Raw genomic sequence first — 57,338 nt, 5'->3', positions numbered from 1 at the left:
TGATGAAGCCCTACGGATGCTCACAAACGCCTATTTAATATCAGTAGTACTGTTACTAGCAGCTTCTGGTATAGGTTTGGCGGTAATTGAAACAATAGAAAAGGCAGGAGAACGCTAAGTAGTTTATAAATGGCAGTGTAGTTATTGCCAAAAACCATTGCGTGCAAGTGTTCGCCATGAACAAATCTTGGGAATACTAAAGCATGAAAGTCTCATAGCGTTGCAGTTTTGCCTGTAAATCTACCAAACATACAGGTAACTGTAGCGCTATTGAGGCTCTAACCAAGGAGTTACTACAATGGGTCTATTTGACGCTGTGTTGGGCACAGAAAGCCAAACTCAAACAGCACTGAATCCAGAGGAGGCTTTTGCTGTCATTGTTTTGGCAGCAACAGCGTCAGACGGTTATCTTTCTTTTGAGCAAGCAAATTCTATCACTTTTGTGCTGTCTCGGATGAAACTTTTTAAAAGTTATCCCCATGAGATGATGAACAAGTTGTTTGAAAAAATCTTGGGCATTCTCGAAGGGGATGGCTTTAATAGTTTATTTAATGCAGCCAAAGATTCTCTATCTCAAGACTTGCGGGAAGCAGCATTTGCAGTAGCCACCGATCTAGTTTTAGCTGAAGGTATTGTAGCTGAAGAAGAAAAAAACTTCTTAAATGATTTATATCAAGCTTTAGGTGTTTCTAGCGAGATAGCAATACAAATTATCCAAGTAATCTTAATTAAAAACCGTGCATGAGGCGATAAAATATATGGTTATAAAGAAAGCGTGCCAAAGGAGTTAAGCTTCTTTGGCACTATTTTTTGATCGCATCTAACTTCCTCCATGAGCCATCTTGTTTTGCAGCTTCAATTTTTTCTAGACCACCTGTAGTCATCAAACCTTGTTCTATAAGTTCTTCAATATATTGTTTATTTAATTTTGACCACCCGCTTTTCGCTTTTCTAGGTGTAAGTAGGTCGGCGTAAATAATTATTGTTGTAATAGGGCAGGGGGCAGGGGGCAGAAAGTGGGGAATTCATTATTAGGTTTGGATACACCAGTACTCCTATTCTTGCTGAGGTTTGTTTCTGTATGTATTTCGCTGCATTTGTTTTATGTTCAATACGTAATTAGTACAAAGCTTTCATCTCCTCTAAAATCGTTTTGCCATCAAAATCAGATGCTGGCTTCTTTGATAGCCATGCTTGGTGTAAAAAGCCTCTGCTTGTCCATCCTTTTTAGTCAAAAGATAAACAGAGGTAACTTTCATCGCGGTTAGAGTATCCATTAGCTGGTTAAGTAGCTTTGTCCCAATTCCTTGACTTTGCTTATGAGACCGGACACAGATTTCTTCTAGATAAAAGCTTTTACTTTTTTGCCCTTGCTTACAATAACCTGCCACGAATCCTAAAAGTTCATCGTGTTTGAATACAAATCCAACAAAACCTGGTGTATTCAGAATTTCAAACAACCTTGCTTTTGCAGTCTCGAAAGTCCATTCCTCGCTCCAAGGTTCACCATTGAAAACTTCAATATATAAATGAGCGCACTGATCAAGATATTCAGTAGTAAAGGTTTGAATTTCTTCTGACATCAAAAAACTAGAGTTTAGTTAATTATGAAATTAAAGTACCAGCATCACAGATAAAGATTACCAGATCAGATATTTATCTACAGCACTCACAGATTGTAGCAATCAAACCAACCCAGAACGTAGTGCCACAACTGCTGCTTGCACGCGATCATCTACTGCTAATTTATTCATAATCCCTCGGACGTGAGTTTTGATGGTGTTGGGGCTGAGATAGAGTTTTTCGGCAATTTCTGGGTTACTCAAGCCGTCTACCATCAGTTTCAACACTTCTAACTCGCGCCCAGATAAGTTGGCGGTGTTGGTGGTGGGTGAAGGTGGTTTGAGATTATCAATTACTCGCCGGGCAATTTGGGGATCAAGATAGGCTGCACCATCAACTGCGGCTGCGATCGCACTTAACAATCGTTCCACACTTGCACCTTTGATGCAATATGCATCTGCACCGCTAGAGAGTGCCGCAATAATTTCTGTCTCCGTTTGATGAGATGTCAGCATTACTACATGAGTTGCTGGCAGCGCCGCCTTAATTTGCTGTGTCGCTGCAATGCCATCCAATCGCGGCAAGCCAATATCCATAACCACCAAATCAGGTTTCAGTTGCAGTGCTGCTTGAACTCCTAAATAACCATCTTCTGCTTGTCCAACAATCTCTAACTGAGGATGAGCCATTAACGATTGCTCTAATCCCAGTTGCATCATCGGATCATCTTCGACAATTAACACACGCAATGGCGGAGCATTGGCGGGTAAATTTAAGGGATAGCGAGTATCTAAAGACATTTTTATTAATTATTTGTCATTTGTCATTTACCTTTTTGACCAATGCCCCATGCCCAATTATTATTCTTCCACGCGATAACCTAACTCTGCTAAACTGATCCGCGACTGTCGCCATTTTGGCTGAACTTTCACAAACAATTCTAGGTAAACTTTACCAGAGATTAACTTTTGGATTTGTTCGCGGGCTTCGCTACCAATTGCTTTGAGCATTGCTCCACTTTTGCCAATGAGTATGCCTTTTTGAGAATCGCGCTCGACGTTAATGGTAGCAAGTATCCGGGTAATGCTAGGAGTTTCTTCTACTAGGTCAATAGCGATCGCTACTGAATGGGGTACTTCTTCACGAGTCAATAATAAAATTTGTTCTCGGATTAATTCACCCATGATAAAGCGTTCTGGTTGGTCAGTTACCAAATCTGGCGGGTAGTATAATGGCCCAATTTCTAAATGTTCAATTAATAATTCTTGAAGTTGCGGTAATCCTGCACTTGTCTTGGCAGAAAATTTTACGATTTCCCATTCATGGGACTGGGCCATCTGAGCGTAACTATCATCTAAAAACTGAGAATCAGACGGTTGTTGGTCGATTTTGTTAACACCCAAAATCACTGGTGTTTTGCTGCGACACAGCAATTCGGCAATATAGCGATCGCCTGATCCACAAGCTACCCCTCCATCTACTACAAATAGCACTACATCTACCGATTCAATGGCAATTTTGGCATTTTGCACCAATACTTCCCCCAATTGATGATGGGGCTTATGAATTCCTGGCGTATCTACAAAAATTAATTGTGCTTCTGGTGTAGTTAAAATGCCGCGCAAACGGTTACGTGTTGTTTGCGCTACAGGGGAAGTTATGGCAATTTTTTGTCCTACTAATTGATTCATTAAAGTAGATTTACCGACATTAGGACGACCAACAATGCCGATAAAACCTGATTTGAATTCAGGAGGAGCCTGTGGGATTGTTACTTCTCCTGGAAATGAGAAGTTGTAATTATCAATACTAGTCACCTTTGGCTCCACCCTCATATTTTACAGCTGGGATAACTTGGTTTTTTCTTAGACACAAAACAAGCATAAAATTCCCCTGGCATTTTTAGGGATTGCTTTTGCCGAGGTTTAATCTACTACTGGCTCTACACCTATATTTTACAGCTAAGATAACTTTGTTTTGTTTTTAGATACAAAACAAACATAAAATTACTTTGGCATTTACTAGAGGCGCATTTGCTTAGGTTTAATCTGCTGCTAATGTTTTAAGTTTCATCGACTACTCAATATATTTGGATCAAAATGTCAATAAAAAATATGGGAGAACGCAAACGCATTGGAATTCTTACTAGTGGAGGTGATTGTTCTGGCTTAAATGCTGTGATTAGGGCTGTAGTAAATTGTGCTGTGGATACTTACGGCTGGGAAGTTTTAGGAATTCGTCAAGCGACTCTAGGATTAATGGCGCGTCCCCCACAATTTACAAAATTGGAAGTTGATCAAGTTGACTCGCTGTTAACTGCGGGTGGGACAATGTTGGGGACAACCAATAAAGGCGACCCTTTTGCTTTTCCAATGGCGGATGGAAGTTTATGCGATCGCTCTGAAGAAATCATTGCAGGTTATCATGAGCTAGGTTTAGATGCTTTGATTGGTATTGGCGGCGATGGTAGTTTGGCAATTCTCCGCCGCCTCGCCCAACAAGGAGGCATTAATCTAGTAGGTATTCCCAAAACCATTGATAATGATATTGGCGTTACTGAACATGCTATTGGTTTTGATACAGCAGTCAATATTGCCACAGAAGCACTAGATAGGTTGCATTTTACTGCTGCAAGTCATAGCCGAGTCATGATTTTAGAAGTTATGGGGCGTGATGCTGGACACATAGCTATAGCTGCGGGAATTGCGGGGGGAGCGAATGTAATTTTAATTCCCGAAATTCCTTACACAGTTGAGCATATTTGCCACAAAATTAAAGAACGCCAAGAGAAAGGCAAAAACTATTGTTTGATAATTGTTTCTGAAGCGGTTCGTACCCACGATGGGGAAAATGTGACGATTACAAATCGCTTAGGTCAATCTCGATACGGTGGAATTGGCGAATATTTAGCAGATAAAATTATTGAACACATTGGTGTAGAAACGCGAGTCACTGTTTTAGGACACATTCAACGGGGTGGAACTGCTTCACCACTAGATAGATTAGTTGCAACTGCTTTTGGTGTTGCAGCCGTTAATCTAATTGCAGAGGATAAATACGATCGCATGGTGACTTGGCAAAATCGCCAAGTATTAAGTGTACCAATTACAGAAGCGATCGCTCAATATAGCGCTGTCGATCCCAATGGTACTTTGGTTAAAACCGCTCGTGGTATGGGTATTTATTTGGGAGACTAAACAATACAAAGTAGGGACACAGCATTGCTGTGCCTCTACTATCGCCTGTATTTTACGCAAATCAGAATCTGCTATAATTTATGTTTAATAAGCAAAATATAAAACTGTAAATCTAATTACCTACTTTTATTTAAACGGATTCACAATCTCTAATTGACCAGCTAATACAAACCCATCCTGCATATCTTCAGAATAGAGAATTGTTGCTTCTACAGACAGCGCACAAGCAACAATTAAGCTATCCCAAAAAGAAAAATTATATCGACTGCGGATATCAGATGCAGATTCAAAAATATTCAGGTTGAATTCTACCACAATGCAGCGACGATAAAGTGACTGAATCACAGCTTTGATTTGTTCTTCGTTAAAGGTTGCTTTTTTTAGTAAATTAGCAGAAACCTCGTTTACAACCTGCGTACTGATAATTATTCCTTGATTTGACGTAATTGAAATAGCAATATTCCGCTTTCTTTCTCTTTCTGCGACTTCTATTTTGTTATCGTCAAATAAACGATATAGCCAAACATTCGTATCAATAAAAGATGCACCATTTATCATAACTAGCGACTGTAAATTTCTTCACGATTGAGTACACCATTCACTTGAACAGGATTCTCAGTCAATTCATCAATTATGTCTTTTTTTAAAGATGATTTTTTCTTTAATAAAACAATTACTTTAATATCATCTCCTTCACTGAGTTCTTGTTTGTATTCGTCAGGGATCTGAATTAAACCATTTTGGATTTTTGCTTGAAACTCTACCGCATTTAACATAATTATTCTCTCTTATGTAGCGATACAACTTAATCTTAGCGCCTACAATAACCTTTTAATCGCTAACTTACAATTCCCAATACAAACTCGCCTTCATTTACAGCCTGATTGGTTGCGACATCATAAACTAATCCATCATGTTGAGCGCAGACATCAATTACAGTAGGTAGTTGACCTTCTTTATTAAAACTGAGAATCTGATACAGCTTGTCTCCAGCTTTGACTGTGCTACCTAATTGGATTCTGGATTGAATCATACCACCTGCGATCGCATAATATTTTTTCCGATTGCTGCTGGACGCAAAACTCATCTCATAGGTTTTCGTGTAATCTAATAAATCAGTAATTTGCACTACACCTTTTTGTACTAAATAGTTTTTTACACCCCGTACACCTTTAGCGACTGAATCAGGGTTCATTTGCATTCCTGAGCCTAATTCTAACGTCCAAGCTTCCACATCAAACTTGATTTCTCTACCCAACTCTTTAAAACAAGCTTCCAGTGCTAACCAAGGTTTGATAAAAGCTTCATCAAAAGCATCACCATCATATTTATCAAGCAATATTCCGAAATCAAGTAGGAAGTATTTTGCACTATCTTCTCGATTTCGGAAGTAATAAACGTAGTCTAAAGCTTGATTTGTAGAACTATGTAAATCAATTAAGTAATCTGCATCTAAACTGAGATTTTGTAGCTTGTAGGCAAAAATCTCGGTGTAAGGAACACCAACAGGAGAATTAATTTTTTCTAAAACCTTCGCAAATTGTTGCTTAATTATAGTTAGATAATTTTGTCGAATGACCTTTGGATCATCAATATGAAGTTGAGATTTAGTAAAAGCTACTAAATCATCAGCTTCTTTCTCGTAGTCCCAAAATATCCGATTCCAGTCTTTGGCTTCGTAAAGGCAATATCGTCCAGGGGAAAATTGATGAGCGCGTTCATTCGTCCCCATTGGATTACAAACGGGAACTAACCAAATTTCTCCAGTTAAATCTGTATCATTTATTGTTAATAAAAACTCAATTAGCTGGTGAATAACAGCATTACCAGCAATTTCTGCACCATGCAGATTAGATTGAATGTAAACCTTTTTACCAGGTTGAGCGCCGATGAATTTGTATAGTTGTAAGTAGAGGCGATCGCCCGAAGCCATTTGACGTAATACAATGCTTTCAATAACTGGCTGCATGAAACAACTCGGTGATGATTTGAGTAAATTATCGCTGTATCTGTACTGAATTAAAAGCCTAGTAGAAAATTTCATTAAATTCTCTGCGTTCCTCTGCGCTTACCTCTGCGCCCCTTTGCGTTTAAATTTAAACCCTCAATTCCCCACGATTTGACGCAAATTAACTGATTTCATTTGCGTAATCAGCTAACCTCCGCGTGAATGACTAAGATAAGGTAGCATTTAAACTAGTGTTGGCGGTAGCTATGGCGCAGAATTGGTTGCGGATTACGCATCAAAACGACAAAATCCAACTTTCTTGGCAACGCGGATATGAAAGTCCTCGTTTTGCGTCAGAAATCGTCTTCCAGCAACCCTTCGATAAAGAAAACGCGGCTGAGTTGCGCTGGTATTTAGAAGATTATCTGAAGTTTCCTTACGGTATTTTTCCAGATAACGCTGTAAAAATTGAACAAAAATTACAGCATTGGGGACAACAGCTATTTGAGCTAGTATTTCGCAGTACAGAGAAAGGAAGAGAGTTTTTTCAGGAAGCGACACGGGAAGGGCTAGATAACTGTGAACTGGGCATCATTTCCGATAACGCCGAAGTGCTGAATTTGCCTTGGGAGTTGCTATATTCCCCCGATTATCAATTTCTTGCACCTTCACTGGCGGGGATGTATCGCAGTCTTAGCAGTCAGGGCGTAAAAGCACCATTGCCAGCAATGCCCGATGACCAACTGAATATTTTACTAGTTATTGCCCGTCCTTACGATGAGCAAGACGTTGGGTTTAAAACCATTGCCCGTCCACTGCTGGCGGCGTTGCAACCGATACGACAGCGAGTCAATCTTAAGGTATTGCGTCCCCCTAGCTTGAAAGCATTTGAAGCAGAACTGCAAGCGAATAAGGGTTTTTATCATATTGTCCATTTTGATGGACATGGGAATTTTGACAGCGAAACACAGGGAGTTTTAGTCTTTGAGAACGAACAGGGGAACGAACAAGCTGTCAGCGCTAGAGAAATTGCCCAATATTTAACAGATTGTCGCGTACCGATTTTTGTACTCAATGCTTGCAAGTCTGGACAAGTTGGGGAAGAAGCCTTTTCTTCTGTAGCGGGACAGTTGGTGAAACTGGGGGCTAAGGGTGTGGTAGCAATGGCGTATTCAGTTTACGCCAAAGGTGCAGAACACTTTATTGGGCGGTTGTATGGGGAATTAGTCAGGGGAGAGTGTATCGCTACAGCTGTTGCATCAGGGCGTAAGTCCATGTCTATTGACAAAATGCGCCCTAGTCCCAAAGGAAATTTACCTTTACAAGATTGGCTTGTGCCGGTGTTGTATCAGCAGGAACCCTATACGCCTTTTGTTCCTAAAAAGACAGCACCCAGTTTTGCCGATTTGATGGCGCAAACAGACAACACTCCAGAAAGCAGCAAGGCTGTGGGTTTACCTGATGAAAGTGCTTATGGTTTTATTGGGCGGGATTATGAGATTTTGCGTTTAGAGAGAGCATTTCGGCAAAATCATCTGGTTTTGGTGCAGGGAATGGGCGGCGTTGGTAAAACTGAGTTAGCCGCAGGTTTCGCCCGGTGGTTGGATGACACTCAAGGACGGACTGGGGGTATTTTCTTTACCTCCTTTGAACAGGGTGCGGGGTTGAGTCAGGTAATTAACCAAATTGGCAGGGCGTTAGGCGGTGAGAAATTTTCCCAAATGATGCCAGAACAGCAAGAGGCGGTGGTGCGACAATATCTGCAAACTCATCCTTGTTTGTTAATTTGGGATAACTTTGAACCTGTCAATGGTTTCCCTACGGGGAATGAACCATTATTGAGTGGGGAAGAGAGAAATAAGCTGAAGCGGTTTCTTAAAGAATTGCGGGGTGGTAAATCTTGGGTATTAATTACCAGTCGCCGCGAAGAACCTTGGCTAGATTGTGGTTATAGTTTAATCAATTTGCGGGGGTTGTCTGAAGCGGATGCCCAAGAGTTAGCCGCGAAGATTTTGCAAACGGTGGGTGTGGAGAGAAAGAACCTGCCAGCAGAGTATTTGGAGTTGCTGAAATTGCTGGGAGGACATCCCTTGTCTTTGCGGGTGGTGTTGCCGCATTTAAAGATGCAGACACCTGTGCAGTTAATTGAGGCGTTGCGGCGGGGGTTAGATACTTTTAGAGGACAAGAGGAAGAAGGGAGAGAAAAATCTCTTACTGTGTCGTTGGATTATTCCTTTGCCAAGTTGTCAGAACAAACACGCCAGCATTTACCATTTTTGGCACTGTTTTGTGAGCGAGTTAATGCAGAATGTCTTCCTAACTTCTCTTCAAACAATTTAAAAAAGTCTTTTGGACAAGCATATCAAGCTGTATTTGGGGACAACTTACAAAAAGCTGACTGGCTAAGGATTTTTAAAGAAGCAGCAGAAGTAGGAATCTTAGAACATTTTGGTGAAACTGTTTATACAATTCACCCTGCACTACCTTGGTATCTACGCCAATGTCTATCTCAATTCCATACTGAAGTTACCATAAGTGAACTGGAAAAAAAATTACTACTTTTTTATGCATTGAATGCTTTAGCTTTTGATCCACAAACACGTCAAAATGATGAGAGATCAACTATATTTCTGCTAATTGAAGAGCCAAATTTGTTGCAAAATCTAAGAATTGCAGAACACTTGCAATGTTGGGAAGAAGCGCGGGTAATTTTAAGAGCTTTGGGACAGGTTTATGATCAGCTAGGTCGTTTCGCTGAATTTCTGGCATTGCGTCAACGAGCATTTAGTCATATTGGCATGAATTTGGCTCAAGCTAAAGCAAAAGGGCAAAGCGCCCTTGAATATTGGATATATTTACGGGGTATTGATGCTACTGAAGCAGTTCGACTAGGAAACCCTAAAAAATCTAGGATAATTCATCAAGAAATTTTAGATGAATTAACTGCATTAAATGACCCATCCAAGAATGAAGATATTGCTATTGCTAATTATAATTTAGGTCTAGCAGCAAGGGAAGATGAAGATTTTTATGGAGCTTTCCACTACTACCAAAACGCCCTAAAAATTTTTGAAGATGCTGGTGATTTTTACAACGCTGCTGGTGTATATTATGAGCTTGGCGTTGCAGCGAGAGTACAATGTAATATTGAGTTAGCATCTCAATATTACCAAAAGGCTTTTCACATTTACCAGGATTCTCAAGACTTGTATAGGCTTGCAGGCATCTATCAAGAACTGGGTGTAATAGCACGATATCAAAGAGATTATACACAAGCAATTTTAAATTATCAGAAAGCTTTGCATATTTGTGAAGAATTAGGACATGATTATTTTACTGCTGCTATTCTTCATGAGTTAGGCGAGGTAGCAAAGCTTCAACTAAATCTAGATTTTGCGAAACAACTTTACTATAAAGCTCTTCAAATTTATGAAGATCAAGAGGATTGGTATAATGCTTCAGATGAGTACCAAGCTTTGGGTGAAGTTGCAAAACTAAAAAGTAATTTTGACGAGGCAATAGCCTACTTCAAAAAAGCTCTCGACATTAGAATAGAACTGAAAATTTCAAATAAAATATCAGCAACGCTCATAGAATATGGTAAAACTTTGGAGCATCAGAATAATTACGCTGATGCCTTACAATTTTATATTCAAGTCTTAGGTAATGATATTAAGCATCGGCATAATGAAGAATGGATTTATGAAGATATCGAATGTTTAGCGCGTATGCTCCATCAATTAAAAGAAAGCCAGTTTCAAGACATTTGGCGCAAGGTGACGGGTGAAGAGTGCAGTGGAGAGTATCGCAAGGCAATTTAGGTAGCGCGAGATAGGCTAGAAACAGAGTCGTAGGATGCAGTGCAAGATTTATTACCAACGTCAAATCATTCATAAGTTTTATTTAAGCATTACTTGCGATCGCACAGAGCGCACTACCCTAAAGAGCGATCGCATAAGCTTTTGTCAAAAAGTTGTAACCTTAAGCCTTAATGTCGTAACCTTAAGCCTTAATGTTGTAACGTTAAGCCTTAAGGTTATAGCGTTAAGCCTTAATGTTGTAACGTTAAGCCTTAAGGTTATAGCATTAAGCCTTAATGTTATAGCGTTAAGGCTTAAAGTTATAGCGTTAAGACTTAATGTTGTAATGTTGGTGACGACAAGACATTCACTTATAACTGCGATCGTTGATTCAGGTACTATTTTGCAGCCAGTTCCATCCTTTGAGTCACAGCCAGAGAAGCCGAAGAGACAAACAAAAATTAAAGCTTTGCAAAGCTGGTTTGAAAAAACACAACCTACGCCTTCTGATTTTGACCCAGACCAAGCCAGATGGGAAGCTTTAAAGGAGAAACATAATCTGTGAAATTGCCTGAAATATTATTTAATTATATATAGATGAGGAAAAGCAATATGCAAGCCTACAAGCTGAACGCCACAATTGACGAATCAGGTCATTTAATTATTGACGAACCTCTAAATATTGCTCCTGGAAAAGTGGAAGTGATTATTTTGCAGCCAGTTCCATCCTTGGAAACTCCTACTGAGTCACAGCCAGAAAAGCCGAGAAGAAAGTCTAAAGTAAAAGCATTTGAAGGTTTATTTGAAAATGCCCCACCGACACCACCAGACTTTGACCCAGACCGAGCCAGATGGGAAGCTTTAAAAGAGAAACATAATCTGTGAAAATCTTGTTAGACACCAACATCATTGTAGATGATGCCCTTGAGCGTGAACCTTTCCTAGAGGCAAGCGAAGAAGTGTTGGTGCTAGTTGAGCAAGGACAGGTAGAAGGTTATATTTCCGCCTCAACTTTTAGTGATTTGTATTACATTATTCGTAGGGCAAGAGGTCGAGAGTGGACACTTACTTATTTAAGGCAGTTGGTCAACTTCTGCCGTGTCGCTACTGTAGACAGTACCGCAATCAACATGGCACTAAACCTTAACTTTAGAGATTTTGAAGACGCTATTCAATACAGCGCTGCGGTACTCAATCACTTAGATGCTATTATTACTCGCAATCCTAGAGATTTTCCAGTTGCTACTCCCAGAATTATCACACCTGAAGAGTTGATTCAGGAACTAACAAATACTCCATAAATAATTAAGTCAAATATATATGAATGCCCAATTAACCCTTGTGGAAATCCAAGAACTTCAGCAACTTCTGCCAAACGACACCCCAGCGCAACATGCACTTACTACCCTGCAACAACACAACGGCAATCTAGAAGCTAGTTTTGATGCACTCTGGCAAGAGAAAGTCGGCAAAACAGATTATAGTAGGGGCAAAAAATCTCTCTTACAACTCACCCTCGACGAAATCCGCGCGGAAATCTGTGGTGATGATGGTTTACGGGGCAAAATCAAAGAATACACTAATAACCCTGGTAGTTCTTCTCTGCTCAATAGTATCATTGGCTCCCTGGTTGCCGTTGCAGCAGTACATGGCATACCTATTGATGGTGCGATCGCCACAATTGTCGTGTTATATATTTTAAAAATTGGAATCAATGTTTATTGCAAATACACTGAGCCAAATAGTGGGGTAGAGTAAGGTAAAATAATAACTCCTAATTTCTCTCACGTTCCCGGTAAATTTAGCAAATGTTCATCCAAATGACTACGTTGTGCCAAAACCTTTACCAGCGGCCCATGTGAAGAAAATTCTACAATACTGACCGAAGCCACAGGGCATCCCAAACGAAAACGGAAGCGTCCCACGTCAATCCCCAAAAAACTACACAGAAGAATTCTGATAGTTGCCTTGTGTGAAACAACTAAAACATTTCCACTAGTGTAATTTTGTTTAATTTCTTCAATTACCTGCAAGGCGCGAGAAGCAATTGTGACAGCCATTTCTCCACCAGTTGGAGCATTCCAAGCCGGATCTGCTGACCAGCGAATATAATCATCGTGATATTCACGGCTAATTACTTCTGGCGTTCTTCCTTCCCACTTACCATAGTTGATTTCTTTTAAACCATCTCTAAGTTGTGGTTCTATCTTTATTGCTTCACATAAAGGTTTTGCTGTCAATACAGTTCGCCGCATGGGACTACAAAATATAGCTGTCCAATCCTTAGAAGTATATGCGTCAGCAAAAGCCTTGGCCATAAGCAACCCTTCTGGGGTAAGTTCTGAGTCTAAAGAACCGCAAAAGGAATTATTGCGGCTGCATTCTGTTTGTCCGTGACGGAGGAAATAAAGAGTTAGGCTCACGGTATATTCTCATTGATTGTAAATTTAACAGCCTTAACAATCAGATGTAGCTAAAGATAGTTAATGCCTGTGGTATATTACTACAATTTTTTGATATTTGAAATGATCTTTAGGGCAAAGTTGCCGCAGCTAAGGGCATCGTAGATATTGCCATTAAGCGATCGCTCATCTGGCTCATTTTAATACGCAAAAAATAAAGGTGGGTTATTACCCACCTAATCTCTTACCATCCTCCAAACTTAAATAGGACTTACGCACACTCTACGAATTCTCGGCGCTCTTGGCGTCTTGGCGGTTCGAGAAATTAAGCTTTTTAGCAATTTTTGCGTAAGTCCTATTAAAATGTCAGAAGTTACTTGCGACTACCCAACCACTTAGCGGCCGCAATTCCGAGAATGCCTGCTACTACAGGATTACTGAGAAATTTGATAATCCCTGGTTGTTCCGCTAGCACTTCGCGGAAAATGTCGGGGTGGTTATGATATACAAAAGACGCTAATTTGCTAACATCATCAGCATTCATGCGGCTGGGGTGGTGTGTAGAAAGCCCCAACTGTTGCTCTAGATGCTTCTCGTCTAATTTTCTTTCCTTCAAGTGTTTGAAAAAGGCTCTTGCTACATCATCCCGTTCATTGGGTTTAATTTGTGCGATCGCCTGTTGTAATTCTGGCTCCATTTGGCTGGTTGGAATGTGATCTGGATGTAAAGATTTACCAAATAAGTGCCGACGTTGATCTGGTGTTGTCCGTTGAGCAAAATCATCAAAATTTTGATATTCCGCAGTTGATTCAGCTGTAGTATCATCCAGAGATTCAACATCACCTTTAGCCAAATCTTTCATTATTTGACGTTTGTAATCTTCGCTGGTTGCCACTTTTATAATCTCCTTTTTTTATTAAACTCTTTGGATGGCTAATATTTCCAAGCCTTAATTCCAAATTCATCAAACTATCTTCAAGTTTCTATTGCTAATACAGCAATTAGGTATACTTGACTTGATTAGTTTGAGTGTCATATTCAGTAGTCAAAATCAATTGCTTATCAGGTGCGTAAATCAAAACCTTCAAGTCTTGTTTTGGGAAGTTTTTATGGAAACCTTGAACTAAAGATTTTGCTAATGGTCGTACTTCGTTCGGACGAACTTTAGGGGAAATTACAACACCCAGTTTGTTGTTATCACGAACAAAAGCGTCCTGAACTAATCCTTGAGATGCTTGTACAACCCAGTTACCAAAGGTTTGCCCTCCTGGGGTATTGCCTCGTTCTAACTCTGCATAAGTTACATCTCGCCCAATTGCTGAAGGAGTAGTTGAACGATCAACCCGTGACATTGTACTTGTACCACCACCACAGGCGGTAGTTATCATCAGTACTCCGATTAAAAAGAAAGTCGCCAATATTTTGCGACCTTGCTGAAGCAAAATCATTTTTTTACCTCCTGAAAAAACACTTTAAACAACAGATAGAATAGGTTTTATATTCAAAATAATTGTATTTATAAACTTGGAATATATAGAGGTTATTCCTTTAATTTGTCAAACATTTTTTTAATGTAGAGACGTAATAAATTACGCCTCTACAAGAAATTCTGCAAATCAAGCTATTTCTTTTACTTTCCACGTTTGCTAAGAGGAGGATAAAGAAATATAGACTTGAATTTTCAATCCTCCATGCTTTTTTGCAAAAATGGAATCCACCCCATTTATATTCCTATTTCTGCTAAAAACTTGGATTATTTATTAGTCAATATTTTTCTTGACATTATCTTTCACGTCTTCGATACCGTGACGTACTTCACTCTCAGCTTGCTTTGCTTTACCTTTAGCTTTATCTTCTGGATCTCCAGTGACATTTCCTAAAGCTTCTTGGGCTTTACCTTCAACATTTTTAGCGGCTGCTTTTGCGCGATCTTCTATGCTCATTTTGTACTCCTATTTAATCAAAAATTTATTTCAAAGTTTGTTTACAGCTTTGAAATGTTTTGTTATTACTTTTACACACTAACTTAAAGTTTTTGCTGAAGCCTTCCACCACAAGACATATTAAACAATTAAAAATTAGAAATTAAGAATGAAAAATTAAGAAAAGTAGTTAGAGTAAGCATCCTGGCTATTGTTTGAATCTCAACTAAAGCAAAGAACGGCTGAATTACCTATGCTAAAAGACATAGAACAAGTGCAAATATGGTAATCAATACTTGTCGGGTTTTGGGGAAAAGGGAAAGGGGAAAGGGGAAAGAAAAAATTTTTAACCTTTTCCCCAAACCAAATTCCGAGTTAAAAATCCAAAAACCGAGCAGTATTGATATGGTAATCTCCATTTTTGACTGTTTAAATAAAAACCCAGCTTCCTATAGAAACTGGGTTTATAAAGTTATGGGAATATTTTATTTGTCTAATCTAGAAAACCCATCAGGTTTTCAGAATTGTCAATCTCATTTGATGCTATTGGACGATTACCAAAGGTAGAATAGCTTTCATCAATTACCAATAAACTTGAGCCAATTGGACGAACCCCAGAGAGATTGATACTTTCAACAACTTGGAATGTATTAGCACCAATTGGACGAATACCCATTGAGTTATAGGTTTCAACTACTTCCAAGCTACTGGTGCTAACGGGACGCACCCCAGCAATTGAGAGGTGTTCAGCAACTTCTAAGTCGCTAGCTCCTATAGGACGAATTCCAGAAATGGCGAGTGTCCCAGTAGCTCCCACTGGCAGTTCATTAACTTCATCGACTTTATCAGCATTCAAGCTCTGGTCTTGTTGATTTCCAACTTCCTCTATAGCTTCCCCTGAAGACTTGGCATTGTTTTGCCGAGAACTGATTGCTTTGCCAGCGCTGCTAATAGCCATAAACGAAGACCTCTGGTTTGTTAATTGAATTTTACAATAATTAAGGAAAGATGAAATTTTTTCCTATATACTTTTAGAGTTTAACCTTAAAAAACCTCATATAGATATAAGAATCTTTAAAACTGATACATAAGGAAACTTAAATAAATAATTTTTGTAAAGAATCATTACTATTTATTTGCTCTAATAACCCAGCTACAATGGATACAGGGCGGAATTGTCACCATGAGATAGGGTATTAACAGCAAAACTGTATGACAGAATTTTGTCTTCAAGCTCCCTTTAGTCCCACAGGCGATCAACCACAAGCGATCGCTAAACTTTCTGCTAGTATCCAAGCGGGTAATCGTTACCAAACTTTACTCGGAGCCACTGGAACTGGTAAGACATTTTCGGTAGCAGCAGTTATTGAGAAAATTGGCAAGCCTACTTTAGTTCTGGCGCATAATAAAACCCTTGCTGCCCAGCTTTGTAACGAGTTGCGAGATTTCTTTCCCAACAACGCAGTTGAGTATTTTGTCAGCTACTACGATTATTATCAGCCAGAAGCGTATATTCCCGTTACCGATACTTATATTGAAAAAACGGCAGCAATTAATGATGAAATAGATATGTTGCGGCATTCAGCGACGCGATCGCTTTTTGAACGCCGTGATGTCATTGTCGTTGCTTCCATCAGTTGTATCTATGGTTTGGGAATGCCAGCAGAATATCTGAAAGCTGCCATCCCTCTTCAGATAGGTATGGAAGTAAATCAACGCCAAATTTTACGGGATTTGGCAAATGTTCAATATAGCCGCAACGACATAGAAATGGGTCGGGGAAAGTTTCGCGTCCGTGGTGATGTTTTAGAAATTGGCCCAGCTTATGAAGACCGGATTATTCGTGTGGAATTCTTTGGTGATGAAATTGACGCGATTCGCTATATTGACCCGGTGACAGGTGAAATTCTCAAGAGTTTGGAAGCAGTGAATGTCTACCCTGCACGCCACTTCGTCACCCCAGAAGAACGGTTAGAAGTAGCTTGTAATGACATTGCAGCAGAATTAAAACAGCAAAAATTAGACTTAGAACAAGCTGGGAAACTATTAGAAGCGCAACGCATAGATCAGCGTACACGCTATGACCTAGAAATGCTGCGCGAAGTGGGTTACTGCAACGGCGTTGAGAATTATTCCCGTCACTTAGCAGGAAGACAAGCTGGAGAAGCACCAGAATGTTTAATTGATTATTTCCCCAAAGATTGGCTACTAGTTATAGATGAATCTCACGTTACAGTACCACAAATTCGCGGCATGTATAACGGCGATCAAGCTAGAAAAAAAGTTTTAATTGAACATGGATTTCGGCTTCCTAGCGCTGCTGATAACCGTCCTTTGAAAGCCGAGGAATTCTGGGAAAAGGTAAATCAGTGTGTTTTTGTTTCAGCAACTCCCGGAAATTGGGAATTAGAAGTTTCTGAAGATCATGTAGTTGAGCAAGTGATTCGACCAACTGGAGTGGTTGATCCAGAAATTTCTGTGCGTCCCACAGAAGGACAAATTGATGATTTATTAGGAGAAATTAAAGATAGAGCCGATCGCCATGAACGAGTGTTAATTACTACATTAACTAAGCGCATGGCGGAAGATTTAACCGAATATTTGCAAGACCACGGGATAAGGGTAAGGTATTTACATTCCGAAATTACTTCTATTGAGCGCATTGAAATTTTGCAGAACTTGCGCGAGGGGAAATTTGATGTATTAGTTGGTGTGAATTTGCTGCGGGAAGGCTTGGATTTACCTGAAGTTTCCTTAGTAGCAATTATGGATGCGGATAAAGAAGGTTTCCTGCGAACCGAGCGCTCCTTAATTCAAACTATTGGTAGAGCCGCGCGTCACATTCAGGGACAGGCGATTTTATATGCCGATAATCTGACAGGGAGCATGATTAAAGCTATTGATGAAACAGATAGACGGCGTGGTATTCAAACTGCACATAATCGACTGCATGGGATTACACCACAACCAATTGTCAAAAAATCAAGTAATGCGATTTTGGCTTTTTTAGATGTATCTCGGCGGTTGAATGCAACTGAATTGAAAGTTGTAGATGAACATATAGATGAACTGCCATTAGAACAGATTCCAGGGTTGATTACTCTGTTGGAAGCGCAGATGAAAGAAGCAGCGAAGAAACTGGAATTTGAAGAGGCGGCAAAATTGCGCGATCGCATTAAACATCTGCGGGATAAAATGCTAGGACGCTAACGTGAATCTACTGAGTCCTCAATTGAAGTGTGATTGAGGAGACAATGATGACCGATTGTTAATTGTAAATATCACGGCGATGCCCAACTTTATGAATTGTGATGAGTTGTGCTTCAGTATCAAAGGAATAAATAACTCGGTAGTCCCCAATTCTGAGTTTGAACAAACCGCTTAAATCAGCACTCAAAGGTTGAGGGGTTAAGTCCTCAAAGTTCTCAGACAACCAGCGAATTTTACGCAGGATGCGCTCTTGAATAGTTGAGGTGAGAGCTTCAAACCCGATAGTCGCCTCTGATTTAAATTCGATGTCGAGCTTCATTACCAGGTCAATCCCAGGTTTTTTGCTACTTCCTCAGCAGGAGTTCCACGTTCTCCAGATTGAGTACGTTGTAGGGAGTCGAGTAGTTGCTGTTTCACTTCTGGTTTTATTTGTTTGCCTTCATCAGGATCAACCATGAGAGATTGAATCGTTTCGGCAACAGTTTCTTGAATCAGAAGCTTGAGTTCTTCGATGGTCATATCTTTGACTTGCATAGGGGATGATGGTTCGTGAGAACTACTCTTACTCAGGACTTACGCAAAAATCGCCAAAAAGCTTAATTTATCGAACCGCCAAGACGCCAAGAACGCCAAGAATTCGTAAACAGTGCGTAAGTCCTATTACTGTTTTACCTTCTATTGTGGCATATTGCGGCGATCGCAGTGGCATAACAAACCGCTTGCACATAGCATTAAACATCTGCGGGATAAAATGTTAGGACGTTAACGAGAATCTAAGGCTATTAAGTCAACCTTTGGGTGATAAAGCGCTCAACTTGCCGTCAAAAAGCGATAATGGATAAGATGCCATTTACGTTTTAAGAGTGTGGTAGCCATGACTGAGTTACTTGAGCGTGCGATCGCACAACTGAAAACTCTACCTGTTGACGAACAGGATGCGATCGCTACTCGCCTCCTTGCCGAGATAGAGGATGAGCAAAGATGGAAGGCTCAGTTTGAATCTACTACAGATGCTCAGTGGGATCGTCTAGCTGATATGGTAAGGCAGGAAATTGCTGCTGGCGACATCACTTCTTTAGCTGACGTTTTTCCCTCTGAGAAATGAAGTCAAGTGTTACGAAGGCATTTCGCAAGAAACTTGATGAGCTTCCTGCATCAGTTCAAGAACAAGCGGCCAAAGCCTATGCTCTTTGGCGTTCAGACCCTTACCACAATAGTCTTCAGTTCAAACGAGTTAGCCAGCGCCAACCAATCTATTCAGCTCGTGTTAGTTTAGACTACCGCGTTCTTGGCTTGTTGCAGAATGATCACATTTATTGGTTCTGGATTGGCACACATACAGAGTATGACGAGTTGCTTCAGAGGTTGTAGTGCCAGCAGCCAACCGTTAGCGCGTAGGCGTAGCCCGTCGTAGACATCGCATTAAACATCTGCGAGATAAAATGTTAGGACGTTAACAAAAAAGAGTACTTGTGCTTGATGAGGCTTTAATTCAACTGTGTTAACTGACCAACATATTGCTGAAGCGTTAAGCCGCGCCTATGTCCGTGCGATCCGCCGGACGTGCCGGACTCAACTTGCCTAAGCATAGTAGCTTGCAACGTTGAAATAAAACGGACTCTAGCTCATCTAAGGAATCAAATGACTGATTAGCGTAGGCGTAGCCCGCCGAAGGCATCGCCTGATTCGTGACAGGCCATAACCGCACACACCGTTTCTAGAAAATGGTGATAGTACCACTGGAAATCGGGAGTGAGCCGTAAATAGAGGAAACTGTCGCAATCTGAGTGTCTTCAACGAACAGTGCGCCTGTACTTCTGTTGAACGTAATCGCATCGAGAGCGTCTATATCTATTCCGAAACCTTCGGCGGAAATCCAAATCTCATCATCAAATATGTAGTCGAAGTCAGTGATGGTATCAATTCCTTCATCTGGGGAATTAAAGTAAAATCTATCGGCACCGTCTCCGCCTGTAAGTGTGTCCCTGCCCAAGCCTCCAACTAGGGTGTCAACACCGTTTCCGCCTGTAAGTATGTCGCTGCCCAAGCCTCCAACTAGGGCGTCATTACTGGCATTACCTTCTAACACGTCATTGCCATCATTGCCAATTAGGCTATCATTGCCAGCGCCACCGAAAAGGCTGTCAGCACCCGCCCCACCTTCTAAGGTGTCATTACGGGTGCCGCCAGTCAGCACGTCGTTGCCATCATTGCCAATCAGTCTATCATTGCCAGCGCTACCCAAAAGGCTGTCATTACCAGTACCACCATTTAAGATATCGTCACCAAAGCTGCCATTCAGGGTGTCATTACCAGACGGGCTATTAGCATTGCCACCCCTAGCCCATCCATATAATATGTCATTTTCCGAAGTTCCATTTATTGTGTCAGAACCTGTGGTGCCGTAGATAGTTGCCATTTTTGTTTTTTCCTAACTTTCCTAATTGATGTTCAGGGCAGAAGTCAGTTTCTCACATTAGCAGAAATGGATTTATCGATCAACAGTGATGACAGGGTTGTTTGGCGATTAGCTCAGGAAAATCAGATGATTTTGCTTACAGCTAATCGCAGCATAAAAGGGAAAGATTCGCTCGAACAAGTCATACGTGAAGAAAATACCTTAGCATCGTTACCCGTAATTACGATTGGCAATGCCGATTGACTGCTAAACGACTCTGAATATCGAGGTCAGTGTGTTGAAAGTCTGATTGAAATTGTGCAAGATACAAGATAGTTATCGAGGTGCAAAGCGAATCTTCATCCCGTAATGTGGTTAACTATTCGTTCATTGCGATCGCATTAATCATCTGCGGGATAAAATGTTGGGACATTAACGTGAATCTTATGCTCACCAATATTCGCCTAATTAGTGTTCAAGAATATCACAAAATGGCGGAAACGGGGATTTTTCATCCTGAAGAACGCTTAGAATTAATCGCGGGACAAATCTTCAGAATGTCAGCAAAAGGTACTGCTCACGAATCAGCAATTACCCGCACAGAAAGGTTATTACGTCAACGTTTGGGTGACAAAGTTTTATTAAGAATCCAGTCACCAGTGCAACTTGACGATTACTCGGAACCAGAACCAGATATTTCAGTGGTGAAGCTGAATTCATTAGATTATGAGGATCACCATCCTAATGCTTCCGAAGTGTTTTTACTGATTGAAATAGCTGATTCCAGTCTTAAATACGATCGAGAAGTAAAAGCGATCGCTTATGCTAAGTCAGGTATTATTGAGTACTGGATTTTAGATGTCAATGGACGCAAGTTGTATATGTATCGTCTCCCCAGTCCAGACGGATATCACAGTGAGAGCATACTTGCAGAGGATGTGACAATTTCACCTTTAGCTTTTGGTGATTGTACGATCGCTATTCGGGAATTACTGCGAAAAATCTGAGAGGCGATCGCCACTATTAAATCAATGCTAGGTTTTGGCATCCAATCTAGGACTTACGCACACTCTACGAATTCTCGGCGCTCTTGGCGTCTTGGCGGTTCGAGAAATTAAGCTTTTTAGCAATTTTTGCGTAAGTCCTACAATCTTACGTCCTCTGAAACGGATGATTGTGCAGGTACGTCATATTCGCTTCTAGTCAGTCGATTGTAGCGATCGCAGTCAAATATCGATGAAGACTATGCAGGAAGGTCGCTCATTGTTGTCGCTCAAAGATGATCAACAAGCTGCCGAATAGCTATTTTTACACAGTATGCGATCGCACATTTGTACCGACAAGTGCAGTTTGAAACCGAAGCCACCGAAAATTGAATAGATGATTGATGAGGATGCCTAGAAGCGCAGCGGCTTGTCGTTAGCGATCGCCGACTCATGATAGATATTGATTAGCCAAAATGATTTATACAAATCCTCCAAATAGTCAACATCGTCCCAGCCAAGCAATCAGCAAGATATATACGCTGGACTTGCTAATGCGATCGCATTAAACATCTGCTATATCAAAGCACTATCTGTTACTACTATCTGTTACTCATCTGCATTCTGAAGAACAGTAGTATTACAGCATTGATAGAATAGTTAAAATTTGGGGAATGCCAGAATCAATTAATAGCTGTACCAACCTGTAAACACTGATAGTTTATCTAAGGAAACCTTAGCTCATCCTCGTAGCTTCTTATGTACCTGTGCCAAATACCACATATAATCATCAATTTTGTACTTGTCAGCAGCTTTAACTATATATTCCTGAGCCAAATCAATATTATTCTGGACTTCGTAATATAATCCCAAGTAAAGATGACTGTAAAAATTTACCTTTATCCCTTCTGATTGACCAACAGTTAAAACATCATCTGGAGTACAATCTCCTGCATACAAATCATATACACGCTGCATGATCCGTCGAGGGTCATTTTTCACAGTTAGTAAAGAATTACGCGCCTCTTCAACACCTAACGAACGAGCTATGCAGAGATATCGCCATACTGTTTCTTCTACATCTTGAGCATTCACTCTCAAATCTATTTCAAATTGTTCAGCACCCTCAGCAAATCTTTCTGCATAATAGTACGATAATCCCCGTTGCCAAAGGTAAGGTTTAATACTGGCATCCAATTGTTCTGCTATGTCAAAATCTTGAATAGATTCATCAATCTTAGCCAGTTGAAAGTTAACCATACCTCGACGAATGTAAGCATTAGGATTTTTTGGCTGATTGCGAATGGTTTCATTCCAGCGCTGGAGTTGATTTTCCAGAGAATTTGAAAAAAACATGGGTTTTCCTAGCTAGTATAGATAAAATAGAATATTTTCAGGCTTGAACGAGTCTTTGAGAAAGCGAAAACCATGCTCAGTAGACTGCTGTACCTTATACTCTCGTAGTAGATTATGTTCATCTCATTACAGATGCCTGCGACTATGCCGCAGTGGTCAATATTTTGTATTCTGATATCTAAATTATGAAGCTGTCATGCTCAAAAATACAATGTTTTGCGATCGCCACCGGAAAGGGCGGGTACGCTATTGCACCTGCATGTGGGTATTATCGGACTAAATTCTGAATAAAAGTAAAACTATTTAATTATGAAGCAATTTACTGACAAAGTTGTTCTGATTACAGGAGGAAATTCTGGTATTGGCAAAGCTACAGCATTAGCTTTTGCTGAGGAAGGGGCAAAAGTAGTGATTACCGGCAGGAGAATTCAAGAAGGTGAGTAGACAGTTAATTTAATTAAAAAAGCAGGTAGTCAAAGTATTTTTATCCCTACAGATATTACCCAAGAAACAGAAGTTCAAAATTTAATTAGCCAAACAATTAAAACTTTTGGTCGTTTAGATTATGCCTTTAATAATGCTGGGACTCCTGGAATTCTAAAAGTAGATATAGATGATTCTGAAGAAAATTGGAATAAAATTATTAATACTAATTTAAAAGGAGTTTGGCTATGTATGAAATATCAAATTCCGGAAATGCGTAAAAATGGTGGTGGTGCTATTGTCAACAATGCTTCTATTAGAGGATTAATTGCTGCTAATTTAATTAACGAGCAAGAAAGTAAAGCACAACATAATATTCATTTTTATTGTACTAGCAAACACGCAGTCTTAGGACTTACTAAGTCTTTAGCTGTACAATATGCTAAGGATGGTATTAGAATTAATGCTGTTTGTCCAGGAACTATTATGACTCCTATGGTAATGGAGGCTTTAAGTGAGCAAACAATAAAGAATTATGGCAATCAATATCCTATAAAACGATTAGGTACACCGGAAGAAATTGCTCAAGCAGTATTATGGTTATGTTCAGATTCAGCTAATTTTGTTATTGGACATTCATTAGTTTTAGATGGTGGTTTAACTATTCAACATTAGTTTTAGATGGTGATACAAAATCACCCTCTAGCAAGATAGCTACTTGTTCATATCAAGAGCAATAAAAATTGAGTAAAGCCAGCGATTGCTTTATCACTCAATTCTTGGTTAAAAATATTTTTGAACCATATCTAGACCGAAAAGTTGAATCTGGTAGAGTGAAATGAAAGTGTTAAGGACTGTATTTTTTACAATGGGTTGCAATTTCGATAACAAATCTTGGTGAAATCCATCCACGAGGAAGAAGAAACTACTTGCATTATTCAGTATTGTGTAACTGGTGTCTTAAAATCAGGAAAAAACGCTCGTGGTTCCCATTAGAGATAATAATCCGACAAAAATTACGCCTTATGTGACTTATGGACTGATTGCTGCTAATGTCCTCGCTTTTCTTTATGAAGCAAATCTTCCCCCCCAAGCATTAAATGGGTTTCTACGCCTTGCGGCTGTAGTTCCACGAGAACTGACTTTAAGCTTTGCTGGTGTCTCTCTACATCAACCAGTGCCAGAGTGGGCAACTTTAATTACCTCACAATTTTTACATGGTGGTTTCTTGCACTTAGCAGGTAATATGTTGTTTTTCTGGATTTTTGGTAACAACGTTGAAGATAAGTTAGGTCATGCCAAATATTTACTGTTCTATTTATCTTGTGGTGTTTTAGCATCTTTGACCCAGTGGTTCTTCGCTCAAGATTCTAGCATTCCTTCCTTGGGTGCAAGTGGTGCGATCGCAGGCGTTTTAGGAGCATACATTCTCCGCTTTCCCAACGCCGAAGTTCTCGGCATAGTACCTTTAGGGTTTTTCTTCCCGAGTTTCCGCGTACCGGCATATTTCTTTTTAGGATTTTGGTTTCTTGAACAAGCCTTCTACGGGCTTGCTAGTCTGCAAACACGTACCAACATCGGTATGGAAAGCGGCGGTATTGCCTACTGGGCCCATGCAGGCGGTTTTATCTTTGGAGCAATTCTTGGCCCACTCTTGGGTTTGTTTAACGATAAATCAAAGGAAGAAGCTTGGTATTAGTAATTTTCAGGGTATCATCAGGGCTTTTAATTAGACTAATTAATGAAATTGCCTAAGCTTCGCAACTGCTAGCCTTACAAGCTATATTGCAGTTAGTGAATAAATTAGGAAAAACATTTGTGTTTCCCCTCTACGATGAAAATCCGACGCGAGCCACCCCGTATTTCACCTACGGGTTAATTGGCATGAATATTTTAGTTTTTCTTCACGAGGTGATGTTGTTAAATGCATCGTCAAATGTACAATTGAATCAGTTTTTAAGTCAGTATGCAGTAATACCTCAACAGTTAACCACCAATTGGAGTGGAGAGTGGATAACGTTATTTACATCGCAATTTTTACACGGTAATTGGTGGCACTTAATCTCGAATATGGTGTTTCTCTGGATTTTTGGCAACAATATTGAAGATCGATTGGGTCATGTTAAATATCTGATTTTTTATTTAGCGTGTGGTGCTTTAGCTGCCTTGTGTCAATGGTTTATTGGCATGAATTCTGAGATTCCTTCCTTGGGAGCAAGTGGTGCAATTTCTGGTGTTCTAGGTGCTTACATTATCCGCTTTCCCCAAGCTAGAGTCATGACCCTAGTATTTTTGGGGTTTTTCATCACCACAATCAGAGTGCCAGCAATAGTAATAATTGGACTTTTTATTGTGCAAAATGTAATTTCCGGTCTTGCTACCCTGCAAACAGCCGCTAACATGAGCGTGGAAACTGGTGGAGTTGCCTACTGGGCACACATTGGTGGTTTTGCTTTTGGGATAATTCTCGCTCCCCTATTTGGGTTGTTTAGGCAGGACTAAGTACAAAATTTCCGAAATCATTAGCGAAATAATTGCTACCTATCAATCGTCTGCATATCCTCTGCGCTGAAATTTCCCCTTTCGCTTCACCACGGTTTTACTCAAAGCTGTACTAAGCAATTCAAAACTAGGCGTTGCATATTTGTCACTATAAACATATTTAATATCACTTTTAACAAATTGATGTCACCGTTTGGGCTGATGTTAACAGTCTTCCCGCAACTAGATGTGCAGGTAATTATTTTTGAGCCGTTATCCCAAACTAGCACAGGATAGTCAGCAGGCGATCGCCCTGGTAAATGAATGGAACGATGCCTGCGGCAACCCCTTCGGCAAGCTATTTAAGCCTGAGCATATTCGCAAAGCTTGGCAGCCTTTGTATGAGTAATTAATCCTTTATTTTTAAAGCCTGATTTCTTGAAATTTACGCAGAAACGTCTACCCATTGGCTAATAGATGACGGTTAATGATAAAAACTATTAACGATTCGCAATTAGCACTATGGCAAATTTTCTCCTTTAGCTGGTGGTGGGTCTATAGATTTGGGGTGATTCGTTATTGCAAAGTCCGCTCCCAGTATCGACTTGGGGGTGCAGTCGTGCTGTTAGCGATCGCTATCTTTGGCAAAGGTTTGTTACCTGTTGCAGTCATTGGCCTTGTAGCTGTAGTTTCTGCTGTCCAAGTCGTTCAAGATTTATATCAGAGTCGCCCCACTACCCGCTTAGTTGACCCTCAAATCTAGCTCATAGCGTAGTAGTAGCGCACAGATGCTACTACTATGTATCCAGGCAATTTAAATCTGAGGATTTATCTGTAAAGCATCTATCCTATGGAGGATTTTTTACAAAATATCAATAAATGTTCATATAGTCATTTAAAGATTATGTAATCTCAGTATTCAAACATGACTTTGTAAAGCTGATAACTCAACACATTGCCGCCTATCGGAGGTGACACAACCAAAGGAGGAATGTCATCATTACGAGATGTACCTTTGGGCGGTGAAGTCAAGTAGGTGAAATATTTATTAATATTATTAATAGGAAGTGTAAATTTAGGGTCAGGAGTCACAAAAAATTCTCAATGGCAGGTATTCCGTATCAATCATCAAGTTTTTCGGTAATAGAACAGAAGATCATGAAAGATAAAGAACCATCAGACTCGAAGGAATTCGTTGGGAATCTCAAGAATGGAATCTGGCTGTTTGGATTGTCATCCTGGGTATTCGGCATTACCGATCGCAGTATTGCCTCATTTGCGGATGGCTATCTATCTGCTTTGGATTTGACGCAAATATTCACAGCCGCTACCTTCTTTGTGGCGTGGCTATTTTTGAAACCGACATCTAGAGTTTAAGATCGGCGACTGGTTGAGTATCGGGTCACTTTTAACGCTAGTCATGTCAAGATTCAGAAACTTATCTCTATTAGCAATATTGGGAATTTTTCTTCTTCCCAAATTGCATACATAATAGAGGTGGAGGTTTTCACCAAAAAATTGCTCGACTCCCAGGCTGAACAATCCATCTGGCACGTAGGCGTAGCCTGTCGTAGACATCGCTGGTATATTCAGGTCATACTAAACTGCTATATCAGGCCCGAAAAACAGTCCATTCGATCTGCCCATGACATAGTTAGCAAGGCTTTAAGCAAACTAGGGTGATTTTTTTTACCATCCCGACTTATTGAATTATAGCTAGATTGTATCTTTTTCCTTTTGAAGTCAGAGTTATAGCTTTTTTATTTTGGTGTATCTAAAAAAATTTTCTAATTTTCTGGAATTGATTATGCTCAGGTGGTAGTCTATATCAGACAAGCGATTTATACTGAAACTCTATAACGAAACCTTCGGGGTATATAACCCCATATTAAAAGCCCGGTCTTCATGACCGGGCTTTTTTGACAATTAGGAGTTAAAAATTATTCTTGACTCCTAACTATTCATTAAATTAGGCAAAGGCAGCAGTTTTCACATCGTTATTCGACAGAATTTCTTGCAACTCTTCAGCGTCTACCGTTTCTTTATCAACCAACATTTGCGCTATCTGATCTAAAATATGGCGATTGCCGATTAACACCTCTTTAGCGCGTGTATAGGCTACATCTACAAGTTTACGGACTTCTTCATCGATGGCGGCGGCGGTTTCTTCAGAGAAATCACGCTCTGACATGATATCTCGTCCGAGGAACATGTTACCTTGCTGACGACCAAGAGCAACAGGGCCTAAGCGATCGCTCATCCCAAATCTGGTAATCATCTGACGCGCAACCCGTGCTACTTGTTGAAGGTCATTAGAAGCACCAGTGGTCACTTCTTCTTCACCAAAGATTAATTCTTCAGCAATTCGACCACCCAAAGCTACAGCCATCTGATTTTCCAGATAAGCGCGGCTGTATAAACCTGTGTCCATCCGGTCTTCGCTGGGGGTAAACCAAGTTAAACCACCTGCACGACCACGAGGAATGATGCTAATCTTCTGCACAGGATCGTAGTCTGGCATCAAAGCACCAACTAAGGCGTGACCAGCTTCGTGATATGCTACCAAGGTTTTGCGCTTTTCGCTCATTACCCGGTCTTTCTTCTCTGGGCCAGCTAATACGCGGTCGATCGCGTCGTTGATTTCATCCATCGAAATCTCAGTCAAATTCCGGCGTGCTGCCAGAATTGCGGCTTCATTGAGCAGGTTGGATAAATCTGCGCCAGTAAATCCAGGGGTACGACGGGCGATTTTATCCAAGTCCACATCTTTGGCCAAGGTTTTCCCACGAGCGTGAACCTTAAGAATTTCGCTGCGTCCGGCATAGTCGGGACGGTCTACCACAACTTGACGGTCAAAGCGACCAGGACGCAATAAGGCTGCATCTAGAACATCAGGACGGTTGGTAGCGGCAATAATGATGATGCCTGTATTACCTTCAAAGCCGTCCATTTCTGTGAGCAACTGGTTGAGGGTTTGTTCCCGCTCATCGTTACCACCACCTAAGCCAGCACCCCGTTGACGACCTACAGCGTCAATTTCATCGATGAAGACGATACAAGGAGCATTGGTCTTAGCTTGTTCAAATAAATCGCGGACGCGGGATGCACCCACACCGACGAACATTTCTACAAATTCTGAACCGGAGATTGAGAAGAAGGGTACACCTGCTTCACCGGCTACGGCACGAGCTAGGAGGGTTTTACCTGTACCAGGAGGGCCAACTAACAGTACACCTTTAGGAATTTTTGCACCAACGGCGGTAAAGCGATCGGCGTTTTTCAGAAAGTCTACAACTTCGTTTAATTCCAACTTGGCTTGGTCAATACCAGCTACATCGCCAAATGTTACCTGAGTTTGTGGTTCCATTTGCACTCTGGCTTTAGATTTGCCAAAGTTCATCGCTTGGCTACCTGGGCCACTTTGAGCGCGACGTAGCAAGAAGAATAAGCCAACCAAAAGTAATACAGGAAAAAATAAGCTGCTTAGTGCCTTAAACCAAAATCCTTCATCGGTTTGGGGCAAAACAGAAATATCAACGCCTTTAGAAGTCAAAGTATTGATCAAGTCTGGATCGTTGACTAAAGTAACAATCCGTTTAGCTGGGTCATATTTGGGTGTAACCAGTGCTGTAGAGCGATCTGCACTCAAACTGACTTTTTCAACTCTGCCTTGTTGAACTTCTTGAATAAACTGACTATATCGCCATGTCTGTCTGCTTTGGGGTTGTTTGTCAAAAAATGCTGTTCCCAGCGCAATTACGACAATAAACAGCAGCGCGTACAGCCCTGCATTTCTCCATCTTTTATTCACTAAGGTCTATCCTCCGGTATTTTTCGCGCGGTCGCCTAGCGTCTCTGATCACAAAGGTGATTATTAAGAATTATGTTAACTTATCTTAAGATATAACAAATTTGGCGTGGCTGTCATGCTAAAAAAAGCTCCTTTATTAGCTGAAAACTTTGATGGTAGGGATTATATTGTAGCGACCCTGAAGGCTGATGAACGGTATGAATTGGAATAATCTCTACCACACTATTAGTGTAGGCGATCGCTTCAAAGCCCTGCACTAACTCCACGCTCCAAGGTTCTTCGCGCACTGGCATCTGGTGGTTTTGCAACCAGTTTACAAGTTGCGATCGCACAATTCCCGGTAGAATTCCGGCCTTGATTGGTGGCGTGTACCAACTGCGATCGTACCATCCCCAAAGGTTGCCTGTGCTGGTTTCTAGCCAATTTCCTTGAGCATCGACTAATATTGCTTCTTGAGCATCTAAACTAGTTTTTGCCAACCAAGCACTCAAATAGTTTCCAGTTTTATGAGAGGGGAGAGAACGATAAAATTCTGAACTGGCAACAGCGCAATATACACCATTATTTTGTTTTTCTGTCAAATCCTGTGGTAATAATCTGCCAGTTATCCACTCTCGTCCATCGGGAAAGAGGGTAATTCTGAGAACGGGGAAGTGTGTGAGGATAATTTGAGCGCCTTGGCGTAGACGGTTCCAATCTGGTTGCTGCCAGTCAAAAGATTGTACTGAGAAAAGTAGGCGATCGCAGTGTGCTTGCCAATTAGTTAAATTACTATCTAGCGAGTTCTGATAAACCCGCAATGTTGTAAAAACAGTCGCCCCATAAAGTAAGCCCGGATCATTAATGTTTAACTCTAGGGTTTGGGAGTGAATTAATTTACCGTCATACCAAAAAATATTGTTTGTCACAACCAGATTACTTGTCGTTACAACTCTATTGAAAAGTGATGACTTGTAATGTTCATACGCTGCATGAGATAAAACCTGTGGGCTGCAAATCGCTGAACACCGGAATCAAGACTCAGGTGTTTACACTGATGATTTATTGCATATTCAATGAGCCATTGAAATAACTGTTGACCATAGCTGTGTGACCGATTAAACTTATCAACGACTAAATCATCAATGTATAATAACTTTCCCAATGCTAAACAATTAGAAATGCGAAATCCAGCCACTGCCAGAGTTTGCTCTTCTATTTTCAAGAATGCAAGTTGATATCTTTCGTTCATTTGATATCGAACTTGCTCTAGAAACTTATCTTGCTCAAGGTGAGGGCGCAACTGATAAATAACAGGAAAACACCCTAAAATTTGAAAGTCAGATTCTGCCAATTGTATTGACATCAGTGTTAACCTACACAATGGTATGTGAAAAATTTGAACCGATTAAGCGAATATAATTTGCTACTACACTTGCAGCAATCCGTTATAACTAATAATTTAATCTTTGGGGGGAAATATAATTTTTTTAGTCCCTTCAGGAGTTGTAATAACTTTCCCTCCCAAAGCTTCAATCTCCTTAATTGCACGTTTTTGAGTTCTCTCATCAACTTGATTATTTAAAACTATAGCCCAGGTAGCAATTTGAGCATATTTACTGTTGGGATTTCGACTCAGAAATTCAGCAGTTTTTTGGGAAGTATGAGCGATCATCTGACTCTCTGAATCTGAAAAGTTACTAGCCCAGTTTGCAGCCGTTGCAAAAGACTGTTCGGCAGCTTTAGCGTTGCCTAAAAATAATAACTCATCAACTCCTTTATAACGCCATACATAATAAGACTTTTCCGGGACTGAAGGAGATAGTGATTTTAAGCCTTTCTCTGATAATGCGATCGCACGTTCTGGCATAGCAGCATACAATGAAGTACTGATAGAAAGACTGCGATACGCTGCTAAAAATCGTGGGTCACGTTCTAGGATGATTTCAAAATACTTTGGACTTAAACTGTAACCTGTTTTATCTCGAACTTCATCATCTCCGAAATATTGGAGAAAATTTAGATATACCAAATCGGCAATGAAGTTATCATAACCAAAACTAGGCATTGTTTTGAGAAAATTAAGGCGGATATCTTCAGACCTTATTTCTTTTTCTAAAGTTTCTAAAGACTCAGATCGGTTGCTATTTATTAGTTTTTGCAATTGGGGGAATTGAATCAAGCCAACTCCTAAAATACACACACAAATTATAAAAGGTGTAGCAATGGTTTTACGCGACAACAACATATTTTTATTGTTTTTACAAGTAGAAGCAACTCATTATATATAATATACTTTATGTAAAATTACTCAGTTAGATGGTTACAGGGAAGCATCCATGATCAAATAGATAAAAAACTTTGAATCTGAAGAGTTTAATGCTCATGTAGGGACAAGCAGAGACATTCCCACATATTGCGATGTTTACTGACAAACCTTTAGGATTTGGGAATGAATAACAGTAAATAAGTCTATTTTTCCTCAAGCAAAGCCAAAAACAGGTATTTTAGCAAACTAGACATAATTTACTTAGTAGTATTTATACAAATTATTCTTGAATGTACAGAGTATAATCTGTAGTACAGATATTAGTTTATTATTGCCGTTTGTGTCACTGATCGCACCAAAACTTGGTGAGTATATTTTAAGTTTTATAGGGCCACAAGTTGGGAGACTCATCATACGTCGGTTACTGTCATGATGAGTATTTAACAATTCAAAATTTAAAAATAATTTTTCAGGTGAGTCTATAAATTTCATTTTCACTGTTTAAAAATTTGCCAACACTGTTGAGCGATCGCCAATACTTGTCGGGTTTTGGGGAAAAGGGGAAAGAAAAAACCTTTAACCTAAACCCAGTAACCTTTTCCCTAAACCCAATGCCGAGTTAAAAATGCTTTACCCAAGCAGTATTGGAGCGATCGCTCAATTTTATTGAGTATTTATCACTAATATTTGCACTGCTGAATCCGGTAGTCCTAATTCTTTGTTAGGACACAAACAAGTATGTCGAGAATGAATAAGTTTAGCGATCAAAGTAATTATTCGCTTAAACCCTGTCAGAGTAGCAGTGTTGATCTAAGAGGTCTATTCTACTGAGTATAAAGTATGTTGAAAAATTTTAAGTATGTATCTTGAGCATAGTATTTTCTAGACTTTGTAAACAATTGTAACAATAACAAATACTTTGCGAAAAACTCACAATCTGAACCCGATATAAAACTATATAGGAATCCGGTTTGATTTCTGAAAATATACGTAGGATGTGTTAGCACGGAGAGTACGGCATCAAACTCGTGTTCATAGTGCGTTACGAACTCCGTTCTAACACACTCTACAATACTTAATTTCGTTCAAAAATCAAATAGTAATCCTATAGCTATGTTGGTGTTTCATATAGTTCAATCATGATTTACACACTTTCATACACAGTCCATCAAGTTAAAAATGCTTTTGATAGTTCAAACGCTCACTCTTTTCTGCAACATTAGTGCTAGACAAAAGTAGCTCTGTCTTAATTGAGCAAAAATAGTTCTGTCATCCAAGTTATTTAACGAAATGAGGTCACATAAATGGCAACACTCAGCATAGAAGAACAAGAATTAGAAGAACTTAAAGACCCGACAGCAGGCACATTCGATACTTCACAAGCAGAAATAATTAAACCAGTATTTTCTACACTTGAGAATACTCAATTAGCAACACTAGCACAACTAGAAGCAGGTACGTATGTTGCACCAGAAGCTACGCCACCCACTGGCGGTAAAATAACGGGATTGGGCAGCGCTTTCAAACCATTCAGTGGCGATAAAATAAAGTTTGACATCTCCTCCTCCTCCATCCGCCAAGACGATGGAGGCGATGCCGATGAATTCAATGACAATGATGTTAGAGAATTCACAAGTAGTAAGGATGATAATAAAATAATAATAGGCACTCCCAATGCGGATACACTCTATGGCGCTAATGGGGATGACGTTATAACTAGTTTAGGTATCGATGATATAGTCTCAGGTCGCAATGGAGATGACCTCATTAGTGGAGGAAGTGGAAACGACTACCTCCAGGGTGATGGTGGGAAAGATATCGTCTATGGGGACTATAGTGCCAGTGGAAATTCAGACTTAATTGCAAGTGGCAATGACACCATTTTTGGTGGTGATGGAAACGATAAACTTTATGGTCAAGACGGCAAAGACTTAATCTATGGTGATTCTGGTGATGACTATATTGAAGGTGGGGCAGACAACGATCAAATTAATGGTGACGATGGCAACGACATACTTTACGGTGATGACGTAGAGGGCAATCCCGGTGTAAGTGGTGACGATACAATTTCTGGTAACAATGGGAATGACAAAATTTTTGGTGGTCGAGGTAATGATTTCCTCGAAGGTGATGCTGGAAAAGATTTAATTTTTGGTGGGCAGGGTTACGACTCTCTTGATGGCGGTAACGGCAATGATGTATTGATTGGTACTGATACAGACTTTTATGGTCAACTGCAACAAGGATTTGGTTTTGGCGAAAAAGATACTTTAATCGGTGGAAAAAATAACGATACATTTGTCCTGGGACTTGAAAAAGCAAATGCCAGGGACGGAAGTGGTACTGATACTGTTATTTATGGCATAGTTTTATACAATGATGGTAATAATAACGTTAATGGTAATCAAGACTACGCTCTAATTAAAGACTTTGGTTTCATTGACGACCGTGTTAACCGTGGTGTAGATAAAATCCAGCTAGCAGGTTCAGCAAGTCAGTATCTACTGGGTGCATCTCCTGATAGCTCGATATCTGGTACGGGAATATTTTTTACCCAAGGTCAATTTGTGGCTGAACTCATTGGTATTGTTGAGGGAATTTCCCTCTCCGATCTAAGTCTTTCTAATAGCGATCAATTCATTTTTGTTTGATAATAAATTCCGACTCAGGGTATTGAACCAAAATATTGTCTAAGCGTTACTGCACGCATAAAGGACTTCCAATTAAAAAAATATCTAACTTGTAGGGTGCGTTATATCTTTGACTAACGCACCGTGACAGATTAGATAAAAATTGTGTGCTACTTGATTAATGCACCCTACAAATTAAGATTGGATGATTTATTTCTTGGTAGTCCTTTAATGGCAAAAAGCAGGAAAACTACCTTATTCCTACTTGCAAAAAAAGGAACAAAAGCTTTATGGCTTTAGATATCGCTATCCAGTTTGCTGAAATACTCGAAAATCCAACAATCTTTCCTGATGAACAGGGAAAACTGAAAATTGTTGTTGAAAATCAAGGTGATACACAATTCAACGGGCCTGTAAACCTCAAACTGTATGGATCAACTGATAAAGTTCTTGACATCAATCCCCTAAACACACTGGAACAATCAAGAGGTGCAAGCGATTTACTCAAGGGCAAAGATGAGCTTTTGGGCAGTTTGAATGGTCAAATAGTTAATTTAGCGCCTGGTCAATCTAAAACATTTACTGTGGATTTTGCGGGATCTGAATTCCGAACTGCAAGTGTTGTCTCTCCAGGACTCTACTATCTGATTGGACAGGTAGAGCCAGGTAGTAACGTTACTGAAAGTAATACCGCCAACAATGTAGCCAGCCAGTTAATTACTGGAGGTGACGTTGTGATCCAATGGAATTCAATTCTCCTAAATGCCATACAAGCATCGGGAACAGCACCTCCAGTAGCGGCACGTAATCAGGCGATCGTTCAGGCAGCAGTTTATGATGCTGTCAACGCTATTGACCAGAGTTACAAGCCTTATTTAGTTAACATCGACGCATCAGAAGCTGCCGGGGCATCAAAAGAAGCTGCGGCAGTTGAAGCAGCCTACGAAACGCTGGTGGAATTGTTCCCAGAACAAAAAACTACATTCGATGAACAACGGCAAAGGTCTCTTGCAACAATTCCGGATGGTACAGCTGAGGACAAGGGCATTGCGATCGGAAAAAAAGTTGCCCAGCAAATACTGGATAAGCGGAAAAATGATGGTTCAAGTACTGCACAAGGGCCATACACGCCGGGAACTGGCTTTGGGGATTGGAAGCCAACTTTTAGCGATGGTGAAACAACAAATAATACTACTAATTTTGCATCAGCATTATTGCCCCAGTGGGGTCTAGTAACTCCCTTTGCTATAGACAGTGTTATCCTTTTTCGGCCGGATACTTTCCCTGAGTATGGTAGCCCTCGGTATACGAGAAATTTTAATCAAGTTAAGGCGCTTGGTGCTGAAAACAGCACTGTTCGTACCGCAGATCAGACGGAAATTGCCCAATTTTGGGCTTACGATCGCGGCGATACTTTCAGGCCACCAGGTCAGTTGAACGAACTCACGCAAGAAGTAGCATTGGCTCAAAACAATACTCTGGAGGAGAATGCCCGTTTATTTGCGCTGCTGAACATTACCCAAGCTGATGCGGGTATTGTTGCGTGGGATGCCAAGTACGTCTATGATCAATTGCGCCCGATTACTGCAATCCGCAATGCGGATCAAGATAATAATCCAAATACGATCGCCGATCCTAATTGGGAACCTCTACTAGATACTCCACCATTCCCCGATTACATATCTGGGCATTCTGTATTCGCTGGTGCATCAGCCGAAATTCTGAAACTTTTCTACGGCACTGATAACATCAGTTTTGACATTCCTTCACAAGAATTACCTGGCGTTGCTCGTTATTACGGCAGCTTTTCACAGGTAGCCCAAGAGGATGCCGATAGCCGACTTTATGGTGGTGTCCATATCGAAGCGGCGACTATAGACGGGGTGCAAGTAGGTAGAAATATCGGCAGCTTCGTGTTTAATAACTTTTTGACTCCCGTTTAAATATAGTCACAGAATTTTAGATTTTAAATTTTGGATTTTGGATTGAAGATTTAAAATCCAAAATTTAAAAAGGTCTGAGAACAAGTGAATTTAAACGCGAGAATGAATCTGCCAACATTGCCCAGCGATCGCCCAATCTTCTTGAGTATAAATAACTAATACCCGTACTGCTGAATCGGGTGTGGCAATATCCTCATCAACAGGCTGCTGCTGATTTTTTTCAAGGTCTATTTTTAGTCCGATAAATCCAAAAGCTTCACAGGCGGCTTGGCGAATTTCTGGGGAATGTTCACCTACGCCTGCTGTGAATACTAAAGCATCTAATCCGCCTAAGCTGGTAAGCATTGCACCTATACCAGAACGGAGGCGATGTACGTAGATATCCCATGCTAGTTGAGCGCGGGAATTACCTTGAGCAATAGCTTCTGTTACCTCGCGCATATCACTAGATACACCCGAAATTCCCTTTAACCCAGAAGCTTTATTTAAGATATCATCCAGTTTTTCAACAGAGTAATTGCAGTAACGTAATAGATAAATCAAAATCCCTGGATCAATTGAACCAGAACGACTACCCATCATCAATCCTTCTAGGGGCGTAAATCCCATTGTCGTATCAATGCTGCGACCGTTTTTAATTGCCGCCAAAGAGCAGCCATTGCCTAGATGACAGGTAATTAAGCGTTCAGAGGGAAAATCTTGACCAAGAATTTGGGCAGCACGTTGAGAACAGTATTGGTGACTGATACCATGAAACCCATAGCGACGGATTCCTTGTTCTACCCACTCATAAGGGCCGGGATAGATTGCTGCTGCATCGGGTAGGGTGGCATGAAATCCGGTATCAAATACTGCTATTTGGGTAACATCTTTTAAGATTTTTTCAATTGCTTCTATGCCTGACAAAGCGGCTGGATTATGTGCTGGAGCTAGATTAGATAGACGAGCGATCGCCTTTTTAACATCCTCCGTAATTACCACACTATCTCGATAATCCTTTCCACCATGTACTATCCGATGCCCCACCACATCAATTTCTGACAACTGATCAATTACCTTGGTAGCGCCATCACTAAGTGTATTGAGCATATAACTGAGGTGTACCTGTGGGGAATCACTAGAGATTGATTCTTGTAGTGTTGCACCCGTACCAGTTTTCACTTCAATTTCTGCCACACCCCGATCTTGAGTCCAGTTGATTTTCCCTTCCCAAAGGGGTTGGGCTGCTTCGGTGGAGAAAGCCTCATCTGCAATCTCATACAGACAACTCTTTTGGCTGCTCGATCCGGCATTCAGCACCAATATCTTCATACGACAACATAAAAATATGACCTTTTTTGATCATGTCAGCAAGTGTAACCTTATGCTTCTACCCTAGATGAATACAGTCACTTGTGGGATTAGACCTTCAATTCATGCTGCATATCAAGCTAAAACATCACAAATGAATGTTTCAGTTACTTCTGTCTATAACAAGCACTCATGCAATGGAGACTGATGTAAGCGCTGAATTAGTAAGGGAGACAGGAACTTCAATGGAAGCAATTATTCGGCATTTAAACGGAAGCTTACCAGATTGGCTACCTGGTTATCGGCTTAAAATTTTAGATGGCAATGCAATAGGTGCAAGTGAACATCGTCTAAAACCTCTTCGTGACTGTAACAGTGCGCCTTTACCAGGGCAATCATTGGTGGTACTTGACCCATCTCTAATGCTGGCAATTGATGTTTTCCCTTGTGAAGATGCTCATGCTCTTTGATTTTTGAATGGAATTAGGTATTGTAGAGTGTGTTAGAACGGAGTTCGTAACGCACTATTATCAAGGGTTTGATGCCGTACTCTCTGTGCTAACACATCCTACAGATATTTTCTCCAAATCAAACCGGATTCCTATATTACAATTACATCACTGATGGGAGCGAGTTGAGCAACTCCTTGTGCCCCCCATTCACAGCGTAAATTAAACTCTGATTGGTTGTAAATCATGGTGCGATCGCAAAAGCCTTTCTAGGAAACGCTACGCTAACACGTACAGACTAAAGTTAGTAGTAAGTAGGTTAGTAGTTATAATCAATATAAAACTTCCAGCTTGAAAATATTATGAATTTAACTGTAAAAACTTATCCTAACAATACTGTACCGAAGTTAAATTATGATGTGCTGATTGAAAATCAACCAGATGGCGGAGTTAGTGCGACAGTGCTAGGCTTACCAGATTTTAAAAGCTCTGGTGTGACTAAAGAAGAAGCACTAGAAAAGCTAATTCAACTTTTACAAGAGCGAAAACCAGAAATAGTGACTTTGGAAATTCAACCTCCCAAAACCGAACATCCTTGGATGAAATTTGCGGGTATGTTCAAGGATGATCCTCAATTTGACGAGGTGTTAGCATATATAGAAGCTGATCGTCGTGAACTTGACGCACAAATGGAGGAATATTATCGGCAACTTGATGCAGAGGATGAAGCTAAGTGACTTTATGGATACTTGATACGGATCACGTCTCACTTTTTCAACAGATGCATCCAGTTGTTACGCAGCGTATCAATGCAGTTAATTCTGAAGACATTGCCATAACGATAATTACAGTTGAAGAACAACTGCGTGGTAGGTTTAATGTAATCAGAAAGGCTTCCTCATCTGATGCATTGCTATTAGCTTACGCAAAGCTACAGGCTAATTTAGAGTTTTTTAAAAACGTGCGATCGCTAGCATTTCAAGTTTTAAAGCCTTTCTTTGCTTAGGGTTGTATACATCAATAAGTTCTTTTCCTTCCTTAATTTCCGGCATCAAAAAGCCGACACAATCACCCTGAGCATCTTTCAGTACCGACTTAGGCCAAGCAAAAGAAATATGATTAAGGTTAGGACTTACGCAAAAATTGCTAAAAAGCTTAATTTCTCGAACCGCCAAGACGCCAAGAGCGCCGAGAATTCGTAGAGTGTGCGTAAGTCCTAAAGGTGAGAGTTTGGCTCTTTGGGTCGGTGCGCTATCATCACTGCCAACTTTTGCACACGCTCAGGAGTTTGGTCGTGGTAAATTTTTGCTAAGTAATCATTGTGATTAGTTCGCCAATTTGGTCAAAAAGTTTTTTGGGCATCTCTGACTCAGCCAAGTTAACTTCAACCCCTGCCGCCTTGACTCCTTGTAATTTTAGTGACTCAATGATTTCTTCTGCCTCATGAGAGTTGCTACCCCAAGGCATCAGCTTGTCGTATGAGCGATAATAAGTCGTAAAGACATTTGCTCCAGATGCAGCCAATGAATGGGCGATCGCTGCACCAATTCCCATGTGTCGGCTTACACCAGTTACTAGGGCAACTTTACCCGACAAACCGTAATCTACCATCTGTAATACAACGCTATTAATTCTATTGGCTTGAATTTTACTCCTTATTGCTTATTAGCATCCGAGATTCGATAAACTCAGAATTGCCCCAAGATTTACTTATCATGTCCGATTCCCAAACTGTTAGTGCTGCTGTTGCCAAACTCTACAATACCTACCCCTTTCCGCCAGAAGCCTTGTTGGATGAACCACCCCCAGGCTATAACTGGCGCTGGAATTGGCTAGCTGCTCATAACTTCTGCACAGGTCAAAAACCTCAAAAGCAAGATATTCGGATATTAGATGCAGGTTGCGGTACTGGTGTGAGTACAGAGTACTTAGTTCACCTCAATCCTCAAGCTTCTGTTGTGGGAATTGACCTCAGTACTGGCGCTTTAGCTGTAGCAAAAGAGCGTTGTCAGCGTTCAGGGGCTACTCGCGTTGAATTTCATCACCTCAGCTTGTTTGATGTGGAACAGTTACCGGGTGAGTTTGATTTAATCAACTGTGTTGGTGTTTTGCATCATACCTCCGATCCAATTCGCGGTATTCAAGCTTTGGCGAAAAAGTTAGCCCCAGGCGGCTTGATGCACATTTTTGTGTATGGAGAGTTGGGACGCTGGGAAATTCAACTCATGCAAAAAGCGATCGCACTTCTTCAAGGTGACAAAAAAGGCGACTACCGCGATGGTGTTCAAGTCGGACGACAAATATTTGCTTCTTTACCAGAAAATAACCGAATTGTCAAATACGATAAACAGCGTTGGTCATTAGAAAATCACAAAGATGAAAACTTTGCGGATATGTACGTACATCCCCAAGAAATTGACTACAACATTGAGACGCTGTTTGAATTAATAGATGCTTCGGGATTAGAGTTTATTGGTTTCTCGAATCCGAGTTTCTGGGATTTGGAGAGACTTTTGGGCAAAGCACCAGAGTTAGTTGAACGGGCAAAAGATTTGAGCGATCGCCAAGTTTACCGCCTGATAGAATTACTAGATCCAGAAGTAACTCATTACGAATTTTTCCTCGGTCGTCCTCCCCTAATCAAGGCTGACTGGTCAGACGATAACGCCCTATTGGCAGCGATTCCCGAACTTAATCCTTGTCTTGAAGGATTTCCTAGCCAATGTTTCTTTAATTACGATTACCAAATTGTTAATTTATCTGTACCAGAGTTTGAATTTATGCAAAAATGTGATGGTAGTTCAACAGTGGTAGATATTTTAACAGGTGTGCAACTGGGATTGGATGGGGTAAGAACGCTTCTTCAGCAGCAGTTGATTTTATTGACACCTGTTTAATTACACTGCACTTGGATACTAAGTTAAGATTTGTCAATTTATACTCGTCGTGAAGAGCGATCGCCCATCACCACTTTTGGCAAATTACTGTAAATTAGGAAAGTGCCGAAAAAACAAGGTATTGTACATCCCAAAAGTTGGAGCTTTCTGGAATTCAGCAGTGGTGCGATCTTTAATGACTTGCCGCTACTCTACGATTTCTGATTTGCGGTACGTTCATACGCTCCTCAAGCACCAGTTGATTTTCTTGACACCAACTTAATTCAAACTTTGGAGGATAATTATTTACTCAAAAAACTGGAATTGGAAGAAATATTGAATTTTCAGGCAGCATTTATTGATTATTCGCCCAAATACTCCCTCACATGATCAGCCGCTCTCTCGCTTCTGTGAGCGCAATTTTACTGACTGCCTGATGTTGACAAGAAGTTAATTGTTTTTTCCTAAAGTATTGTTACCGGATCGTGATATGATTCAGCTGACTGAATGTGCAGTCATCATATTTAACTGTACTGGTTTCAAGTCCCGTGAGCTTGTCAGACGAATCAATTGCGCCCACTCCGACAACGCAACAAGATGCTAAAACTGGTTCTGGAGACACAGAATCAGGTAACTCCATGCAAGAGTTCCATCAACTCTTCCAGCGATTGTTGGTAATCACGCTTGTCTTGACGGGGGTTATTTTTATCTCTGTGTGGATTTTTTATTCCTTAAACATTGCCTTAAATTATTTAATTGGGGCGTGTACAGGTGTGGTTTACTTAAAAATGTTGGCTAGAGACGTTGAGCAGCTTGGTAGTCAGAAAACCAGTCTGAGCAAAACTCGTTTTGCTCTGTTTATTGGAGTGATGATCGTGGCAAGTCAATGGCGTGAGCTACAGATTCTGCCCATTTTTTTGGGATTTCTAACTTACAAAGCCACGCTCCTCGTCTATATGGTGCAAATTGCGTTCATTCCTGATTCTTAAAAAGTCAGGCTCACAAAGATAGTAATCCCATCCTCGCTCGTTGGGGAAAAAGCTTGAAGAATGCAAATGCTTAGTGTCTTAAACGCCTTTAATTCTTTTCCCCTCGCCGCATTAGAAGTAGGTCATCATTTCTATTGGCAGTTGGGCAATCTTAAAATTCATGGGCAAGTTTTTCTCACCTCCTGGTTTGTGATTAGTATTCTAGTAGTGGCTTCAATAGCTGCTACTCGCAACGCACAAAGAATTCCCAAGGGCATCCAAAATTTGATGGAATATGCCTTAGAATTTATTCGTGATTTGGCAAAAAACCAACTTGGTGAGAAAGAGTACCGCCCTTGGGTGCCATTTATTGGCACACTGTTCTTGTTTATTTTCGTATCGAACTGGTCAGGCGCACTAATTCCCTGGAAGCTCATCAGGCTACCTTCGGGCGAATTGGCAGCTCCCACCAATGATATCAATACGACTGTTGCATTGGCATTGCTGACCTCCTTAGCGTACTTTTACGCAGGTTTTAGCAAACGGGGTTTAGGCTACTTTAAGAAATATATAGAGCCAACACCTGTTTTGTTGCCGATCGCAATTCTAGAAGATTTCACCAAACCCCTCTCCCTAAGCTTCCGGCTATTTGGTAATATTTTGGCGGATGAATTGGTAGTAGCGGTGTTGGTGCTGCTAGTTCCTCTATTTGTACCTCTGCCTGTAATGGCCTTGGGTTTATTTACCAGTGCCATTCAAGCCCTGGTTTTTGCCACCCTAGCCGGAGCATACATTCATGAGGCAATGGAGGGGCATGGCTCAGATGAACATGAGGAGCATTAAACTTCTCAGTTGATAGCACAGTTCCAAGAGCATATTCGCTCAAAACATCGCAAAGCGCGATCAAAGAACTCATGTGCAGCGTGAAAACCACGTTTCTAATCGTTAACGTAATGTCTGTTAGTTTTGTAATCAAAGCAAGGAAAATCAACATGGATCCATTAGTTCAGGCTGCTTCAGTTCTCGCTGCTGCTTTAGCGATTGGTTTAGCTGCAATTGGCCCTGGTATTGGTCAAGGAAATGCTGCTGGACAAGCAGTAGAAGGTATTGCTCGTCAACCTGAAGCAGAAGGAAAAATTCGCGGTACTCTGCTATTAACCTTGGCATTCATGGAATCCTTGACTATTTATGGTCTAGTAATTGCCCTGGTATTGCTGTTTGCTAACCCCTTCGGCTAATACCTGAAATTTTTGTGAGTGTGGAGACGTGAACCATCACGCCTCTACAATCTAATAGGTTTTAGGTATTTAGTCATTCTAATGTGATTTTAGATTTTGGATTTTGGATTTTGGATTATCAATTTTCGGTACATGTGCCGAAGCTGATTGGTGGAACAAATCTCAAATCATCAATCTAAAATGCCCAGAAGAACATACCCTTGGGTTAGTGTTAATCCCTTCGGGTTGGTGCAGTCGCTCATGGGGGAAACCCCCAAAACCGCGCTGCTTCACCAAAATTGCAAATCTAAAATCCAAAATTACTTGACCCTTGTTGGCTATGGGTCTCTAAAATATGAAAGGTTGGATGATGTTGCTAGCCATGAAAACTGCTACTCCAGCCAAAGAGGAGACAAATGTTTGATTTCGATGCTACCTTGCCCTTCATGGCATTGCAATTCCTGCTATTGGCAGCTTTGTTGAATGCAATTTTCTATAAGCCACTGACCAAGGTACTAGACGATCGCGATAGTTATATCCGAACGAATACCCTTGAGGCAAAAGAGAGCTTGGCTAAAGCCGAGCGCTTGGCTACCGAATATGAGCAACAACTCGCAGACGCTCGCAGACAATCGCAAGCTACCGTAGAAGCAGCTCAACTTGAAGCTAAGAAAATTACTGCCGAGAAAATTGCCGAGGCCCAAAAGGAAGCTCAGTCTCAACGAGAACAAGCTTCTATTGAAATAGAACAACAAAAGCAAGAAGCTTTTCGCACCTTAGAGCAACAAGTTGATGCTCTAAGCAGGCAGATTCTAGAAAAACTATTGGGGCCAACTCCAGTTAGATAAGCTAACTAGACTGGCTCTGTGAAAGCATACGCGCAACTGGGCCCTAGTCCAGAGCGCAAAATTTAAGTGTCAAATAAAGGCACTTTTTCCCTTCTGGGGAAAGATACTTAATTTCCTTACGGGGAAAAGATACTTAAACTTCCTTCCCTTGGGAAAAATACAACGTATTAGCAAGCGAGCAGCGCACTTGTAAATGGGTATCATGGGGACATTCTTATTACTTGCCGCAGAAGCGAACGCTGTTCACTCTGAATTGGCAGAAGGCGCAGCAGAAGGTGGTTTCGGTCTAAACCTAGACATTTTTGAAACCAATCTGATCAATCTAACGATTCTGGTTGGCATATTATTCTACTTCGGACGTAAGGTTTTAAGCAATATCCTGAACGAGCGACAATCCAATATTGCCACCGCAATTCAGGAAGCAGAAGGGCGCTTAAAAGAGGCAAAGACTGCCCTTTCCCAAGCGCAAGAGCAGTTGAAGCAATCTCAAGCAGAAGCAGAACGCATCCGCCAATCTGCCACAGAAAACGCCCAAAAGACGAAAGAAGCCTTGTTAGCGAAGGCAGCGCAAGACGTAGAACGCTTGAAACAAACAGCAGCAGCAGATTTAAACACCGAAACAGAGCGAGCGATCGCCCAACTACGGCAAAGAGTTGCTGCACTAGCATTGCAAAAAGTCGAATCGCAACTCAAAGGCGGGATTGCCGACGATGCTCAACAAAGTTTAATTGACCGCAGCATCGCACAACTGGGAGGCAATGTATGACAAGTCAGGTAGCAACAGCCGAAGTAGCCCAGCCCTATGCACAGGCACTTTTGTCAATAGCGCAATCGAAAAATTTGACAGAAGAGTTCGGGGAAGATGCGCGGACTTTACTGGGACTGTTAAGAGCAGACAAACAGCTACATAACTTCTTCAGCAACCCGTTTATTCAGGCTGAGAACAAAAAAGCTCTCATCAAACAAATACTCGGCGAAGGCTCTAACCCCTACTTACGCAACTTTTTGTTAGTACTAGTAGACAAACGCCGCATTGCATTCTTGGAATCTATTTTTCAACAATATCTGGCGCTGTTGCGGCAGCTGAATCAAACCGTATTAGCGGAAGTAATTTCAGCCGTTCCCCTCACAGAAGCTCAACAGCAGGCAATCATCCAAAAGGTCATTGCCATCAGTAATGCTCGCCAGGTAGAGCTAGAAACCAAGGTAGACAGTGAGTTAATTGGTGGTGTGATCATTAAAGTAGGTTCGCAGGTAATTGATGCCAGTATCCGGGGTCAATTACGTCGCCTTTCATTGCGCTTAACTAATAGCTAGAAAGTTAGGAGTAGAGACGCGATTAATCGCGTTTGTACAGGAGTTAGGAGTAGAGACGCGATTAATCGCGTCTGTACAGGAGTTAGGAGTAGAGACGCGATTAATCGCGTCTGTACAGGAGTTAAGAGTTAAGTAAACAATAATTTATTTTGACTTTTAACTTTTAACCTTTGCTTTTTTAACTCATCGCTCTTAACTCATCACTCTTAATTCATCACTCCTAACTATTGAATTTTCCCGTCTCGAAAGCAAACAAAATAGACACATGAGCATATCAATTAGACCTGACGAAATTAGCAGCATTATCCAACAACAAATCGAGCAATACGATCAAGAGGTCAAAGTTGCTAACGTTGGTACTGTCCTACAAGTAGGTGACGGTATTGCCCGGATTTATGGTCTGGAAAAGGCTATGTCTGGGGAACTTTTGGAATTTGAAGACGGCACAGTTGGCATCGCCCAGAACTTAGAAGAAGACAATGTGGGCGCGGTACTCATGGGTGAAGGGCTAGAAATTCAAGAAGGTAGCTCTGTAACCGCTACCGGTAGAATTGCCCAAGTACCCGTAGGAGAAGCCTTAATTGGACGAGTTGTAGACGCTTTGGGTCGTCCCATTGATGGTAAGGGAGACATCAAGACTTCAGACAGCCGTTTGATTGAATCTCCAGCACCCGGTATCATTGCTCGTCGGTCAGTACACGAACCCATGCAAACGGGTATCACAGCTATTGACTCAATGATTCCCATCGGTCGTGGTCAACGGGAATTGATTATTGGCGACCGTCAAACAGGTAAAACTGCGATCGCAATCGACACAATCATCAACCAAAAAGAAGAAGATGTAATTTGTGTATACGTTGCGATCGGTCAAAAGGCTTCCACCGTAGCTAACGTGGTGCAGACATTGCAAGAAAAAGGCGCACTCGACTACACCATCGTCGTCGCAGCTAGTGCCAGTGAACCAGCAACCCTACAATACCTAGCTCCTTACACAGGCGCAACTATTGCTGAGTACTTTATGTACAAAGGCAAAGCTACCCTGGTAATTTATGATGATCTTTCCAAGCAAGCTCAAGCTTATCGCCAAATGTCACTACTGCTGCGTCGTCCACCCGGACGCGAAGCTTACCCTGGAGATGTATTCTACATTCACTCTCGTTTGTTAGAAAGAGCAGCCAAGCTGAGTGACGAATTAGGTAAAGGCAGTATGACCGCCCTACCAATCATCGAAACCCAAGCTGGTGACGTTTCGGCATACATCCCCACCAACGTAATTTCTATTACCGATGGTCAGATATTCCTATCTTCTGACTTGTTCAACGCTGGTATCCGTCCGGCTGTGAACCCAGGTATTTCCGTATCCCGCGTGGGTTCTGCTGCTCAAACTAAGGCAATGAAAAAAGTTGCTGGTAAGATTAAATTGGAACTAGCCCAATTTGACGACCTGCAAGCCTTTGCTCAATTTGCTTCCGACTTAGATAAAGCCACTCAAGACCAGTTAGCACGGGGTCAACGGTTACGCGAACTTCTCAAGCAGCCACAAAATTCGCCACTCTCAGTATACGAGCAAGTAGCAATTCTTTACGCTGGTATCAATGGTTACTTGGATGACGTTCCTGTAGATAAAGTCACAAACTTTACCCAAGGTCTGCGGGAGTACTTAAAGACTGGTAAAACCCAGTATGCCGAAGGCGTAAGAGCCTCCAAAGCACTAGGTGATGCAGAAGAAGCTGCCTTGAAAGAAGCACTTACCGAATTTAAGAAGACCTTCAAAGCAACAGCGTAATTTAATTTTTGTATTTTGTGTAAACCGAGTTTTGAAGCAAATCTATTATTTTATAGATTAGTGCTTATTAATAAACTCGGTTTTTTTGTGTGTAAGAAAAATATTTATCATCATAGGGGCGTACAGATTTTAATAAAAATTTAGAATTTATGTACGATGTGGATTGTCAGACATAGTATACTAATTTACTTATAATAATTAGTAGATATTATGGATATTGACAATTTTTTGCCTGAGTTTCGGAAATGGCAACAGCAAATTGCTGAGAAATTACAAGGTCAGACTAAAGACCTTGAAAATTATAATGAGTTAGCTAAATGTAATATTTTATTAATAGGTAAAACTGGTGTTGGTAAAAGTACATTAATTAACTCTATCTTTCGAGTCAATTTAGCTCCAGAGGGTGCAGGTAAACCTGTGACTGGTAAACTAACCAGATATGAGCAAAAAGAATGTCTAATCGTAGCTTTTGATTCAAGAGGATTAGAGTTAACGGACGGGGAATTAAATCAATACAATACTGAAAGTAATAAGAGAGATGTTGAGGCATTAATAGAAGGTAGCCACAAAGAATTTCAAAATGTAACAATTGATGTAATTTTCTACTGTATTAACTCTAACTCTGAGAGATTTGAGGATGTAGAAGAAAAATGGATTACTGATTTAAGAGAAAAACACAATAACATCCCGATTATTATTGTCTTAACAAGAACAATAAAGCAACCGGAATTACACGATCTTTTCATAGCAATAAAGAATGGAACAGCTGTAAAAGAAGAAAAACTGAAATCTCTAATTCACTGCATTACAAAGACAGACGAAATAATTATAGACAAAAATAAAATTCCACTTATCCCAATTCTGGCTGTAGAAGAGAAAATTAGCGAGGAATATACATCTCCAAAAAAGAACCTAGAGCTTTTAGTTAGACAAACTGCCAGTCTTCTGGAAAAACAAGCGAAACAAGCATTTATTAGTGAACAGGTTGCTAGTATCGACCTCAAAATACAAGAAGCACAAAAATTGACTGCTGTATATACCTCGGTGACTAGTCTTATCGCATTAAATCCTGTGGTTCCTGTTAGTGGAACTATTCTCCCTGCGGCACAACTGCTTTTTTTAAAACAAATAAGTTCAATTTTTGGATTAAAGCAAGAAGAGCAGGAATTATTATTGTTATCACCAGAGTACCAAGCACTTGCAGCAGCAATATTAACAACTGGTGCATCTACAATTTTAACTAGTTTAGTACCACTTGTAAATTCAGTAAACGATGCTTTGGTTGCAGGAACATCAACATCTTTACTTTGTTTAGCTTGGATTGATACTCTAAAGCGTTATTCTTTAAGACTAGTAGATGAAAAAATACTAACTGAGGAAGAAATCAGAAAATTTATAGAGATTTTTGCAGAAGAATATCAGAAGTACTGCGATAAGACCAAGTATTCATGAGGTTGTACCAAATGAATTATCTAGAGACTTTATACATAAAGTTTCTACCCCCAAAAATGAAGTTCATCTTCATAAAAATTTGCTTATATTTTATTGAGACGTATAAAAATAGCCAATTTAATTATCATTAAGTGCTAAACTATGGTAAAAACCTGAATTCTTATATATCCATCAATGGCTGATAAAAATACTAATTATAGTAATGAGCAGCTGCGTGATACATTCAATAAACAATACGAATCGTTTGCCAAGGACATTGGGCAATGTAATATCTTATTACTCGGTAAAACTGGGGTAGGTAAAAGTACCCTCGTAAATGCTGTTTTTGGAGAAGAATTAGCACAAACGGGAACAGGCAAACCTATAACCCAAGATATTGAGCAGTATAGGCAACCAGGTTCTCCTATTACGCTCTATGATACTCCTGGACTAGAATTAACTGGGGAAGTAATTCAACGTCTAAAAGACAAGCTTGCTAGACTAATTGACGAAAAACGCAAGCAACCTATTGAAAATCATATTCATGTTGTCTGGTTCTGTATTTCCGAGCGGTCAAGCAGATTTGAGGATGCGGAGGAAGAATGGATTAAAGACATAGTTAAACTAGATGTACCAGTTATTATTGTTCTTACCCAAACATACGATCCTAAACGTAGTAAGTTACTGGACTTTATCAAAAAACGAGATTTATTAGTTGATGATGATGTGATTCCAGTTTTAGCAGAACCTGTTCAAATTACTGATGATTTCACAATTACAAGGCATGGACTAGAGCATCTAGTGGAAGTAACTGCCTCAATATTACCAGAAGTTGCAAGAAAAGCTTTTATTGCAGAACAGAAGGTCAATGTAAATTTAAAAATATCTGAAGCTGAGAAATACCTTTGTCATATGAATGAAGAAGAATTCGGGAAAAAAGTTCAAAACGAGTACAAATCATATGCTCAGAAAAACGGCAAATGTAATGCGATGGTGATAGGTCTAACAGGAGCAGGTAAAAGTACCTTAATAAATGCTGTATTTGGATTTGAAATAGCAAAAACAGGGACTGGCAAACCTATAACTGAAAAAATTGAAGAGCATAGTCATCCAGATTCTCCAGTAACCATATATGACACTCCTGGACTAGAAGTAGATGAAGAAAAAATTAAACGTACAAAAGAAGAAGTAGTTAAACTAATTGCAGAAAAACGAAAGCAAGATGCTAAAGAGCATATTCATTTTGTTTGGTACTGTATTAGTGATAACAGTAAAAGAATTCAGAATGCGGAAGAGGAATGGATTAAAGACCTAGCGAAACAAGAAGTACCAGTTATTATTGTTCTTACCCAAACATACAATCCTGAACGTAGTGAGTTACTGGACTTTATTAAAAACCTAAATTTACCAGTGGATGATCTGATTCCTGTTTTGGCAGATCCATTTCCAATTACTAATGATTTGAAAATTCCAGCTTATGGTTTAGAAAAACTAATTAAAGTCACTTATTCACTTTTCCCAGAACAAGCAAAAAAAGCTCGGATTGCAGCACAAGCCGCAGCACAAGAGGCGGAGAGAACAGCCCGGATTGCAGGACAAGCCGCAGCACAGGAGACGGAGAGAACAGCCCGGATTGCAGCACGAGCCGCAGCGCAGGAGGCAAATAAAAAATATCGTATTGCAAAAGAAGAGGTGAGAAAAGCCTGGATTGCAGAAGAAACAGAAGTAGAGGCGAGAACAGCGTTTATTTCTGCACAGAAGGTCGATGTAGATTTAAAAATATCTGAAGCTGAGAAATACCTTAACCTCTACCTAGCAGGAGCAGCTTTAGCTGGTAGTCCTCTTTCCGGTTTTGTCGGTGGATTGGCGACAGCTGGAGTTCAGACAGCTATGGTAGCACATCTCACTTATATATGTGGATTGAAATTTAATAATTCTTTCCTGTGGGCAATATATGCTGCTTGTGCATCTGTATCAATCCCTACATTAATGTTAACATCAATACCTGTCATAGGTTCGTTTAGACCTCGAAGAGCAACGTTAACCACATACTTAATGGGCAAGGCTTTGCTTATTGCATATGAAAAGTATCTAAAAGCACAAAATGATGGGGAGGAAATGTCTGAATCTGAACTTTCAAAGATTATTATTGACAGTTATAAAAATCTGTGGAAGGTACGAAAGAAAAATAAGGATTAGTAATCATCATCTTAAATCCTAAATCATAAGAAACTAAGATTAGCTTAGGTTTCCTTGCTGGTAAAATCTAAGGAGAGATACTACTGAGTGCTGAACTAGCGAAGTGGTGAATCAACAAAAGTTCATGATGTAATTCATCATCTGTCGCCTCCTAATTCTTGAACACAAATTATGCCCAATCTAAAAGCAATACGCGATCGCATTCAGTCGGTCAAAAACACCAAAAAAATTACAGAAGCCATGCGTCTCGTAGCTGCGGCTAGAGTGCGCCGGGCACAAGAACAAGTGCTAGCGACTCGTCCCTTTGCCGATCGCTTGGCACAAGTATTGTATGGTTTGCAAAGCCGTCTACGGTTTGAAGAAGCAAACCTACCACTACTAAGAAAAAGAGAAGTTAAGTCAGTCGGGTTATTGGTAATTTCAGGCGATCGCGGTCTATGCGGCGGCTACAATAGTAACGTTATCCGTCGTGCAGAAAACCGCGCCAAAGAAATCAAGGCAGAAGGTTTAAACTATCAATTTGTGTTAGTCGGACGCAAAGCTACACAGTACTTTCAACGCCGAGATCAGCCTATTGATGCTACTTATAGCGGCTTAGAGCAAATTCCCACCGCAGCAGAAGCCAATCAGATTGCTGACCAACTACTTTCCTTGTTCCTTTCCGAAGAAGTAGACCGCATCGAATTAATCTACACCAGATTCATTTCATTGGTTAGCTCCCGTCCTGTGATCCAAACCTTACTGCCCCTCGATCCGCAAGGTCTAGAAACAGGCGATGACGAAATCTTCCGCTTGACAACCCGTGGCGGTAAATTTGAAGTCGAACGGGAGAAAGTGGCTAGCCAAGCCCGCCCGTTGGCTCCTGACATGATTTTCGAGCAAGATCCAGTGCAGATTCTCGATTCTTTGTTGCCCCTGTATCTGAGTAACCAGCTATTGCGAGCGCTGCAAGAATCGGCGGCTAGTGAACTAGCAGCCCGGATGACAGCCATGAGTAATGCTAGTGAAAATGCTGGTGAATTGATTAACACCCTCACGCTGTCTTACAACAAAGCCCGACAAGCTGCAATTACCCAAGAACTCCTAGAAGTTGTTGGTGGTGCTGAAGCCCTAACTTAGGTTATAGCTAATTATTTATTTGTAGTGCGTTGTAATATATAGCCAATTGCTAATTATTTTAAGATTAGCAATTGGCTATTTTTAGTATTTGAGGCTTATATAAATGACATTAACGGCATACGGGCCCTTATGTACTGAGGTTTATGAAATAACTAAGCCTATTGATCAAGATTACCCAGATATTCCATACTACATCAAACATCTTTCATCAATTGGTGGCAGAATTTTGGAGGCGATGGTGGGGACGGGACGACTACTCATTCCACTGCTAGAAGCTGGTATCAATGTTGAGGGTATTGATACTTCACCGGATATGCTGAGAGCTTGTCGAAAACACTGTACTGACAGGAATTTAAATCCTGTTTTGCATCAAGAAAATTATTGTCAGTAACACATTTCCAGAATCGCGTATTATAATTGGATTATGAAGCGCATGGGTCCGTCACGGTTTCGACAGGTTGGCGAACGCTGCTCTGTGATTCAGGTCGAGAGTGAGTCTCCTCTCGCAAATCAAAGGCTCAAACAAAAAGTAAATGCGAATAACATCGTTAGCTTTGCTCGTAAGCCTGCTTTAGCAGTTGCCTAAAAACCTCTTATAGGTTCGAGCGTCTTTAGTTTGACTCCGTTAAGGACTGAAGACCAAACCCCAACGGATGCTCTAGTAAGCGTTCTCTGGTTGGCTTGCTAGCTAAGATTAAATCAGAGCATCCTACGTTCGGGATAATGAACGATTCCCGCCTTGAGGATTAGAAAGGCTAAACCTGTGAATGAGCGGGGGGTCAATACCCAATTTGGACAGCAGTTCGACTCTGCTCGGATCCACTAAAAATAATTAACAAGTCCACCAAACAGTTTAATGTTTAGGTGGATTTTGTTTTATAAGAAGAATTCAGAATCCAGTATGTATTCTGTACGACTCCTTGGCGCAGCCTCTTCTCTTTTTAGGTTGCGCCAACGAATCCGCGTCCATTGCGCGTCTGGTAGAACAGTGTCTATCTAAATAATATTAGTTTAAAACCCTACTTCGTCCCCCTACGCGCTCTTCGGGAGGGGAGCGTTTGCGTCAGCAAATGCGGGGTGGGGTTCTTTGTTTTTGATTTATGCAAGAGACTCCATGAGCATTACCATAACAAATGATTATTCAGTTGGGATAAATAATCGAAATATATTATATAGTGAGCATTCAATTTGGCAAAACCAAACTAAGATAGGGGTTGCTGAAAAAAAAGAAAAGGTTACAGTCTCTAGATTATCAGACCAAAGAAAGATATTCAGGTGCAAGAGTTGAGGGTAAAATAACCCAAAATCCTTGCATCACCGTGACTAGCAGGACTAAAGTGTGTCATTAGTAACCATGTACCGAAAGCAGGAGCAAACTACAATCCCACCAGAAAACTTTGAACTTCCGTTTGAAGGAAAATTATCAGAAGATAATCGTTGGGTAATTATGGCTGATTTAATACCGTGGGCGGAATTTGAAGAGGAATATTCTTCATTTTTTTCGGCAGAGATGGGAGCGCCAGCAAAATCATTTCGGGTGGCATTAGGCGCATTAATAATCAAAGAAAAACTAGGAATAAGCGACAGAGAAACAGTAGAACAAATTAAAGAAAACCCTTATCTACAGTACTTCATAGGAATATCATCTTATATTAATGAAGCTCCATTTGATCCATCTATGCTAGTCCATTTTCGTGAAAGAATTAGTGCAGACTTAGTAAACAAAGTAAATCAAGAAACTGTTAAAAGGATGCTAGAGACAACATCTTCGACTTTAGCAACTGAATCAACTGAATCAACTGAATCAACTCAAAAAAAAATAGAAGAATTAGAAAAAGAAGATAACACGCCGAAAAATCGGGGAAAATTAATATTAGATGCGACTTGTGCGCCAGCAGACATCAGCTATCCAACAGATTTCGAGCTATTAAATCAAGCAAGAAAACAGACAGAACGAATAATAGACCTTCTTTATGAACAGATAAAAGGTACATTAGAGAAAAAACCAAGGACTTATCGGGAAATAGCGAGAAAAAACTACTTAGAAGTCGCTAAAAAACGTCGTGTATCCCAAAAAGATAGGAAAAAAGCGATTAAAAAGCAGCTTCAATATATCAAAAGAAACTTATCTCATATTGACCAGCTAATCAGATCGGGAGCAACTCTAGAAAAACTAAGTACTAAACAATATAAAATGTTGCTTGTAGTTGTAGAAGTTTATCGTCAACAACTATGGTTGTATGAAAATAAAAAACAGAGTATTGATGACCGAATCGTTAGTTTAAGCCAACCACATATCCGCCCAATTGTCCGTGGAAAAGCTGGGAAAGCCGTGGAATTTGGGGCAAAATTATCAGCTAGTTATTTTGATGGGTATGTATTTTTAGACCATATTAGTTGGGATAATTTTAATGAATCAGGAGACTTAAAATCACAAGTAGAAGCATATAAAAACTATACTGGCTATTATCCAGAATCGGTTCATGTAGATAAAATTTATCGCACAAGAGAGAATAGAGCTTGGTGCAAAGGAAGAGGTATTATCATGAGTGGTCCTCCTTTGGGAAGACCACCAGCCAATGTTAGTAAAGAAAAAAAGAAACAAGATTTAGAATCTGAGAGAATTCGTAATTGTATTGAAGGAAAATTTGGGCAAGCTAAAAGAAGGTTTAGCCTCAATCGAGTGATGGCGAAACTTTCCCACACTTCTGAAACTGCAATTGCTATTACTTTTCTAGTGATGAATCTTTCTACTCACCTGTCGCGGGTGTTTTATGCTTTTTTATGTCTATTTTTGAAAACTGCACCTTTTTTGCAGTTCCGTATAACTGAAAATTATGATTTTATTAGTTATAAACAAGAAAAGCTTATCTTTGATTTTGCTTGAATAACTAGTCAACCCTTAAGATTGCTTTTTCATACTTTTTCAGCAACCCCTAAGATAAAGAGCTTTCCAAATTTCTGTGCTTTGTTTTATACAACTTTTTTAGAGTAATCCCAAAATATCTGAAAATATTGCCTAAATGGCAACATTGCTCTGCTGACTTCAGGTATTGTCAGTGTTGGGTTTATCCATTGTGGATTCTCTACTCAGACTTATCTATTAATTACATAAAGTTTGTATAAAGAACTATAACTAACCTAGTTGTAGTACTGAATATCAAATTTGCACTGTTATCTGCTCAACTTTATATATACAGGAGGAGCGAATTTGGTATACTAAATTCCTTGTATATACCAAAATCTACGTTAAAAGGAGAACAGAGTAAACATCTAAGCAAAAGAGAGTATAACGATGAAAAACTACGTTATAACCTCTAATAACACTCATTTAGGCTGCAAATCGCCAATAAAAGCGAAATATGTAGCTTTTCTGTAGTTGACTAGTGCTAGATTTAAGTTACTCTTAAAGCGGATCGCTTCTTGTAAGAATCTACCCTGACAGAAGTGTATAAAGATATAGTTAAATTTAGAAATTCTGTCCGAGATTTTTAATTTGCAAACTGAATAGTTTGATACGGCGCTCAAAAATCTGATCCACTACCCTAAACAAGGTAGTCAATTAGCGACTCAATATCATTTGTCTGGTAATTGTATTTAATAGTTTACAATACCAGTGGATGAGAAAATCTAAAGAAAATATAAAAGAAACTCAAATTACTGTGGTGTCTGGAGGACAAAAGTGTTTCTGAGACTAGCACATCAACATCGACAATTCGTCCAAGACTTGGTAATGAACCTGCAAGCCTTGGCGGTTGTATTAGAACGGCGGGGATATCCCGCATCCTGCTACACCTGTGGCGATCAAATGAATAGTGCATCATTTATGGTTAGCCTGGGTGATAACCACCTGATTCGGTTTTTGGTGTCCGATTACGGGATTACTTGGACAGAAATGCGGGATGACCGCGAATTAATGAAGCTAGAAGGTGCAGAGGCGATTAGCCAGTTGGACGATCTGGCTGATCTTGTCAAGCAATCTATGCAAACCGATACAGGCTCTAAAACTCTTGCCAAGAAGTATTAAGGTTGCAAAGGTCGATCGCTTTCTTAGAAATTGATTATCGGTAATTGATAATGGTGGCTTAGTTGGCGATCGCTCCTACCTGTTCTCCATTACCATTAAGTGATTGGCTCGTGGCTGGCCCATCGCATATTTTTTTGTATCTGCCAAAACTTCATGAGCCGGATTCTGAGCCTTTAGCTGGAAGGTTGGTAAAACCCACAAAATAATTAGTAATTACTAATTGATAATTCATAATTAAAAGGCAGGTAAAAAAAGTCTGCAACTATCAAGCAAGCAACCCTGTTTTGTTTGGATCTAAATCTACTTAACATAATGCAATTATGAATTTTTAATGAATTTTCTCGCTGACACATCAGCCAAACAGTTAAAGCCCATTGCCAATCAGAATAAAGGATGCCCAGTAGTACGGGTGATTAAAATTACTAACTGCGGCAACAGGGACATTATGACTTCTTACTTTCGAGTCCCCAGTAATTAATGAGACTTGAGCTTGGCGTAAAGCTTCAGTTTTAGTTAACTTATCGGTGGAGAGGATATTATAAAAAGCACTCATAAGTGCTTGTGTCCCACCATCATCTACAGACCACAATGAGGCGATCGCAGCTTTTACGCCTGTTTGTTGCATCTGATAGCCAAAGCCCAAAATTTCTTCACCGTTACCTAACTTGCCTCCCAAGCCGGTTTCACAGGCGCTCAACACTACCAAATCTACATCGGGGAGTGACCAAGTGGCGACATTTCTAAAGTTAACGCGATCGCCATTCCCGAATAAAATAAACGAATCTTCTGGTTTACCGACGACAAAGGCTGCATGAGTCGCTAAATGGACAATTGTATAATCATCCATTTGGGGTACAGTACCTTTGGGGCTAAAGGCATCGTCTAAAACCTTTGTAGTTTCAGGAACCGCAGCTGCTAGACTTTCTACTTCTTGCATTGCAAAAGGCAATCCAGCGAAAGCAACCTGTCGATTCCCAACTTTGATTTGATAATTCCAAATTTTGCCGCCTAGCTGTACGGCTAATTTGCTCTACCTGTGATTTCACTGAAGGACTATTGATAAATTCGTTAAATTTATCTAGAAGTTGTTGTTGATTTAAGACTAATTTCTCTTTTTCTCCAGAGTCGTACCTTAATTTTGCATTTGTGCTTACTTGATTCTTGTCTGCGTATGCCATCCCAAAACCTAGTAAACTAAGTAGAGTCAAAGTAACAACGCCCACATACCGAAGATTAGGCTGCATAACAAAACACTCCCTATACTCGGAAGGTAAATATTAAATCAATAAGTTCGGCAGTGCAATTAATTTTTATGCTATTCAATAATTTGGAAAATTTATTTATAGGTGCTGAGGAATTTGAAGATGTCAGAAGAAAAACCTAGCCAATCAAAACTACCACCAACCAGCGCTCTTGACAATCCATCAAGTCCTGAATTTGAGAATTGGTTTGAATATCCTGTCAGAGTGCAACCTCACCAAACTGATTATGCCGGT

The 57,338-nt window shown here is 40.4% G+C and carries 62 protein-coding genes, 1 other RNA gene and 4 pseudogenes (2 of these 67 only partly in view); 40 read left to right on the top strand and 27 right to left on the bottom strand.

Features of this window, described 5'->3' with window-relative positions; all coding sequences use genetic code 11:
* Positions 1 to 118 carry the 3' portion of a hypothetical protein gene (locus CDC33_RS38710; RefSeq protein WP_181374005.1) on the top strand. It extends 20 nt beyond the left edge of the window, so only the last 118 of its 138 coding nucleotides appear in the window; its start codon lies off the left edge, out of view; the stop codon is at positions 116 to 118.
* Between the two features lie 180 nt (positions 119 to 298).
* On the top strand, positions 299 to 745 hold the full coding sequence (locus CDC33_RS13930; protein ID WP_109008956.1) for a tellurite resistance TerB family protein: 447 nt from the start codon (positions 299 to 301) through the stop codon (positions 743 to 745).
* Positions 746 to 809: 64 nt separating this feature from the next.
* Here CDC33_RS13930 and CDC33_RS41940 read toward each other — a convergent pair.
* The 4 genes and pseudogenes from CDC33_RS41940 to era form a co-directional block, all read right to left on the bottom strand.
* Positions 810 to 974: pseudogene (locus CDC33_RS41940) on the bottom strand (YdeI/OmpD-associated family protein); the annotation flags it as partial.
* Between the two features lie 168 nt (positions 975 to 1,142).
* Positions 1,143 to 1,583, bottom strand: a complete 441-nt coding sequence (locus CDC33_RS13925; RefSeq protein ID WP_109008955.1) for a GNAT family N-acetyltransferase — start codon at positions 1,581 to 1,583, stop codon at positions 1,143 to 1,145.
* 102 nt (positions 1,584 to 1,685) lie between these two features.
* Complete coding sequence (locus CDC33_RS13920) at positions 1,686 to 2,363, bottom strand: response regulator (protein WP_109008954.1); 678 nt, start codon at positions 2,361 to 2,363, stop codon at positions 1,686 to 1,688.
* Positions 2,364 to 2,423: 60 nt separating this feature from the next.
* A complete protein-coding gene (gene era / locus CDC33_RS13915; RefSeq protein ID WP_109008953.1) occupies positions 2,424 to 3,398 on the bottom strand; it encodes a GTPase Era in 975 nt (324 codons plus the stop codon).
* A gap of 279 nt (positions 3,399 to 3,677) precedes the next feature.
* On the opposite strand from era, the gene CDC33_RS13910 reads away from it, so the two are divergent.
* Positions 3,678 to 4,760, top strand: coding sequence for an ATP-dependent 6-phosphofructokinase (locus CDC33_RS13910; protein ID WP_109008952.1), 1,083 nt, complete (start codon positions 3,678 to 3,680; stop codon positions 4,758 to 4,760).
* A gap of 126 nt (positions 4,761 to 4,886) precedes the next feature.
* On the opposite strand, the gene CDC33_RS13905 is transcribed toward CDC33_RS13910, so the two are convergent.
* The 3 genes from CDC33_RS13905 to CDC33_RS13895 form a co-directional block, all read right to left on the bottom strand.
* Positions 4,887 to 5,318, bottom strand: a complete 432-nt coding sequence (locus CDC33_RS13905) for a PIN domain-containing protein (RefSeq protein ID WP_109008951.1) — start codon at positions 5,316 to 5,318, stop codon at positions 4,887 to 4,889.
* Between the two features lie 2 nt (positions 5,319 to 5,320).
* Positions 5,321 to 5,536, bottom strand: coding sequence for a hypothetical protein (locus CDC33_RS13900; RefSeq protein ID WP_109008950.1), 216 nt, complete (start codon positions 5,534 to 5,536; stop codon positions 5,321 to 5,323).
* A gap of 62 nt (positions 5,537 to 5,598) precedes the next feature.
* Positions 5,599 to 6,729: a succinylglutamate desuccinylase/aspartoacylase family protein gene (locus CDC33_RS13895; protein WP_109008949.1), complete on the bottom strand. Its 1,131-nt coding sequence runs from the start codon at positions 6,727 to 6,729 to the stop codon at positions 5,599 to 5,601.
* A 245-nt stretch (positions 6,730 to 6,974) separates the two neighbouring features.
* On the opposite strand from CDC33_RS13895, the gene CDC33_RS13890 reads away from it, so the two are divergent.
* From CDC33_RS13890 to CDC33_RS13870, 5 genes are read left to right on the top strand one after another with little or no spacing between them, the layout of a single operon-like run.
* Positions 6,975 to 10,529, top strand: coding sequence for a tetratricopeptide repeat protein (locus CDC33_RS13890; protein WP_109012570.1), 3,555 nt, complete (start codon positions 6,975 to 6,977; stop codon positions 10,527 to 10,529).
* Positions 10,530 to 10,563: 34 nt separating this feature from the next.
* Complete coding sequence (locus CDC33_RS13885; protein WP_109008948.1) at positions 10,564 to 11,073, top strand: hypothetical protein; 510 nt, start codon at positions 10,564 to 10,566, stop codon at positions 11,071 to 11,073.
* Positions 11,074 to 11,120: 47 nt separating this feature from the next.
* Positions 11,121 to 11,393: a hypothetical protein gene (locus CDC33_RS13880; protein WP_109008947.1), complete on the top strand. Its 273-nt coding sequence runs from the start codon at positions 11,121 to 11,123 to the stop codon at positions 11,391 to 11,393.
* Positions 11,390 to 11,809, top strand: coding sequence for a type II toxin-antitoxin system VapC family toxin (locus CDC33_RS13875; protein ID WP_109008946.1), 420 nt, complete (start codon positions 11,390 to 11,392; stop codon positions 11,807 to 11,809). The genes CDC33_RS13880 and CDC33_RS13875 overlap by 4 nt, the downstream gene beginning before the upstream one ends.
* A gap of 19 nt (positions 11,810 to 11,828) precedes the next feature.
* The gene (locus tag CDC33_RS13870; RefSeq protein WP_109008945.1) at positions 11,829 to 12,266 is read left to right on the top strand and encodes a hypothetical protein; all 438 of its coding nucleotides are present in this window, start codon (positions 11,829 to 11,831) and stop codon (positions 12,264 to 12,266) included.
* 26 nt (positions 12,267 to 12,292) lie between these two features.
* On the opposite strand, the gene CDC33_RS13865 is transcribed toward CDC33_RS13870, so the two are convergent.
* The 5 genes from CDC33_RS13865 to CDC33_RS13845 all read right to left on the bottom strand — a co-directional run bounded on the left by CDC33_RS13865 (position 12,293) and on the right by CDC33_RS13845 (position 15,790).
* A complete protein-coding gene (locus CDC33_RS13865) occupies positions 12,293 to 12,931 on the bottom strand; it encodes a histidine phosphatase family protein (protein ID WP_109008944.1) in 639 nt (212 codons plus the stop codon).
* Positions 12,932 to 13,283: 352 nt separating this feature from the next.
* Positions 13,284 to 13,805 (bottom strand): hypothetical protein, encoded by a 522-nt coding sequence (locus tag CDC33_RS13860; RefSeq protein ID WP_109008943.1) that lies wholly within the window; start codon positions 13,803 to 13,805, stop codon positions 13,284 to 13,286.
* Positions 13,806 to 13,911: 106 nt separating this feature from the next.
* A complete protein-coding gene (locus CDC33_RS13855) occupies positions 13,912 to 14,358 on the bottom strand; it encodes a hypothetical protein (RefSeq protein WP_109008942.1) in 447 nt (148 codons plus the stop codon).
* Positions 14,359 to 14,670: 312 nt separating this feature from the next.
* Complete coding sequence (locus CDC33_RS13850) at positions 14,671 to 14,853, bottom strand: CsbD family protein (RefSeq protein ID WP_099103871.1); 183 nt, start codon at positions 14,851 to 14,853, stop codon at positions 14,671 to 14,673.
* A gap of 472 nt (positions 14,854 to 15,325) precedes the next feature.
* On the bottom strand, positions 15,326 to 15,790 hold the full coding sequence (locus CDC33_RS13845; RefSeq protein ID WP_109008941.1) for a hypothetical protein: 465 nt from the start codon (positions 15,788 to 15,790) through the stop codon (positions 15,326 to 15,328).
* A gap of 254 nt (positions 15,791 to 16,044) precedes the next feature.
* Here CDC33_RS13845 and uvrB point away from each other — a divergent pair, with 254 nt between their 5' ends.
* The gene (uvrB, locus tag CDC33_RS13840) at positions 16,045 to 18,042 is read left to right on the top strand and encodes an excinuclease ABC subunit UvrB (RefSeq protein WP_109008940.1); all 1,998 of its coding nucleotides are present in this window, start codon (positions 16,045 to 16,047) and stop codon (positions 18,040 to 18,042) included.
* A 58-nt stretch (positions 18,043 to 18,100) separates the two neighbouring features.
* Here uvrB and CDC33_RS13835 read toward each other — a convergent pair whose 3' ends face one another.
* From CDC33_RS13835 to CDC33_RS41250, 3 genes are all read right to left on the bottom strand, one after another.
* Positions 18,101 to 18,361 (bottom strand): type II toxin-antitoxin system RelE family toxin, encoded by a 261-nt coding sequence (locus CDC33_RS13835; protein ID WP_109008939.1) that lies wholly within the window; start codon positions 18,359 to 18,361, stop codon positions 18,101 to 18,103.
* Complete coding sequence (locus CDC33_RS13830; RefSeq protein WP_109008938.1) at positions 18,361 to 18,576, bottom strand: hypothetical protein; 216 nt, start codon at positions 18,574 to 18,576, stop codon at positions 18,361 to 18,363. Before CDC33_RS13830 ends, CDC33_RS13835 begins: the two co-directional genes overlap by 1 nt.
* Positions 18,577 to 18,643: 67 nt before the next feature.
* Positions 18,644 to 18,769 (bottom strand): hypothetical protein, encoded by a 126-nt coding sequence (locus CDC33_RS41250; RefSeq protein WP_280524412.1) that lies wholly within the window; start codon positions 18,767 to 18,769, stop codon positions 18,644 to 18,646.
* Between the two features lie 147 nt (positions 18,770 to 18,916).
* Here CDC33_RS41250 and CDC33_RS13825 point away from each other — a divergent pair, with 147 nt between their 5' ends.
* The gene (locus CDC33_RS13825) at positions 18,917 to 19,147 is read left to right on the top strand and encodes a hypothetical protein (protein WP_109008937.1); all 231 of its coding nucleotides are present in this window, start codon (positions 18,917 to 18,919) and stop codon (positions 19,145 to 19,147) included.
* Positions 19,144 to 19,413, top strand: a complete 270-nt coding sequence (locus CDC33_RS13820; protein WP_109008936.1) for a type II toxin-antitoxin system RelE family toxin — start codon at positions 19,144 to 19,146, stop codon at positions 19,411 to 19,413. Before CDC33_RS13825 ends, CDC33_RS13820 begins: the two co-directional genes overlap by 4 nt.
* Positions 19,414 to 19,570: 157 nt before the next feature.
* On the opposite strand, the gene CDC33_RS38705 is transcribed toward CDC33_RS13820, so the two are convergent.
* Positions 19,571 to 19,750: a hypothetical protein gene (locus CDC33_RS38705; protein WP_181374004.1), complete on the bottom strand. Its 180-nt coding sequence runs from the start codon at positions 19,748 to 19,750 to the stop codon at positions 19,571 to 19,573.
* 9 nt (positions 19,751 to 19,759) lie between these two features.
* Entirely contained in the window at positions 19,760 to 20,461 is a 702-nt protein-coding gene (locus CDC33_RS41245; RefSeq protein WP_109008935.1) for a calcium-binding protein, read from the bottom strand.
* Between the two features lie 66 nt (positions 20,462 to 20,527).
* On the opposite strand from CDC33_RS41245, the gene CDC33_RS40415 reads away from it, so the two are divergent.
* Positions 20,528 to 20,704: a hypothetical protein gene (locus CDC33_RS40415; protein ID WP_244919232.1), complete on the top strand. Its 177-nt coding sequence runs from the start codon at positions 20,528 to 20,530 to the stop codon at positions 20,702 to 20,704.
* Between the two features lie 182 nt (positions 20,705 to 20,886).
* Complete coding sequence (locus CDC33_RS13805) at positions 20,887 to 21,447, top strand: Uma2 family endonuclease (RefSeq protein ID WP_109008934.1); 561 nt, start codon at positions 20,887 to 20,889, stop codon at positions 21,445 to 21,447.
* A 717-nt stretch (positions 21,448 to 22,164) separates the two neighbouring features.
* On the opposite strand, the gene CDC33_RS13800 is transcribed toward CDC33_RS13805, so the two are convergent.
* Entirely contained in the window at positions 22,165 to 22,779 is a 615-nt protein-coding gene (locus tag CDC33_RS13800; protein ID WP_109008933.1) for a tetratricopeptide repeat protein, read from the bottom strand.
* Between the two features lie 309 nt (positions 22,780 to 23,088).
* Here CDC33_RS13800 and CDC33_RS13795 point away from each other — a divergent pair.
* From CDC33_RS13795 to CDC33_RS13780, 5 genes and pseudogenes are all read left to right on the top strand, one after another.
* Positions 23,089 to 23,877: pseudogene (locus CDC33_RS13795) on the top strand (SDR family oxidoreductase).
* Positions 23,878 to 24,184: 307 nt separating this feature from the next.
* A complete protein-coding gene (locus CDC33_RS13790; RefSeq protein ID WP_109008932.1) occupies positions 24,185 to 24,901 on the top strand; it encodes a rhomboid family intramembrane serine protease in 717 nt (238 codons plus the stop codon).
* Positions 24,902 to 25,020: 119 nt separating this feature from the next.
* Entirely contained in the window at positions 25,021 to 25,704 is a 684-nt protein-coding gene (locus CDC33_RS13785) for a rhomboid family intramembrane serine protease (RefSeq protein ID WP_109008931.1), read from the top strand.
* A 244-nt stretch (positions 25,705 to 25,948) separates the two neighbouring features.
* A complete protein-coding gene (locus CDC33_RS38695) occupies positions 25,949 to 26,092 on the top strand; it encodes a hypothetical protein (protein ID WP_181374002.1) in 144 nt (47 codons plus the stop codon).
* A gap of 144 nt (positions 26,093 to 26,236) precedes the next feature.
* Positions 26,237 to 26,446, top strand: a pseudogene (locus CDC33_RS13780) (low temperature requirement protein A); the annotation flags it as partial.
* 149 nt (positions 26,447 to 26,595) lie between these two features.
* Here the strand turns inward: CDC33_RS13780 and CDC33_RS37795 are convergent.
* Positions 26,596 to 26,775: a hypothetical protein gene (locus CDC33_RS37795; RefSeq protein ID WP_146195813.1), complete on the bottom strand. Its 180-nt coding sequence runs from the start codon at positions 26,773 to 26,775 to the stop codon at positions 26,596 to 26,598.
* A 66-nt stretch (positions 26,776 to 26,841) separates the two neighbouring features.
* Between CDC33_RS37795 and CDC33_RS13775 the strand changes: the two genes are divergently transcribed.
* Positions 26,842 to 27,060: a hypothetical protein gene (locus CDC33_RS13775; RefSeq protein WP_100902982.1), complete on the top strand. Its 219-nt coding sequence runs from the start codon at positions 26,842 to 26,844 to the stop codon at positions 27,058 to 27,060.
* A gap of 592 nt (positions 27,061 to 27,652) precedes the next feature.
* Here the strand turns inward: CDC33_RS13775 and ftsH3 are convergent.
* The 4 genes from ftsH3 to CDC33_RS13755 all read right to left on the bottom strand — a co-directional run bounded on the left by ftsH3 (position 27,653) and on the right by CDC33_RS13755 (position 31,721).
* Positions 27,653 to 29,494: an ATP-dependent zinc metalloprotease FtsH3 gene (gene ftsH3 / locus CDC33_RS13770; RefSeq protein ID WP_109008930.1), complete on the bottom strand. Its 1,842-nt coding sequence runs from the start codon at positions 29,492 to 29,494 to the stop codon at positions 27,653 to 27,655.
* 113 nt (positions 29,495 to 29,607) lie between these two features.
* The gene (locus CDC33_RS13765) at positions 29,608 to 30,402 is read right to left on the bottom strand and encodes an aminotransferase class IV (protein WP_244919231.1); all 795 of its coding nucleotides are present in this window, start codon (positions 30,400 to 30,402) and stop codon (positions 29,608 to 29,610) included.
* Positions 30,403 to 30,419: 17 nt separating this feature from the next.
* Entirely contained in the window at positions 30,420 to 30,839 is a 420-nt protein-coding gene (locus CDC33_RS13760; protein ID WP_181374001.1) for a GNAT family N-acetyltransferase, read from the bottom strand.
* A 96-nt stretch (positions 30,840 to 30,935) separates the two neighbouring features.
* Positions 30,936 to 31,721 (bottom strand): hypothetical protein, encoded by a 786-nt coding sequence (locus CDC33_RS13755; protein ID WP_109008929.1) that lies wholly within the window; start codon positions 31,719 to 31,721, stop codon positions 30,936 to 30,938.
* 1,325 nt (positions 31,722 to 33,046) lie between these two features.
* Here CDC33_RS13755 and CDC33_RS13750 point away from each other — a divergent pair.
* Together CDC33_RS13750 and CDC33_RS13745 are read left to right on the top strand one after the other, a co-directional pair.
* Complete coding sequence (locus tag CDC33_RS13750; protein ID WP_109008928.1) at positions 33,047 to 34,393, top strand: calcium-binding protein; 1,347 nt, start codon at positions 33,047 to 33,049, stop codon at positions 34,391 to 34,393.
* A 269-nt stretch (positions 34,394 to 34,662) separates the two neighbouring features.
* Positions 34,663 to 36,315, top strand: coding sequence for a vanadium-dependent haloperoxidase (locus CDC33_RS13745; RefSeq protein WP_109008927.1), 1,653 nt, complete (start codon positions 34,663 to 34,665; stop codon positions 36,313 to 36,315).
* Between the two features lie 90 nt (positions 36,316 to 36,405).
* Here the strand turns inward: CDC33_RS13745 and CDC33_RS13740 are convergent, their stop codons facing one another.
* Positions 36,406 to 37,626 carry an acetate kinase gene (locus CDC33_RS13740; protein WP_109008926.1) on the bottom strand — a complete coding sequence of 407 codons (1,221 nt, stop codon included), beginning with the start codon at positions 37,624 to 37,626 and terminating at the stop codon, positions 36,406 to 36,408.
* A 176-nt stretch (positions 37,627 to 37,802) separates the two neighbouring features.
* On the opposite strand from CDC33_RS13740, the gene CDC33_RS13735 reads away from it, so the two are divergent.
* The 3 genes from CDC33_RS13735 to CDC33_RS37790 all read left to right on the top strand — a co-directional run bounded on the left by CDC33_RS13735 (position 37,803) and on the right by CDC33_RS37790 (position 39,060).
* Entirely contained in the window at positions 37,803 to 38,075 is a 273-nt protein-coding gene (locus tag CDC33_RS13735; RefSeq protein ID WP_219930031.1) for a hypothetical protein, read from the top strand.
* Between the two features lie 341 nt (positions 38,076 to 38,416).
* Positions 38,417 to 38,791, top strand: coding sequence for a type II toxin-antitoxin system HicB family antitoxin (locus CDC33_RS13730; RefSeq protein ID WP_109008925.1), 375 nt, complete (start codon positions 38,417 to 38,419; stop codon positions 38,789 to 38,791).
* Positions 38,788 to 39,060 carry a PIN domain-containing protein gene (locus CDC33_RS37790; protein WP_146195812.1) on the top strand — a complete coding sequence of 91 codons (273 nt, stop codon included), beginning with the start codon at positions 38,788 to 38,790 and terminating at the stop codon, positions 39,058 to 39,060. Before CDC33_RS13730 ends, CDC33_RS37790 begins: the two co-directional genes overlap by 4 nt.
* 302 nt (positions 39,061 to 39,362) lie before the next feature.
* Here CDC33_RS37790 and CDC33_RS13720 read toward each other — a convergent pair whose 3' ends face one another.
* Entirely contained in the window at positions 39,363 to 39,665 is a 303-nt protein-coding gene (locus CDC33_RS13720) for an SDR family NAD(P)-dependent oxidoreductase (RefSeq protein ID WP_109008924.1), read from the bottom strand.
* A 104-nt stretch (positions 39,666 to 39,769) separates the two neighbouring features.
* On the opposite strand from CDC33_RS13720, the gene CDC33_RS13715 reads away from it, so the two are divergent.
* The 15 genes from CDC33_RS13715 to CDC33_RS13645 all read left to right on the top strand — a co-directional run bounded on the left by CDC33_RS13715 (position 39,770) and on the right by CDC33_RS13645 (position 55,842).
* Entirely contained in the window at positions 39,770 to 40,951 is a 1,182-nt protein-coding gene (locus tag CDC33_RS13715) for a class I SAM-dependent methyltransferase (protein ID WP_109008923.1), read from the top strand.
* A 527-nt stretch (positions 40,952 to 41,478) separates the two neighbouring features.
* Positions 41,479 to 41,919 (top strand): ATP synthase subunit I, encoded by a 441-nt coding sequence (locus CDC33_RS13710; protein ID WP_109008922.1) that lies wholly within the window; start codon positions 41,479 to 41,481, stop codon positions 41,917 to 41,919.
* A 60-nt stretch (positions 41,920 to 41,979) separates the two neighbouring features.
* Positions 41,980 to 42,741 (top strand): F0F1 ATP synthase subunit A, encoded by a 762-nt coding sequence (gene atpB, locus CDC33_RS13705; RefSeq protein ID WP_181374000.1) that lies wholly within the window; start codon positions 41,980 to 41,982, stop codon positions 42,739 to 42,741.
* 149 nt (positions 42,742 to 42,890) lie between these two features.
* On the top strand, positions 42,891 to 43,136 hold the full coding sequence (gene atpE, locus CDC33_RS13700; RefSeq protein WP_012411162.1) for an ATP synthase F0 subunit C: 246 nt from the start codon (positions 42,891 to 42,893) through the stop codon (positions 43,134 to 43,136).
* A gap of 395 nt (positions 43,137 to 43,531) precedes the next feature.
* Complete coding sequence (locus CDC33_RS13695) at positions 43,532 to 43,963, top strand: F0F1 ATP synthase subunit B' (protein ID WP_109008921.1); 432 nt, start codon at positions 43,532 to 43,534, stop codon at positions 43,961 to 43,963.
* 193 nt (positions 43,964 to 44,156) lie between these two features.
* Entirely contained in the window at positions 44,157 to 44,729 is a 573-nt protein-coding gene (locus CDC33_RS13690; protein ID WP_109008920.1) for a F0F1 ATP synthase subunit B, read from the top strand.
* Positions 44,726 to 45,280 (top strand): ATP synthase F1 subunit delta, encoded by a 555-nt coding sequence (gene atpH / locus CDC33_RS13685; protein WP_100899336.1) that lies wholly within the window; start codon positions 44,726 to 44,728, stop codon positions 45,278 to 45,280. The genes CDC33_RS13690 and atpH overlap by 4 nt, the downstream gene beginning before the upstream one ends.
* A 265-nt stretch (positions 45,281 to 45,545) precedes the next feature.
* Positions 45,546 to 47,066, top strand: coding sequence for a F0F1 ATP synthase subunit alpha (gene atpA / locus CDC33_RS13680; RefSeq protein ID WP_109008919.1), 1,521 nt, complete (start codon positions 45,546 to 45,548; stop codon positions 47,064 to 47,066).
* A 210-nt stretch (positions 47,067 to 47,276) separates the two neighbouring features.
* Positions 47,277 to 48,518, top strand: coding sequence for a GTPase (locus CDC33_RS13675; RefSeq protein WP_109008918.1), 1,242 nt, complete (start codon positions 47,277 to 47,279; stop codon positions 48,516 to 48,518).
* 174 nt (positions 48,519 to 48,692) lie between these two features.
* Entirely contained in the window at positions 48,693 to 50,696 is a 2,004-nt protein-coding gene (locus tag CDC33_RS13670) for a GTPase (RefSeq protein ID WP_109008917.1), read from the top strand.
* 171 nt (positions 50,697 to 50,867) lie between these two features.
* Complete coding sequence (locus CDC33_RS13665; protein ID WP_109008916.1) at positions 50,868 to 51,815, top strand: F0F1 ATP synthase subunit gamma; 948 nt, start codon at positions 50,868 to 50,870, stop codon at positions 51,813 to 51,815.
* 103 nt (positions 51,816 to 51,918) lie between these two features.
* On the top strand, positions 51,919 to 52,206 hold the full coding sequence (locus tag CDC33_RS13660) for a class I SAM-dependent methyltransferase (RefSeq protein ID WP_109008915.1): 288 nt from the start codon (positions 51,919 to 51,921) through the stop codon (positions 52,204 to 52,206).
* Between the two features lie 44 nt (positions 52,207 to 52,250).
* Positions 52,251 to 52,640: a transfer-messenger RNA gene (ssrA, locus tag CDC33_RS13655) on the top strand.
* A gap of 529 nt (positions 52,641 to 53,169) precedes the next feature.
* A complete protein-coding gene (locus CDC33_RS13650; protein ID WP_109007337.1) occupies positions 53,170 to 54,702 on the top strand; it encodes an IS5 family transposase in 1,533 nt (510 codons plus the stop codon).
* 795 nt (positions 54,703 to 55,497) lie between these two features.
* The gene (locus CDC33_RS13645) at positions 55,498 to 55,842 is read left to right on the top strand and encodes a DUF1815 family protein (RefSeq protein ID WP_100898754.1); all 345 of its coding nucleotides are present in this window, start codon (positions 55,498 to 55,500) and stop codon (positions 55,840 to 55,842) included.
* A gap of 364 nt (positions 55,843 to 56,206) precedes the next feature.
* Here CDC33_RS13645 and CDC33_RS13640 read toward each other — a convergent pair.
* Both CDC33_RS13640 and CDC33_RS13635 read right to left on the bottom strand, forming a co-directional pair.
* Positions 56,207 to 56,836 (bottom strand): annotated as a pseudogene (locus CDC33_RS13640) (CHAT domain-containing protein); the annotation flags it as partial.
* Positions 56,742 to 57,086, bottom strand: a complete 345-nt coding sequence (locus tag CDC33_RS13635) for a hypothetical protein (RefSeq protein WP_146195811.1) — start codon at positions 57,084 to 57,086, stop codon at positions 56,742 to 56,744. The pseudogene CDC33_RS13640 and the gene CDC33_RS13635, both read right to left, overlap by 95 nt.
* A 120-nt stretch (positions 57,087 to 57,206) precedes the next feature.
* Here CDC33_RS13635 and CDC33_RS13630 point away from each other — a divergent pair, with 120 nt between their 5' ends.
* Positions 57,207 to 57,338, top strand: partial view of an acyl-CoA thioesterase gene (locus tag CDC33_RS13630; RefSeq protein WP_109008912.1) — the start only. Its footprint extends 369 nt past the window's final position; 132 of the gene's 501 nt are visible here — the first part of the coding sequence; the start codon lies at positions 57,207 to 57,209; the stop codon falls past the right edge of the window.

Source organism: Nostoc commune NIES-4072 (assembly GCF_003113895.1).
Lineage (GTDB): Bacteria > Cyanobacteriota > Cyanobacteriia > Cyanobacteriales > Nostocaceae > Nostoc > Nostoc commune.
The sequence above is the reverse complement of the archived record's forward strand: the minus strand, read 5'-3'. Positions and strand labels throughout refer to the sequence as shown.

Coding starts and splice junctions, on each gene's coding strand:
- CDC33_RS13890 (WP_109012570.1), top strand. CDS start 6,975: ATGGCGCAGAATTGGTTGCGGATTACGCATCAAAACGACAAAATCCAA.
- CDC33_RS13740 (WP_109008926.1), bottom strand. CDS start 37,626: ATGAAGATATTGGTGCTGAATGCCGGATCGAGCAGCCAAAAGAGTTGT.
- CDC33_RS13895 (WP_109008949.1), bottom strand. CDS start 6,729: ATGCAGCCAGTTATTGAAAGCATTGTATTACGTCAAATGGCTTCGGGC.
- CDC33_RS13830 (WP_109008938.1), bottom strand. CDS start 18,576: ATGCAAGTCAAAGATATGACCATCGAAGAACTCAAGCTTCTGATTCAA.
- CDC33_RS13650 (WP_109007337.1), top strand. CDS start 53,170: ATGTACCGAAAGCAGGAGCAAACTACAATCCCACCAGAAAACTTTGAA.
- atpE (WP_012411162.1), top strand. CDS start 42,891: ATGGATCCATTAGTTCAGGCTGCTTCAGTTCTCGCTGCTGCTTTAGCG.
- uvrB (WP_109008940.1), top strand. CDS start 16,045: ATGACAGAATTTTGTCTTCAAGCTCCCTTTAGTCCCACAGGCGATCAA.
- CDC33_RS13730 (WP_109008925.1), top strand. CDS start 38,417: ATGAATTTAACTGTAAAAACTTATCCTAACAATACTGTACCGAAGTTA.
- CDC33_RS41245 (WP_109008935.1), bottom strand. CDS start 20,461: ATGGCAACTATCTACGGCACCACAGGTTCTGACACAATAAATGGAACT.
- CDC33_RS13660 (WP_109008915.1), top strand. CDS start 51,919: ATGACATTAACGGCATACGGGCCCTTATGTACTGAGGTTTATGAAATA.
- CDC33_RS13715 (WP_109008923.1), top strand. CDS start 39,770: ATGTCCGATTCCCAAACTGTTAGTGCTGCTGTTGCCAAACTCTACAAT.
- CDC33_RS13635 (WP_146195811.1), bottom strand. CDS start 57,086: ATGCAGCCTAATCTTCGGTATGTGGGCGTTGTTACTTTGACTCTACTT.
- CDC33_RS13675 (WP_109008918.1), top strand. CDS start 47,277: ATGGATATTGACAATTTTTTGCCTGAGTTTCGGAAATGGCAACAGCAA.
- CDC33_RS13760 (WP_181374001.1), bottom strand. CDS start 30,839: ATGTCAATACAATTGGCAGAATCTGACTTTCAAATTTTAGGGTGTTTT.
- CDC33_RS13930 (WP_109008956.1), top strand. CDS start 299: ATGGGTCTATTTGACGCTGTGTTGGGCACAGAAAGCCAAACTCAAACA.
- atpA (WP_109008919.1), top strand. CDS start 45,546: ATGAGCATATCAATTAGACCTGACGAAATTAGCAGCATTATCCAACAA.
- CDC33_RS41250 (WP_280524412.1), bottom strand. CDS start 18,769: ATGTGCAAGCGGTTTGTTATGCCACTGCGATCGCCGCAATATGCCACA.
- era (WP_109008953.1), bottom strand. CDS start 3,398: ATGAGGGTGGAGCCAAAGGTGACTAGTATTGATAATTACAACTTCTCA.
- CDC33_RS13900 (WP_109008950.1), bottom strand. CDS start 5,536: ATGTTAAATGCGGTAGAGTTTCAAGCAAAAATCCAAAATGGTTTAATT.
- CDC33_RS13905 (WP_109008951.1), bottom strand. CDS start 5,318: ATGATAAATGGTGCATCTTTTATTGATACGAATGTTTGGCTATATCGT.
- CDC33_RS13835 (WP_109008939.1), bottom strand. CDS start 18,361: ATGAAGCTCGACATCGAATTTAAATCAGAGGCGACTATCGGGTTTGAA.
- CDC33_RS13880 (WP_109008947.1), top strand. CDS start 11,121: ATGCAAGCCTACAAGCTGAACGCCACAATTGACGAATCAGGTCATTTA.
- CDC33_RS13695 (WP_109008921.1), top strand. CDS start 43,532: ATGTTTGATTTCGATGCTACCTTGCCCTTCATGGCATTGCAATTCCTG.
- CDC33_RS13825 (WP_109008937.1), top strand. CDS start 18,917: ATGACTGAGTTACTTGAGCGTGCGATCGCACAACTGAAAACTCTACCT.
- CDC33_RS13855 (WP_109008942.1), bottom strand. CDS start 14,358: ATGATTTTGCTTCAGCAAGGTCGCAAAATATTGGCGACTTTCTTTTTA.
- CDC33_RS13845 (WP_109008941.1), bottom strand. CDS start 15,790: ATGGCTATTAGCAGCGCTGGCAAAGCAATCAGTTCTCGGCAAAACAAT.
- CDC33_RS13670 (WP_109008917.1), top strand. CDS start 48,693: ATGGCTGATAAAAATACTAATTATAGTAATGAGCAGCTGCGTGATACA.
- CDC33_RS13750 (WP_109008928.1), top strand. CDS start 33,047: ATGGCAACACTCAGCATAGAAGAACAAGAATTAGAAGAACTTAAAGAC.
- CDC33_RS13720 (WP_109008924.1), bottom strand. CDS start 39,665: ATGGTAGATTACGGTTTGTCGGGTAAAGTTGCCCTAGTAACTGGTGTA.
- CDC33_RS13870 (WP_109008945.1), top strand. CDS start 11,829: ATGAATGCCCAATTAACCCTTGTGGAAATCCAAGAACTTCAGCAACTT.
- CDC33_RS13850 (WP_099103871.1), bottom strand. CDS start 14,853: ATGAGCATAGAAGATCGCGCAAAAGCAGCCGCTAAAAATGTTGAAGGT.
- CDC33_RS13745 (WP_109008927.1), top strand. CDS start 34,663: ATGGCTTTAGATATCGCTATCCAGTTTGCTGAAATACTCGAAAATCCA.
- CDC33_RS13925 (WP_109008955.1), bottom strand. CDS start 1,583: ATGTCAGAAGAAATTCAAACCTTTACTACTGAATATCTTGATCAGTGC.
- CDC33_RS13885 (WP_109008948.1), top strand. CDS start 10,564: ATGCAGTGCAAGATTTATTACCAACGTCAAATCATTCATAAGTTTTAT.
- CDC33_RS13910 (WP_109008952.1), top strand. CDS start 3,678: ATGGGAGAACGCAAACGCATTGGAATTCTTACTAGTGGAGGTGATTGT.
- CDC33_RS13775 (WP_100902982.1), top strand. CDS start 26,842: ATGAAAGATAAAGAACCATCAGACTCGAAGGAATTCGTTGGGAATCTC.
- CDC33_RS13805 (WP_109008934.1), top strand. CDS start 20,887: ATGCTCACCAATATTCGCCTAATTAGTGTTCAAGAATATCACAAAATG.
- CDC33_RS13800 (WP_109008933.1), bottom strand. CDS start 22,779: ATGTTTTTTTCAAATTCTCTGGAAAATCAACTCCAGCGCTGGAATGAA.
- CDC33_RS13735 (WP_219930031.1), top strand. CDS start 37,803: ATGGAGACTGATGTAAGCGCTGAATTAGTAAGGGAGACAGGAACTTCA.
- CDC33_RS13820 (WP_109008936.1), top strand. CDS start 19,144: ATGAAGTCAAGTGTTACGAAGGCATTTCGCAAGAAACTTGATGAGCTT.
- CDC33_RS13755 (WP_109008929.1), bottom strand. CDS start 31,721: ATGTTGTTGTCGCGTAAAACCATTGCTACACCTTTTATAATTTGTGTG.
- CDC33_RS40415 (WP_244919232.1), top strand. CDS start 20,528: ATGGATTTATCGATCAACAGTGATGACAGGGTTGTTTGGCGATTAGCT.
- CDC33_RS13665 (WP_109008916.1), top strand. CDS start 50,868: ATGCCCAATCTAAAAGCAATACGCGATCGCATTCAGTCGGTCAAAAAC.
- CDC33_RS13920 (WP_109008954.1), bottom strand. CDS start 2,363: ATGTCTTTAGATACTCGCTATCCCTTAAATTTACCCGCCAATGCTCCG.
- CDC33_RS13690 (WP_109008920.1), top strand. CDS start 44,157: ATGGGTATCATGGGGACATTCTTATTACTTGCCGCAGAAGCGAACGCT.
- atpB (WP_181374000.1), top strand. CDS start 41,980: ATGCAAATGCTTAGTGTCTTAAACGCCTTTAATTCTTTTCCCCTCGCC.
- atpH (WP_100899336.1), top strand. CDS start 44,726: ATGACAAGTCAGGTAGCAACAGCCGAAGTAGCCCAGCCCTATGCACAG.